This is a genomic window from Corynebacterium sp. PCR 32 (assembly GCF_037464985.1).
Classification (GTDB): Bacteria; Actinomycetota; Actinomycetes; order Mycobacteriales; family Mycobacteriaceae; genus Corynebacterium; species Corynebacterium kroppenstedtii_D.
Genome location: NZ_JBAHVL010000001.1, coordinates 115,344 through 173,014, shown reverse-complemented (window position 1 = coordinate 173,014; position 57,671 = coordinate 115,344). Strand labels below are relative to the sequence as shown.

Annotated in this window: 52 protein-coding genes and 2 pseudogenes (2 of these 54 cut by a window edge); 22 read left to right on the top strand and 32 right to left on the bottom strand. The window is 56.7% G+C overall.

Annotated elements, in window-relative coordinates; all coding sequences use genetic code 11:
* Positions 1-1,410, top strand: partial view of an NADP-dependent isocitrate dehydrogenase gene (locus tag V5S80_RS00695; protein ID WP_395168849.1) — the 3' portion only. 807 nt of this gene lie to the left of the window's left edge; 1,410 of the gene's 2,217 nt are visible here — the last part of the coding sequence; its start codon lies beyond the left edge, outside the window; it ends in the stop codon at positions 1,408-1,410.
* Between the two features lie 74 nt (positions 1,411-1,484).
* On the opposite strand, the gene aspA is transcribed toward V5S80_RS00695, so the two are convergent.
* Positions 1,485-3,272 (bottom strand): aspartate ammonia-lyase, encoded by a 1,788-nt coding sequence (aspA, locus tag V5S80_RS00690; RefSeq protein WP_395168848.1) that lies wholly within the window; start codon positions 3,270-3,272, stop codon positions 1,485-1,487.
* A 474-nt stretch (positions 3,273-3,746) separates the two neighbouring features.
* Between aspA and V5S80_RS00685 the strand changes: the two genes are divergently transcribed.
* Together V5S80_RS00685 and V5S80_RS00680 are read left to right on the top strand one after the other, a co-directional pair.
* Complete coding sequence (locus V5S80_RS00685) at positions 3,747-5,063, top strand: O-acetylhomoserine/O-acetylserine sulfhydrylase (RefSeq protein WP_395168847.1); 1,317 nt, start codon at positions 3,747-3,749, stop codon at positions 5,061-5,063.
* Between the two features lie 106 nt (positions 5,064-5,169).
* Positions 5,170-6,291 (top strand): homoserine O-acetyltransferase, encoded by a 1,122-nt coding sequence (locus tag V5S80_RS00680; protein ID WP_395168846.1) that lies wholly within the window; start codon positions 5,170-5,172, stop codon positions 6,289-6,291.
* Between the two features lie 177 nt (positions 6,292-6,468).
* Here the strand turns inward: V5S80_RS00680 and V5S80_RS00675 are convergent, their stop codons facing one another.
* Entirely contained in the window at positions 6,469-7,284 is an 816-nt protein-coding gene (locus tag V5S80_RS00675) for a YsnF/AvaK domain-containing protein (RefSeq protein WP_395168845.1), read from the bottom strand.
* Between the two features lie 363 nt (positions 7,285-7,647).
* Positions 7,648-8,343, bottom strand: coding sequence for a metal-dependent transcriptional regulator (locus V5S80_RS00670; RefSeq protein WP_395168844.1), 696 nt, complete (start codon positions 8,341-8,343; stop codon positions 7,648-7,650).
* Between the two features lie 352 nt (positions 8,344-8,695).
* Here V5S80_RS00670 and V5S80_RS00665 point away from each other — a divergent pair, with 352 nt between their 5' ends.
* Together V5S80_RS00665 and V5S80_RS00660 are read left to right on the top strand one after the other, a co-directional pair.
* Positions 8,696-9,640 (top strand): metal ABC transporter substrate-binding protein, encoded by a 945-nt coding sequence (locus V5S80_RS00665; protein ID WP_395168843.1) that lies wholly within the window; start codon positions 8,696-8,698, stop codon positions 9,638-9,640.
* A pseudogene (locus tag V5S80_RS00660) lies at positions 9,637-10,110 on the top strand (metal ABC transporter ATP-binding protein); the annotation flags it as partial. The gene V5S80_RS00665 and the pseudogene V5S80_RS00660, both read left to right, overlap by 4 nt.
* A 15-nt stretch (positions 10,111-10,125) precedes the next feature.
* Here the strand turns inward: V5S80_RS00660 and V5S80_RS00655 are convergent.
* A pseudogene (locus tag V5S80_RS00655) lies at positions 10,126-10,182 on the bottom strand (hypothetical protein); the annotation flags it as partial.
* A 254-nt stretch (positions 10,183-10,436) separates the two neighbouring features.
* Here V5S80_RS00655 and V5S80_RS00650 point away from each other — a divergent pair.
* On the top strand, positions 10,437-11,342 hold the full coding sequence (locus V5S80_RS00650; RefSeq protein WP_395168842.1) for a metal ABC transporter permease: 906 nt from the start codon (positions 10,437-10,439) through the stop codon (positions 11,340-11,342).
* A 90-nt stretch (positions 11,343-11,432) separates the two neighbouring features.
* On the opposite strand, the gene V5S80_RS00645 is transcribed toward V5S80_RS00650, so the two are convergent.
* The 5 genes from V5S80_RS00645 to V5S80_RS00625 form a co-directional block, all read right to left on the bottom strand.
* The gene (locus V5S80_RS00645) at positions 11,433-12,026 is read right to left on the bottom strand and encodes a GNAT family N-acetyltransferase (RefSeq protein WP_395168841.1); all 594 of its coding nucleotides are present in this window, start codon (positions 12,024-12,026) and stop codon (positions 11,433-11,435) included.
* Between the two features lie 136 nt (positions 12,027-12,162).
* Entirely contained in the window at positions 12,163-12,549 is a 387-nt protein-coding gene (locus V5S80_RS00640) for a DUF3017 domain-containing protein (protein WP_395168840.1), read from the bottom strand.
* The gene (locus tag V5S80_RS00635; protein ID WP_395168839.1) at positions 12,546-13,403 is read right to left on the bottom strand and encodes a bifunctional methylenetetrahydrofolate dehydrogenase/methenyltetrahydrofolate cyclohydrolase; all 858 of its coding nucleotides are present in this window, start codon (positions 13,401-13,403) and stop codon (positions 12,546-12,548) included. The genes V5S80_RS00640 and V5S80_RS00635 overlap by 4 nt, the downstream gene beginning before the upstream one ends.
* A gap of 411 nt (positions 13,404-13,814) precedes the next feature.
* Positions 13,815-14,417: a hypothetical protein gene (locus tag V5S80_RS00630; protein ID WP_395168838.1), complete on the bottom strand. Its 603-nt coding sequence runs from the start codon at positions 14,415-14,417 to the stop codon at positions 13,815-13,817.
* A 15-nt stretch (positions 14,418-14,432) separates the two neighbouring features.
* Positions 14,433-14,966 carry a hypothetical protein gene (locus V5S80_RS00625; RefSeq protein ID WP_395168837.1) on the bottom strand — a complete coding sequence of 178 codons (534 nt, stop codon included), beginning with the start codon at positions 14,964-14,966 and terminating at the stop codon, positions 14,433-14,435.
* 567 nt (positions 14,967-15,533) lie between these two features.
* Here V5S80_RS00625 and V5S80_RS00620 point away from each other — a divergent pair.
* The gene (locus tag V5S80_RS00620) at positions 15,534-15,815 is read left to right on the top strand and encodes a hypothetical protein (RefSeq protein WP_395168836.1); all 282 of its coding nucleotides are present in this window, start codon (positions 15,534-15,536) and stop codon (positions 15,813-15,815) included.
* 1,028 nt (positions 15,816-16,843) lie between these two features.
* Here the strand turns inward: V5S80_RS00620 and V5S80_RS00615 are convergent.
* From V5S80_RS00615 to dacB, 14 genes are all read right to left on the bottom strand, one after another.
* Positions 16,844-17,209 (bottom strand): hypothetical protein, encoded by a 366-nt coding sequence (locus V5S80_RS00615; protein ID WP_395168835.1) that lies wholly within the window; start codon positions 17,207-17,209, stop codon positions 16,844-16,846.
* A 393-nt stretch (positions 17,210-17,602) separates the two neighbouring features.
* The gene (locus V5S80_RS00610) at positions 17,603-18,811 is read right to left on the bottom strand and encodes an acyl-CoA dehydrogenase family protein (protein WP_395168834.1); all 1,209 of its coding nucleotides are present in this window, start codon (positions 18,809-18,811) and stop codon (positions 17,603-17,605) included.
* A gap of 126 nt (positions 18,812-18,937) precedes the next feature.
* The gene (locus V5S80_RS00605) at positions 18,938-20,452 is read right to left on the bottom strand and encodes an acyl-CoA dehydrogenase family protein (RefSeq protein ID WP_395168833.1); all 1,515 of its coding nucleotides are present in this window, start codon (positions 20,450-20,452) and stop codon (positions 18,938-18,940) included.
* Between the two features lie 241 nt (positions 20,453-20,693).
* Entirely contained in the window at positions 20,694-22,304 is a 1,611-nt protein-coding gene (gene lysS / locus V5S80_RS00600) for a lysine--tRNA ligase (RefSeq protein ID WP_395168832.1), read from the bottom strand.
* Between the two features lie 57 nt (positions 22,305-22,361).
* Positions 22,362-23,279: a pantoate--beta-alanine ligase gene (gene panC, locus V5S80_RS00595; RefSeq protein WP_395168831.1), complete on the bottom strand. Its 918-nt coding sequence runs from the start codon at positions 23,277-23,279 to the stop codon at positions 22,362-22,364.
* A 5-nt stretch (positions 23,280-23,284) separates the two neighbouring features.
* Positions 23,285-24,718: a DUF6779 domain-containing protein gene (locus tag V5S80_RS00590; RefSeq protein WP_395168830.1), complete on the bottom strand. Its 1,434-nt coding sequence runs from the start codon at positions 24,716-24,718 to the stop codon at positions 23,285-23,287.
* Positions 24,715-25,203: a DUF3180 domain-containing protein gene (locus V5S80_RS00585; protein WP_395168829.1), complete on the bottom strand. Its 489-nt coding sequence runs from the start codon at positions 25,201-25,203 to the stop codon at positions 24,715-24,717. The genes V5S80_RS00590 and V5S80_RS00585 overlap by 4 nt, the downstream gene beginning before the upstream one ends.
* Positions 25,200-26,069: a dihydroneopterin aldolase gene (gene folB / locus V5S80_RS00580; protein WP_395168828.1), complete on the bottom strand. Its 870-nt coding sequence runs from the start codon at positions 26,067-26,069 to the stop codon at positions 25,200-25,202. The genes V5S80_RS00585 and folB overlap by 4 nt, the downstream gene beginning before the upstream one ends.
* On the bottom strand, positions 26,062-26,967 hold the full coding sequence (gene folP, locus V5S80_RS00575; protein WP_395168827.1) for a dihydropteroate synthase: 906 nt from the start codon (positions 26,965-26,967) through the stop codon (positions 26,062-26,064). Before folP ends, folB begins: the two co-directional genes overlap by 8 nt.
* Before the next feature lie 50 nt (positions 26,968-27,017).
* Positions 27,018-27,584: a GTP cyclohydrolase I FolE gene (gene folE / locus V5S80_RS00570; protein ID WP_395168826.1), complete on the bottom strand. Its 567-nt coding sequence runs from the start codon at positions 27,582-27,584 to the stop codon at positions 27,018-27,020.
* Positions 27,584-30,355, bottom strand: a complete 2,772-nt coding sequence (gene ftsH, locus V5S80_RS00565) for an ATP-dependent zinc metalloprotease FtsH (protein WP_395168825.1) — start codon at positions 30,353-30,355, stop codon at positions 27,584-27,586. Before ftsH ends, folE begins: the two co-directional genes overlap by 1 nt.
* Before the next feature lie 120 nt (positions 30,356-30,475).
* Complete coding sequence (gene hpt, locus V5S80_RS00560) at positions 30,476-31,063, bottom strand: hypoxanthine phosphoribosyltransferase (RefSeq protein WP_395168824.1); 588 nt, start codon at positions 31,061-31,063, stop codon at positions 30,476-30,478.
* Between the two features lie 132 nt (positions 31,064-31,195).
* Positions 31,196-32,329, bottom strand: coding sequence for a tRNA lysidine(34) synthetase TilS (gene tilS, locus V5S80_RS00555; RefSeq protein WP_395168823.1), 1,134 nt, complete (start codon positions 32,327-32,329; stop codon positions 31,196-31,198).
* A gap of 10 nt (positions 32,330-32,339) precedes the next feature.
* Entirely contained in the window at positions 32,340-34,001 is a 1,662-nt protein-coding gene (gene dacB, locus V5S80_RS00550; RefSeq protein ID WP_395168822.1) for a D-alanyl-D-alanine carboxypeptidase/D-alanyl-D-alanine-endopeptidase, read from the bottom strand.
* 105 nt (positions 34,002-34,106) lie between these two features.
* Here dacB and V5S80_RS00545 point away from each other — a divergent pair, with 105 nt between their 5' ends.
* The 4 genes from V5S80_RS00545 to V5S80_RS00530 all read left to right on the top strand — a co-directional run bounded on the left by V5S80_RS00545 (position 34,107) and on the right by V5S80_RS00530 (position 37,304).
* Positions 34,107-34,583: an inorganic diphosphatase gene (locus V5S80_RS00545; RefSeq protein WP_395168821.1), complete on the top strand. Its 477-nt coding sequence runs from the start codon at positions 34,107-34,109 to the stop codon at positions 34,581-34,583.
* A 199-nt stretch (positions 34,584-34,782) separates the two neighbouring features.
* Complete coding sequence (locus V5S80_RS00540; RefSeq protein WP_395168820.1) at positions 34,783-35,088, top strand: rhodanese-like domain-containing protein; 306 nt, start codon at positions 34,783-34,785, stop codon at positions 35,086-35,088.
* A 69-nt stretch (positions 35,089-35,157) separates the two neighbouring features.
* Positions 35,158-35,688 (top strand): MarR family winged helix-turn-helix transcriptional regulator, encoded by a 531-nt coding sequence (locus V5S80_RS00535; RefSeq protein ID WP_395168819.1) that lies wholly within the window; start codon positions 35,158-35,160, stop codon positions 35,686-35,688.
* Complete coding sequence (locus V5S80_RS00530) at positions 35,685-37,304, top strand: AMP-binding protein (RefSeq protein ID WP_395168818.1); 1,620 nt, start codon at positions 35,685-35,687, stop codon at positions 37,302-37,304. Before V5S80_RS00535 ends, V5S80_RS00530 begins: the two co-directional genes overlap by 4 nt.
* Positions 37,305-37,353: 49 nt before the next feature.
* Here V5S80_RS00530 and ppk2 read toward each other — a convergent pair whose 3' ends face one another.
* The 3 genes from ppk2 to V5S80_RS00515 form a co-directional block, all read right to left on the bottom strand.
* Positions 37,354-38,313: a polyphosphate kinase 2 gene (gene ppk2 / locus V5S80_RS00525; protein WP_395168817.1), complete on the bottom strand. Its 960-nt coding sequence runs from the start codon at positions 38,311-38,313 to the stop codon at positions 37,354-37,356.
* A 327-nt stretch (positions 38,314-38,640) separates the two neighbouring features.
* Positions 38,641-40,284, bottom strand: coding sequence for a chaperonin GroEL (groL, locus tag V5S80_RS00520; protein ID WP_395169389.1), 1,644 nt, complete (start codon positions 40,282-40,284; stop codon positions 38,641-38,643).
* A gap of 139 nt (positions 40,285-40,423) precedes the next feature.
* Complete coding sequence (locus V5S80_RS00515) at positions 40,424-40,564, bottom strand: hypothetical protein (protein WP_395168816.1); 141 nt, start codon at positions 40,562-40,564, stop codon at positions 40,424-40,426.
* On the opposite strand from V5S80_RS00515, the gene V5S80_RS00510 reads away from it, so the two are divergent.
* The 3 genes from V5S80_RS00510 (at position 40,563) to V5S80_RS00500 (ending at position 43,285) form a co-directional block, all read left to right on the top strand.
* On the top strand, positions 40,563-42,002 hold the full coding sequence (locus tag V5S80_RS00510) for a dipeptidase (protein ID WP_395168815.1): 1,440 nt from the start codon (positions 40,563-40,565) through the stop codon (positions 42,000-42,002). The genes V5S80_RS00515 and V5S80_RS00510 overlap by 2 nt on opposite strands.
* A 215-nt stretch (positions 42,003-42,217) precedes the next feature.
* Positions 42,218-42,364, top strand: coding sequence for a hypothetical protein (locus V5S80_RS00505; RefSeq protein WP_395168814.1), 147 nt, complete (start codon positions 42,218-42,220; stop codon positions 42,362-42,364).
* Positions 42,365-42,661: 297 nt separating this feature from the next.
* Positions 42,662-43,285: an acetyl-CoA acetyltransferase gene (locus V5S80_RS00500; RefSeq protein WP_395168813.1), complete on the top strand. Its 624-nt coding sequence runs from the start codon at positions 42,662-42,664 to the stop codon at positions 43,283-43,285.
* On the opposite strand, the gene V5S80_RS00495 is transcribed toward V5S80_RS00500, so the two are convergent.
* The 3 genes from V5S80_RS00495 to V5S80_RS00485 form a co-directional block, all read right to left on the bottom strand.
* Positions 43,248-44,465 carry a glutamate--cysteine ligase gene (locus V5S80_RS00495; RefSeq protein WP_395168812.1) on the bottom strand — a complete coding sequence of 406 codons (1,218 nt, stop codon included), beginning with the start codon at positions 44,463-44,465 and terminating at the stop codon, positions 43,248-43,250. The two genes, V5S80_RS00500 and V5S80_RS00495, sit on opposite strands and share 38 nt — an antisense overlap.
* A 115-nt stretch (positions 44,466-44,580) precedes the next feature.
* Complete coding sequence (locus V5S80_RS00490; protein ID WP_395168811.1) at positions 44,581-45,570, bottom strand: LytR C-terminal domain-containing protein; 990 nt, start codon at positions 45,568-45,570, stop codon at positions 44,581-44,583.
* Positions 45,571-45,626: 56 nt separating this feature from the next.
* Positions 45,627-45,899: a DUF3263 domain-containing protein gene (locus V5S80_RS00485; RefSeq protein ID WP_395168810.1), complete on the bottom strand. Its 273-nt coding sequence runs from the start codon at positions 45,897-45,899 to the stop codon at positions 45,627-45,629.
* A 79-nt stretch (positions 45,900-45,978) separates the two neighbouring features.
* Here V5S80_RS00485 and V5S80_RS00480 point away from each other — a divergent pair, with 79 nt between their 5' ends.
* The 3 genes from V5S80_RS00480 to V5S80_RS00470 all read left to right on the top strand — a co-directional run bounded on the left by V5S80_RS00480 (position 45,979) and on the right by V5S80_RS00470 (position 48,737).
* On the top strand, positions 45,979-46,614 hold the full coding sequence (locus V5S80_RS00480) for a peptide deformylase (protein ID WP_395168809.1): 636 nt from the start codon (positions 45,979-45,981) through the stop codon (positions 46,612-46,614).
* Positions 46,615-46,731: 117 nt separating this feature from the next.
* Positions 46,732-47,862, top strand: coding sequence for a GNAT family N-acetyltransferase (locus V5S80_RS00475; protein WP_395168808.1), 1,131 nt, complete (start codon positions 46,732-46,734; stop codon positions 47,860-47,862).
* A gap of 89 nt (positions 47,863-47,951) precedes the next feature.
* Entirely contained in the window at positions 47,952-48,737 is a 786-nt protein-coding gene (locus V5S80_RS00470; RefSeq protein WP_395168807.1) for an exodeoxyribonuclease III, read from the top strand.
* A 94-nt stretch (positions 48,738-48,831) separates the two neighbouring features.
* Here the strand turns inward: V5S80_RS00470 and V5S80_RS00465 are convergent, their stop codons facing one another.
* Together V5S80_RS00465 and V5S80_RS00460 are read right to left on the bottom strand one after the other, a co-directional pair.
* Positions 48,832-49,617, bottom strand: a complete 786-nt coding sequence (locus V5S80_RS00465) for an ABC transporter permease subunit (protein WP_395168806.1) — start codon at positions 49,615-49,617, stop codon at positions 48,832-48,834.
* Positions 49,617-50,552 (bottom strand): ABC transporter ATP-binding protein, encoded by a 936-nt coding sequence (locus tag V5S80_RS00460; protein WP_395168805.1) that lies wholly within the window; start codon positions 50,550-50,552, stop codon positions 49,617-49,619. The genes V5S80_RS00465 and V5S80_RS00460 overlap by 1 nt, the downstream gene beginning before the upstream one ends.
* Positions 50,553-50,734: 182 nt before the next feature.
* On the opposite strand from V5S80_RS00460, the gene V5S80_RS00455 reads away from it, so the two are divergent.
* The 5 genes from V5S80_RS00455 to V5S80_RS00435 all read left to right on the top strand — a co-directional run bounded on the left by V5S80_RS00455 (position 50,735) and on the right by V5S80_RS00435 (position 57,104).
* Positions 50,735-52,234 (top strand): hypothetical protein, encoded by a 1,500-nt coding sequence (locus V5S80_RS00455; protein ID WP_395168804.1) that lies wholly within the window; start codon positions 50,735-50,737, stop codon positions 52,232-52,234.
* On the top strand, positions 52,231-53,289 hold the full coding sequence (locus tag V5S80_RS00450) for a transporter substrate-binding domain-containing protein (RefSeq protein ID WP_395168803.1): 1,059 nt from the start codon (positions 52,231-52,233) through the stop codon (positions 53,287-53,289). Before V5S80_RS00455 ends, V5S80_RS00450 begins: the two co-directional genes overlap by 4 nt.
* Positions 53,286-55,787, top strand: coding sequence for a tetratricopeptide repeat protein (locus tag V5S80_RS00445; RefSeq protein WP_395168802.1), 2,502 nt, complete (start codon positions 53,286-53,288; stop codon positions 55,785-55,787). The genes V5S80_RS00450 and V5S80_RS00445 overlap by 4 nt, the downstream gene beginning before the upstream one ends.
* Before the next feature lie 100 nt (positions 55,788-55,887).
* Entirely contained in the window at positions 55,888-56,694 is an 807-nt protein-coding gene (locus V5S80_RS00440) for a L,D-transpeptidase (RefSeq protein WP_395168801.1), read from the top strand.
* A gap of 167 nt (positions 56,695-56,861) precedes the next feature.
* On the top strand, positions 56,862-57,104 hold the full coding sequence (locus V5S80_RS00435; RefSeq protein ID WP_395168800.1) for a hypothetical protein: 243 nt from the start codon (positions 56,862-56,864) through the stop codon (positions 57,102-57,104).
* A gap of 2 nt (positions 57,105-57,106) precedes the next feature.
* On the opposite strand, the gene V5S80_RS00430 is transcribed toward V5S80_RS00435, so the two are convergent.
* Positions 57,107-57,671: the 3' portion of an acetate kinase gene (locus V5S80_RS00430; protein ID WP_395168799.1), read on the bottom strand. The gene runs 731 nt beyond the window's last position; only the last 565 of its 1,296 coding nucleotides appear in the window; its start codon lies beyond the right edge, outside the window; the stop codon is at positions 57,107-57,109.

The following is a 57,671-nucleotide window of genomic DNA, read 5'->3' as shown; positions in this document are numbered from 1 at the left end:
CGCGCCTATTTCCACGAGGTGTTCGAGGATTATGGTGACGAGCTCATTGCTGCCGGGCTCAATGGTGAGAATGGTCTCGGTGCGATCCTGGATGGGCTCAATGTCCTGGAGCATGGTGAGGAGATTAAAGCCGCGTTCGACCGCGCACTGAAAGACAACGCTGCTCTCGCGATGGTTAACTCCCACAAGGGCATCACTAACCTGCATGTTCCGTCGGATGTGATTGTCGATGCGTCCATGCCTGCCATGATCCGTACCTCCGGGCACATGTGGAACGCTGACAATGAGGAACAAGACACTCTCGCTGTCATTCCTGATTCCTCGTACGCTGGTGTTTACCAGGCTGTGATTGATGATTGCCGCGAGAATGGCGCCTTCGATCCTGCGACGATGGGCACGGTTCCGAACGTCGGTTTGATGGCTCAGAAGGCGGAGGAATACGGCTCGCATGATAAGACATTCGTCGTTCCGTCGGATGGCAAGGTTCAGGTCGTTGATCAGTCTGGTGCTGTCCTCATTGAGCATGAGGTCGAAACCAACGATATTTGGCGCGCCTGCCAAACCAAGGATATTCCGGTACGCAACTGGGTGGGCTTGGCCGTTGAGCGCGCCCGGTTGTCTGGTATGCCGGCGGTGTTCTGGCTCGACCCGGAGCGCGCACATGACAACAATATTCGTGCCAAGGTGGAGGAATACCTCAAGGATGAGGACACCGATGGGCTGGATATCCAGATCATGGATCCTACGTCTGCGACAGCGTATTCCATCGAGCGGATTCGCAAGGGCGAAGACACGATCTCTGTGACCGGTAATGTCCTGCGTGATTATCTGACGGATCTCTTCCCCATCATGGAGTTGGGCACCTCGGCGAAAATGCTGTCCGTTGTCCCGTTGATTGCTGGTGGCGGCCTGTTCGAGACAGGTGCGGGTGGTTCCGCACCGAAGCATGTCCAGCAGTTGCAGGAGGAGAACCACTTGCGGTGGGATTCGCTGGGTGAGTTCCTGGCGTTGGCTGAGTCTTTCCGGTTCTTCGCCCGTAAGGATGGGAACGATCGCGCCGGTATTCTTGCCGATGCTTTGGATAAGGCGACCGAGCGTGTGCTCGAGGACGGCTACTCGCCATCTCGTACGGTGGGTGAGATCGACAACCGTGGCTCGCACTTTTATCTTGCCCTCGGCTGGGCGCAGGCGTTGGCGGAGCAGGCCGATGATAGTGATCTGGCTGCTGCGTTCGCGCCCATCGCCGAAGCTCTGGATGAGAAGAAGGATCAGATCGCTGAGGAGCTTCTCTCTGTGCAGGGGTCTACGGTTGATGTGGGTGGCTACTATTGGCCGCAGGATGACAAGGTCAATGCTGTGATGCGCCCATCGGCGACGCTAAACGCGATCATCGACGACCTCCACCAGTAGCTTCGCCGACGCATCTCGGGGGCTGGGGCGGCGCGTGGGGGCTAATTGAGCCCCGCCCGGTCTCTGGTGAGAGGTTAGCTGTCGTCGTCGTTGTAGAGTTTGCCGTGGAAGCTTGGGTTCAACAGGTTGTGGTGGCTGAGAACATCATCAAGGGTGTCCTTGTCCAGCAGCCCCTTCTCCAGGATGAGGTCGCGGACGGACCGGCCAGTGAGTGCGGCTTCCTTACCGATCACGTCGCCCCAGTGGTGGCCGATCAGTGGGTTCAGGTACGTGATAATTCCAATGGAGTTGTCAACGTAGGCCTGGCAGACCTCACGGTTCGCCGTGATACCCACAACGCAGTGTGTCCGCAGTGTGGTACATGCGCGGACAAGGAATCGAACGGACTCGAATACGCACTGTGCGATGACGGGTTCCATGACGTTTAACTGCAACTGTCCGGCTTCTGCGGCCATCGCGACGGTGACGTCGTTGCCGAAGACTTTGAAGCAAATCTGGTTGACGACTTCGGGGATGACTGGGTTCACTTTGGCTGGCATGATCGACGAACCAGCCTGGCGCTCCGGAAGATTGATTTCATTTAAACCCGCGCGGGGGCCCGATGAGAGAAGGCGCAGATCGTTGCAGATTTTCGATAACTTCATTGCCAAGCGTTTCACGGCGGAATGTGCGTTGACATAAGCACCTGTGTCGCTGGTGGCTTCGATGAGGTCCCGTGCAGGTTTAATGTCCAGGCCAGACACCTGGCCCAGAGCGCGGATGACTGCTGCCTGGTAACCCGACGGTGTGTTGAGGCCTGTGCCGATAGCGGTGGCGCCCATGTTCATTTCGCGTAGTTGGCTTTGTGCACGTTCCAGTTGGCTGCGTTCTTCCGCGAGATTGTTGCCGAACGCGCGGAACTCTTGACCTAACGACATCGGTACCGCGTCTTGCAGCTGTGTGCGGCCCATCTTCATGATGTTGTTGAATTCGCTCCCCTTCGCCAAGAAGGCACGTTCCAGGGCGTCGACGTGGTTCGCCAGCTGTTCAATTGCGAAATGCAGGCCGAGTCGGAAGCCGGTCGGGTAGGCGTCGTTTGTTGATTGGGACATGTTGACGTCATCATTGGGGTTGATGATGTCGTAACTGCCTTTGGGTTCACCGAGGTATTCCAGGGCAAAGTTCGCAATGACTTCGTTGGTGTTCATGTTCACCGATGTGCCAGCGCCTCCCTGGAAGACGTCGATCGGGAACTGATCCATGCCCCGGTGTTTTTCGAGGATCTCGTCACAGGCCCAGATGATCGCCTCTGCTTTCTTCGCGGGTAGGGCGTGGACCTCGTGGTTGGCGATGGCGGCGGCTTTCTTGACCATCACCATGCCGCGAATGAGTTCCGGGACGTGGTTGATGTTCGTCCGTGAAATTTGGAAGTTCTCCACTGCGCGCAGGGTGTGCACACCGTAGTAGGCGTCGGCTGGAACTTGCAGAGTTCCGAGTAGGTCGGTTTCTTCGCGGAAGCTCTCCGCGCTTTTTGCGCGCTGTGAGTGGGTCTCTGCCGAGGTAATAATGTCTGTCGACGTCACGACGGCGCCGATACTCTCTGAGGATGACCCTGGTGCGGCGACGGGAACTTCCCAGGCCTTAGCGGACGATGCGGGCTGTTCGGTTTTTTCGTGGGGCACGGTGTCGTCGGGGGACGGTGCGGCGTGGTCAGAAGCTCCGGTGGTCATCGTCGGGTTCGTCACCGTTGCAGAGTGGTCGTCGGTTGACGACGATGAGTGGTGGGAAGAATCGGTGTGTGGGTGGTGGGATGGTTGATTGTTTTCTCGGGGAGATGAGCTGGATACGGACTGCTCTGACACTGCTAAACCTCGATCTGTCATCGGTGTAGCACCACGCCGTGAGGGTGGACGGCGCGTGCATGGCTATATAAACCCCTCGATGTGGAAATTCGCCCCCCAACGACGGGTTATTACCCCCTGCACATCAAGGGGTATTGCTCTATGGCTCAGCGTAGTCTGTCGCCGGAGTGAACGGTGAGGAGGTGGGTGTGTCTGGGTACAAACGGGGGTGTTGTCTTATTTCTATTTGATTCTGGCAATGCTGAATCTGCGGGGCTGGGGCATCTGTTTGTCGTGGGGCTCATCGTCTGGTGATCATCGTGCATGCGGGGTTACTGCGCTCGTTAATCACAATCACATACCACTCAGTCTAGAATTTTTCTATGGTTTTACCAGTACATTGGTGAATAAACCAGACAGAGCGGTTTGTTATAGACTAAGCTGTCCGTTAGCGTCGTTCCACACGCCCCTACCAGAGCAAAGGACAACTACACCCCACACCACGAAGGACACACCATGACAACAAAGTATGACAACAGCCGCGCCGACCAGTGGAATTTCGACACCCGCGCCATTCACGCCGGTCAGCCCGTCGATAGTGAAACGAGTTCACGCAATCTTCCGATCTACCTCACATCGTCGTATGTGTTTGATTCCGCCGAACACGCCAAGCAGCGTTTCGGTTTGGACGATGAGGGCCCCATTTATTCGCGTTTGACGAATCCGACGGTGGCAGCCGTCGAAAATCGACTCGCATCCCTGGAGGGCGGCACTCACGCAGTGTTGTTCGCCTCAGGTCAAGCAGCAGAAACAGCGGCAATTTTAAACATTGCCCGATCCGGATCCCACATCGTGGCCTCACCCCGGCTGTACGGCGGAACAGAGACACTGTTCGCGCACACGTTCCGTCGAATCGGTATCGACGTGACGTTTGTCGAGAATCCCGACGACCCGGCATCGTGGGGCGCGGCAGCCAACGGCAACACGGTCGCATTTTACGGTGAGACGTTTGCCAATCCACAGGCCGACATCCTAGATATTCCCGCAATTGCTACGGTGGCTCACTCTCACTCGGTGCCATTGATCGTCGACAACACTATTGCAACCGCAGCTGCGGTACGCCCGTTAGCGTTGGGCGCCGATATCGTTGTGGCATCGTTGACCAAGTTCTACACCGGCAACGGTTCCGCCCTGGGCGGCGTTCTGATCGACGGCGGCACCTTCGACTGGGCTGTAGAACGTGACGGTGCACCTGTTTTCCCCGACTTCGTGGAACCCGACCCCGCATACCACGGATTGACGTACGTTGACCTCGGAAATGTCGCGTACGGCGTGAAAGCTCGCGCTGGTCTGCTACGCGATACGGGAGCAGCCCCCTCGGCGTTTAACGCATGGGTCACTGCTCAGGGTTTGGATACCTTGTCGCTGCGTATCGCCAAACATAACGAGAATGCGCACATCGTCGCTGAATTTTTAGAGAGCAACCCGAAAGTGAAGAAGGTCAACTACCCCGGCCTGGCAAGCTCCCCGTGGCATTCAGTGAAAGAGAAACTTGGGCTCACCTACACCGGCTCCGTCTTGTCCTTCGACATCGACGGCGACCGCACCACCGCCTGGAGGTTCATCGACGCATTGAAGTTGCATTCGAATCTGGCCAACGTTGGCGATGTCCGATCCCTCGTCGTTCACCCAGCATCAACAACCCATTCCCAGTCTGGGGAGCCTGCGCTCCTGGCTGCGGGAATCAACGACTCCACCATCCGTTTGTCTGTCGGCATTGAAAATATCGATGACATCATCAACGACCTTAAACAAGCATTTGACCAGGTATAACACGGTTCTCAACGAGGGGCTAGCCAGGGGTAATCACGGCTGGCCCTTACAGCGTGCGCACAGCAGTCGCAGCGGCCAGGGCTTATATGAGAACACCGTCACGCCGATGCCACTACCCCCGCACGGTCACTACGTTGACGTACCATTCTCTCCAGCCAATGACCCATGGGTGACTGAAGCCGGCGTTCCCCTCCCCGGCGCATCCCTCCGCGTGTTTGCCTTCTATACCGACAATAACGGCAGACACGATGCCCCGACTGAGAGGCCCGTGGTTCTCATCGAGCATGCCTTAACCGGTAGCGGTAACGCCGCGGAATGGTGGCGCGGCGTCATTGGTCCTGGTTTGGGTTGTGACACAGACCGTTACCTCATCCTGTGCACGAACGTTGTGGGCGGGTGTGATGGCAGCACAGGTCCTGGGTCGATTGGCCCCGACGGCTCACCGTGGGGGTCTCGCTTTCCCGCCCTGTCGATTCGCGACATGGTCGACGCTGAACGCTGTGGTCTTGAACGCCTAGGAATCTATCGTCTACATGCTGTGGTAGGAGCATCGATGGGCGGGGCGCGGGCACTTGAATGGGCTATGATGTTCCCCCAAGTTGTTGCATCGTCACTGGTTATCGCAATATCTGCGCGGGCTAGCGCGTGGCAAATCGGCATTCAGTCTGCGCAAATTCGGTGTATCGAATCAGATCCTGATTGGCATGGCGGCGATTACCACGGCTCTGGGCGCAGCCCGATTCATGGAATTGGGCAGGCGCGCCGGATCGCGCATCTTACTTACCGCGGCAATGTGGAGCTGGATGAGCGCTTTGCCACCGAACCGCAACTCAATGAGGACCCTTACGGCCCCTACCGGTCCTGCAACCAGCGTTTCTCCGTGGAAAGCTATTTAGATTCACAAGCATCAAAGCTGGCTGCGCGGTTCGATGCAGGAAGTTACGTGACTCTCACTGACGCCCTCAACCGCCACGACATTGGGCGAGGACGTGGGGGCATGAATGCCGTCCTTGGCTCCTGCACCGTGCCCATCATGGTGGCTGGTATCGATTCCGACATTCTCTACCCGTTCCACCAGCAGGAACACCTGTACCGACACCTGGGAAACGCCATTGGGCTCTCACAAATCATCACGCCAACTGGCCACGACGGTTTCCTGACGGAAACGCTGCAAACACGGCGTATCGTCGATCAGTTTTTCGCCACGGTTAATTCCATCGTGCGGTGACGTGTCGCTGTATCCCGTTGTTTCCCCGCCCGCCGATGTCCGGTGAGGTGCTAGCGTCACGGTGGCATCATAGGCAAAGCCGGCCCCGCGGGGCCGGCTTTGTTATTGTCGTCTCATCCCACAATCGGAACTATTACTGGGCTCGCCCATGATGGAGTTGGGCGAGGCAGCGGACGTCTATTTCTTTTTGCTGTCTTTGGTCTCATCCTGGAACTCGACGCGTTCCTTCTTCAGGTCCTCGGAAACCCTCTGCTTGTCGGTGACGGTTTCCTTGTTCAGATTGACCCTCTCCACGGGCACTGTTTCCTTATCGACATTGAGGCGCTCTTCATGAAGGACCACATCGGCGTTTTCTTCCCCGATGCGGGTGGTACCCAGCTTCTTCGCCTCTTCGGGCGACAGCTTTTCGCGCTCAACCTTCACCTCTTCGCGGCTGACAGGCACCTCGACGGTCTCGGTGTCCTCCACGACGTACTTGCGGAGGCGAGCGCGTCCGGAGGCTACCCTCTCTTTGTTGACGTTAAGCTGCTCTTCGGAGCGGATGATGGAACCATCATCCGTCGTTGCTGTCTTCTTGTCGCCCTGATGATGATCCGTGGTCCCCGCTGCGGCTCCGGTGCCTGCGGCACCACCTGCGCGTGCAGCGTCACCGCGATCAGTCGTGTGGCCGGAGGTGTGTGTGGTCAAGCCATAGTGCTTGTAGAGGCGTTCCTCTTCCTCGGGTGCCAATCCTTCATCGGTGTCAGAGATGTTTGGAGCGTCTGAGATCGCGTCCTTGGTGTGAGCAACCGAGAGTTCATCGTTGTTGAGCTTGGCGCCCGCCAGTGGCACCAGAGAGCTGTTGCGGCCGAAGAGGCCAGTGTTTACTGCCACGAATGTAGGCTCGCCACTCTGGCTATCGACGAAGAGCTGACCAACTTTGCCTACTTTGTCGCCCTTTTTATCGAAAACAGTGGACTCGAGAACTGCCTGGATAAACTTTTGATCAGCCATGTCAATCTCCTTCACTGAATGGTTACAAACTCTTCTACTAAAACCGTTGTGACAACGAGGAGAGCGCTCTATCTCACGAGAATCACGGAACCGTGACGCTCGTAGGGTGACAGCACGGTATCGCACGTTGTTGTGTTCGAACGTGTTTGCAACGGTGGAACTCTGTTGCGATCCGAACACTATCGACCGTACTTGGAATTACTGAGCTTCGCTACCATTCCACAACGATTAAGCCCAGTTTTACAGGTAAACTACGAAAGTTGACAGGTTTCTACAAGCCTTCACCCTGCCCTTATAAGGGCTACATAACGATCTAGTAACAATTAGCTAATTTTTCAGCGGGAGAGGGCCATGGGGTAACCATTAGGCGCCCTGAGCCACCCGGATATCGCGCGCCAACGCCACACTTATGCTTGCAATAGCACCCCCGACACCCACCTCATCCGCCCCCACCACCTGAATGTTTAACATTCCTCCATAGGGACGGGGCAACACAACAACCCTAACCCCCGGCACAATCCCCCGCGTCGCCAAATACCGAAGGAGATCAGGATCACGATCAGCAATCCTCACCACACGCACGACATCACCCTCACACACAGCATCCAACGGCACACTCCGATCAGAATCGACGACATTACCCTCCCTATCCGGTATCGGATCCCCATGTGGATCCCGGGTAGGATTTCCCATAAGAGTCGCAATACGCTCGACAAACGTGTCGGATACAGCATGCTCAAGCTGCTCAGCCTCATCGTGAACTTCATCCCACCCATAGCCCACACACTCACATAAGTACATCTCCAACAAACGATGTCGACGAACCATCTGCAACGCCAACGGCCTGCCAACCGCAGACAACTCAATAGGTTGATACGCCTCATGAACAATAAGGCCCTGCTGAACAAGCCGCTTCAACGCTTCCGATACAGTCGACGCCTTCTGCCCAACCACCTCGCCAATCCGCGCGGATGTCACCGGACCCGCATTCCACTCACCCAAGGCGTAGATCACTTTTAAATAGTCCTGGGTGCGGTCCGGAAGATCAGAAACGTGCATGCCTTTATCGTACGTGGAGGCCCCCTCAGAGAGGGCAAACCTCACATCACATGACTCTCACCCCGTAGCACATTCCCAGCTGACGGGCAGAATCTCATACCACGTAACGCCACCTTGACACACCCGGTGGGCCATGTACAGTACGCTTCGGTAGAAAATTACAACCTGTTGAACTTCTGTACATAGCCTCACTGAATTGAGATTGCTGACCATCACGCGTTGAATACATGTCGCCAGCCACCGTCACGACGGGCAATTCCGCGACACCAGCGCCACTACAGCGACACAAACGTGACAATGGCCACCACGAAAACAACGGTTGCACCCCCAACAACCACACATAAGGAATCCCATGGCTCGCATACCCAGTACCCCACAGCGCCCACGCCGGCACGGACGCACAGTCGCAACAATCGCCACAGCCCTCATCGTCGGCCTCACCGCCAGCGCGTGCAACCCCCTCGATAACAACACCAACGGTAAGAAAAACGTCCTCGCCACCTTCACCGTCCTCGCCGACATCACCCGCAATATCGCCGGCGACCATGTGAACGTCAACTCCCTCACCAAACCCGGGACCGAAATCCACGGCTACGACCCCACCCCATCAGACCTCAAATCTGCAGCAAAAGCAGACCTCATCGTGTCCAACGGGCTCGGACTCGAACACTGGCTCGACAAACTCACCAGCAACTCCGACGCCAAACGTGTCGTCGCCACCGAAGGAATCACACCACTGCCCATCACCGACGGCGAAGCTCGCGGTGAGGACAACCCCCACACCTGGATGAGCCCCACCAACGTCAAAAAATACGCAACCACCATCGCCAAAGCTCTCAGCGATATCGACCCCGCCCACAAAGACGACTTCACGAAAAACGCGAAAACATACTCCACAAAACTCGACGCCATCGGTAACGATCTCCGCAACGACCTAAGCACCGTCCCTCAAGACAAACGCGCACTCGTCACCTGCGAAGGGGCATTCTCGTACCTCGCTAAAGACGTTGGACTGACCGAACACTACATCTGGCCCGTCAACGCCGAAACTGAAGCGACACCACAGCGCATGAAAGACACCGAAGAATTCGTCCGCAAACACCAGGTTCCCGCCGTATTCTGCGAATCCACCGTCGATTCCGGCCCGCGGGAACAAATCGTTCGCGCCACCGGAGCACGCGACGGCGGCATTCTCTATGTCGACTCCCTCTCCGACAACAACGGTCCCGTACCCACGTACCTCGACCTCATCCGCTACGACGCGAACACCATCAGCAAGGGGCTGACCCACTCATGAACGAAGCCACACCACAAGAACCCCTCATCAAGGTGAAGAACCTCGGGGTCACATACTCCCACCACTCGGGCGCACCGGTGACAGCGCTTCGTGACGTTACAGCCACCTTCACCGGTGGCACCATGACCGCCATCATCGGCGCCAACGGAGCAGGAAAATCAACACTGTTCAACGCCATCACAGGCCAACTCCGGCCGACAACAGGCACGATGACAATCAACGGTCGCATCACCTACATGCCACAAACCGAGGCAGTCAACTGGGATTTCCCCATGACCGTACGCGACGTCGTCCTCACCGCATTCCGCCGCCCCACCCCCGACGACATCACCACTGCCAACGAGGCACTCGACAGCGTCGGCATGAGCCCCTACTCCGCACGATCCATTCGACACCTATCCGGTGGACAAAAGAAACGCGTATTTATTGCCCGCGCACTCGCCACACAAGCACCTATCCTCATTCTGGATGAGCCGTTCGCTGGCGTCGACGAAGACACAGAAGACGTACTCTTCCGAGTACTCAACGCCCGGCGCGATCATGGCGCACTCATCCTGCTGTCCACCCACCACCTTGGAACATTACGATCGATGGACCGCATTGTCGTTCTCCAAAAAACAATCATTAGCGACGGCGCTCCGGACGATACTCTGTTCTCCGCATCCCCTAGTGTTCTCCTAGGAACATCCCTCGTTGACGCCGCAACCACGGACGAATCTGGGAGTCGCACTCGGGCACGTTCCGACAGTGCGAACCATAAGACACGGGACAATGACGACAAGGACGATAAGACAGAATGAATTCCCTCGCGTTAGCCGGCGCCATCGATAGTGGCCAGATCCACGCATCCCTCGCAACGACGCTTATCGAACCTTTCACTTTTAGCTTCATGCAACGCGCGGTGATCGTCACGTCCGTCACCGCCCTTTGCACCGGTCTGCTGTCGGCGTGGATCATTCTTTTAGGTTGGTCACTTCTTGGCGATGCTATCTCCCACGCTGTTCTCCCAGGCGTTGTTATTTCCTACATCATCGGCATTCCCTTCTCCGTCGGCGCGCTTGTCGCAGCGGTCCTCACTGTCAGCCTCATCGGTACGATCCGAGGGAAAACAAACTTGAAAGACGACACCGCCATCGGCATCGTCTTCACCACTTTTTTTGCTCTCGGCCTGGTACTCATTTCCGTGACCCCATCGACAACAGACCTCCACTCCATTTTGTTCGGCAACCTCTTAGGTGTACGGCAATCTGCCCTGATCCAGGTTGTCGTGATCGCACTGCTCGCATCGGCGCTTGTTCTCGTGAAACGTCGCGACATTACGCTGTGGAGCTTCGACCCCATCAACGCCCGCTCCCTGGGGATCAACCCCATGGTGATGCGCGGTTTTATGCTGACCATGCTGGCGCTCGTCATTGTGGCATCCATGCAAGCTGTCGGTGTGATCCTCGTAGTCGCTATGCTGATTACCCCTGGAGCAATCAGTCTCCTCGTCTTTAGCCGGATGCGCAGCACACTAATCTGGACGCCAGTTATCAGCTGGATAACAGCCATGAGCGGGCTGCTTATTAGCTATTGGACTGACGTTTCCAGCGGCGGGATGATCGTTGTTGTTCAAGGCTGCGCCTTCATGGTGGTATTCGCAGCCAAGCACTGGCTATCCGTCCTCCGTCATCGGGCACACCGTTCAGAAACTGCCGTGTAAGCTCGTCTCGGACAGGCCGGTGACGGGCACCGCAACATCCCCGCCTCCGCCGTGCCCCCTAGCGGCGGTCGGTGGGCTGATGGCGCTTGCCTAGTCGAAGACATACACCATTACCATATATCTGCTGCCACCTGATTCGGTCGTAGTTACATGCCGAAAACCAGTCTTCTCATATAAGCCTTGGGCACGGTGGTTACCGTCCTCCACACACAAACTCACCCCAGGGTGTCCATCGGCCTGAGCCTGATCCAACACTGCCTGCAATAGACGACGCCCAACCCCGCCTCCACTGTGGTCAGGCTCCACTGCGATCGCTACCTCGGGATAGGCGTCCGCCACAAAGCCTGTGCCGGGATCCTCCGCGGTAAATGTACGCAGCCAAGCTGCGCCAATCGGCACTCCCCCACGATCAGCGATCACTCCGCCCTGGCGTGGTTCCCACAGACCAACATAGCGGTGATCCGACTCCGTGAAATCGCGGCCACGTGTTGCGTCCTCATCCCCCCAGGTCTCCGTCAGATGGTTCATCCGAATAATAAACTCCCGGTCCCCCTCCGTAGCACGGCGAAACGACACCTGGTCAACAGCCAATGACGATCGGTTCTGTATTTCTACTTCATTCAGAAATTCACCGTGGACTGGTGCGGTGGTCGTCGGGTCTATCGTCATATCATCTACTGTCATAACACCCCCACCCTACCGGGGGCGGACTGATTCCCCATCAGGTCTAGGATATTCCCCCATAAAGACCCCTTTATAGGGGTGCCGAATCGGCGCGACACCCCACAACAGACCACGCACCTCACAACACAACAACACACTAGCCACCTGTCGCGTCCATCGACAGCGCTAAGTACAACACCAGCAGACCAACACCAAAACAAAACGCAACATCGAACCGACGGGAACGCACCGACAACACACCAAGAACCGCAGAATCACACGTCGCACGACCAATCGCGAGCCATACCATACTGGCCCCCACCACAAACACGCCCCGGCGCCAATGCTCACACACGATAAATAATGCAGCAATAGTCAATGCCACCACGAACACTGCCACAACCGCACGTTGATATATCACGGGCAGAGACGACGTACAGCCCCCCCTATCATGAGGATTCGCCAACGCCGCCCCCCAACGAACCGACCCCCCTGCACAGTCTCCTGACTCCACGTCAGAAGCTGCGACATTCTCATTACTCATGACACAATCCCGGCCACACGCTCGCCACGCTCGACCACATTCGACATGAGGAACGTACGAGTCATTGGACCAATTCCGCCAGGATTCGGACTCACCCACGCAGCCTTATCCCACACATCAGCGGCAACATCACCCACCAGCTTTCCGTCGACACGGGACACACCCACATCCAGCACCGCAGCACCATGTTTGATCATGTCAGCCGTCACCATATGAGGCTTACCCGCGGCCGCAACAACAATGTCCGCCGTCCTCGTGTGAGCCGCGATATCCTTCGTTCCGGTATGACACAAGGTCACCGTGCTGTTCTCACTACGACGGGTAAGCATCAACCCCAACGGCCGACCGACAGTAACCCCACGGCCGATGACCACCACCTTCGCCCCATCCAGTTCGACGCCAAAGCGACGCAATAGTTGGATACAACCATTCGGAGTACACGGCAACGGAGCTGGCTCATTCAACACCAACTTTCCCAGATTCACCGGATGCAGACCATCAGCGTCCTTCTCCGGATCAATACGCCCCAGGACAGCATTTTCATCCAGATGCTTCGGCAACGGAAGCTGCACAATATAGCCCGTACACGCGTCATCAGCGTTGAGCTCATCAATGACAGCAAAAAGATCTTCCTGCGAAATATCAGCAGGAAGATCCCGACGAATGGAGTGAATACCGATCTGCTCACAATCCCTATGCTTCATCCGAACATAAGCCTGACTACCTGGGTCATCCCCAACCAGCACTGTCGCCAGGCCGGGCTCATAACCAGCATCCTTAAGAGCGGTAACCCGAGAAGTAAGATCCTCAATAATCTCAGAGCGATACAAACGCCCATCAAGCGAAGAAGCCATGACGATAGTATAACGAACCCCGTGCTTGCCATCTCCAGCAGAAATGGAAAGCACGGGGCAAGACCACACGGGGCCATGAGCACGTCACCGCGCAACTATCCGTCTGCCTCAATACTCGGGATATGCGTCCACAGACCACGAACCGGCCAGGTTGTCGGATTGTTTGGAGTTAGTGATGGGACTATGTTTGGTCGGTGTGGTCTCTATTCCTTTGAAATAGGATTTTGAGACCCTTTCCTTGAAGCTCAGGATTATCACGCATTCGTATAATGAGACCCAAAGCCTTGCCTACACTGCACCCTGCCAGAACAAATATAAAGATCATATATAGCGGCATATTTCACTCCTTAGCCATCGTGACGTTCTAACAACTAACGTCGAGATTGTCGCTTTGTGTCGGGCTCGTTATCCTTAATGCTCTTCGTCAGGTGGGGTGATGAACCCCTGTCCTCGCAGGCGAGGCGGTAGATTGCGGATTGCCTCATCTTCTTTTTCTTCTAATTTTTGATTACTCCGTGCATGACGTTCATGAGCAGTGTCGCGTGCTATATCCAGCACAGCATTTCTGAATGATCGCGCCTGGGCGATCATTTCGTCGTCATCAACTGTTTTATGCCACGGCTGCTCTAAATAGAACAGATCGGGGGTGAGTGCAAGGGTAATAATGAGAGCACCCCACCCGGCTAGCTCTGAACCCCCAATGACGGCCCCAGCGCATGCTCCTGCTACCGGTGGTGTAATGGTGTAGATGGCTGTCATCCTCCATCCCCAGGGGTATTGTCGCCTGGTGGCGTAGCACACCTCTCTGACGAGTAACCGTTCCATGATGGAGGCCAGCAGGATTCCGAGTGTTGACAACGTAGCGAGACTTCCTATATCAAGGTTAAAGTCGACAAATAGTCGGAGTATCAACCCGATGACTATAGCTATAGGTATGTAGAGCCAGTTGATGAGCAGCGTTCCTATGAGCGCCACCGACAGTGGTGGAAGTTCCTCAAGATGTCTGTTATACATGTTTCGTTACTTAAATTACGAGAAGCAGGCGTCACGAACTTGATCTACTCCAATGAAAGCCCAGAGGAGCTCGGCAACTTCAGGATCTGTAAAAGCTAAAGCACGTCCATCTCGTATCGCTTTGGCAATTTCTTTCACTGTTTTGAATTCATTTTTCAGCCTTTTGATGGTGGCATATACTTTTCCTGCAGGTATGCCATACTCTGTGACAAGTGACCCAACAGCAACCGTACAGGCAAGCCAATTAGCGTAGGTAGTTACGCCAGGGTGACGTTTGTTCTGAGCGATAGCTAGGGCGTCCGTTAATCGTTTCTCATAGTTAGGCGTGGTTTTCGGGTCGGCATTTTTGATGTCTTCGGGGAGGGAACCTAGGAGGTCGATAAGTTCATTGAGCTGTTGATCACTCATGAGCTGCTGATGATGTGTATCCGCCAGGCTTATGTGGGCATTGGGGCTGGCTTGAGCGGGCGTTACTCCTGTGACGGTAAGAGCGAGGGTAAGTGTCGATCCTATGATGAGTTTGGTGCGTCGTGTGGCCCGGTCTTGCATGGGCGCAACCTTCCTGTTTGATAACCAATGAGACTTTTAGGGTAAGGAGAGACTTTCTTTAGGGTCAATAGGTGGGTGGTTTTCACCCATACAGGGGGTGATTTGCCTTACTAACTTGGCTGATGTCGAACCACCGCAACCCGGCCACCGCCTATGTAGTTCCCTTACTTTTTAGCTTTTCCTGGATATCTCCCAGCCGTGGAGTTTCCGTGCGCCGGGTTTGCCAGTTCGAGCCCCGTAGAGGTTCGTTAATTTCGGGTTCTTCGCACCCGGGGCAGCATGAGGCGATGGCGCGTGTGCGTGAGAGTGTGGATTGGAGCATGTTGTGGAGGGTGAGCGCGCTCATTTGGCTATCTGTCATCTCGGCGATAGGCGGCGTGCTTTTAGTCTTTTTCGCTGTCGAGCATCCGCTGATGGGTTTTAGCTCTGTCTTGGTTTGCGAGGTATGTGAGTTCTTTGGCTTCGTGGGCTAGCCATTTTGCGCACAGTCTTGTGAGGGTTGGTTTGTCCTTCGATTTCTTCTAGGGCAATCAGCCTCCGCCACGGTATGGGTACCGAACTCGGTACTTGCCCACGAGCTCGGTCACACCTACTCTCGGTCACACCTACTACGGAGGTGATAGCCACGGCGACGCGACACAAGAGGTCCGAGCTGACCGATTCGCCGCGAGCCTCCTCATCCGCCTAGCCGGCGCACTCCACAGCCACACCCTGGAGCCATCGATGAAGAGCTTGGAGCAACTCCACATGTACCAAGTTCCCCGAGTGCAAGCGGCAGCCCAAGAAGCGCGCCACCGCAGCGCGACCCGCTCACTCCGGGCATTCACCAAGATCGACCAGGCAACCTAGGCCCAGATCAATACTCACTCCCCAGACTGCCTCAGGTAGTCAGATACGAATACAGTGGCCCCACGCTACATTCGAGCAAAATTGAACGGCTCAATAGCATCAACCCCGGACTAGGCAAACGGGTCATGGATGATGCCCATGACAACATAGTTCACGACCGGGAGATAACCCGACGCTCATTCGACTACGCGATATGGGAGTCAAAAGCCCGTCTCTTCATTGCAACCAGCAATGCAGTTCTGTCATTTCTCGTGATATTCGCCTGCCTATTTTCTTCGACCCTTTGGCGCCTCGTTCTGTGGGTTAGCTACAGCAACACCGATAACCCAATCTTTCATGGCCCGTAGCAAAGCCGAATCAGAGGAAGCTTCGCCATCCAAAAATCAGGAGTAAATGGTGGCCCACGTCCACAATTGGGCTTCCCCCCTACCACCACTCCCGGTACCCACACCGTGAGGCAACGCGTTGGTAGGAACCTTGGTGACCTCGCAGAACTTCAGATCACCCAGATCGCGCCGGCGCACCTGCGTGCCTGGCTCAGCCAGCTACGCGGCGGGCGGCCCTGGATGAAAAACCACAGCGGCTTGTCGGCAAACGCTGTAAGAAACCATTGGGCGCAACTATCCGTCTGCCTCAATACTCGGGATATGCGTCCACAGACCACGAACCGGCCAGGTTGTCGGATTGTTTGGAGTTAGTGATGGGACTATGTTTGGTCGGTGTGGTCTCTATTCCTTTGAAATAGGATTTTGAGACCCTTTCCTTGAAGCTCAGGATTATCACGCATTCGTATAATGAGACCCAAAGCCTTGCCTACACTGCACCCTGCCAGAACAAATATAAAGATCATATATAGCGGCATATTTCACTCCTTAGCCATCGTAACGTTCTAACAACTAACGTCGAGATTAGCAGTTGCTTCTTCCTACCCAGGTCCACAAGAAACCTTCTCCCAGAGCAACCAATGCTACTATCACCGGGTGAACAGTGTCGAAAAACGCCAAATTGTCTCTTTCCGCGGAGGTCGTCTAAATATCCTTCGTTTTGAGCCACTCTCTAAACCGAGTGTTTTTTAGGAACACTGCAACGATCAGTACTATCCACAAGACTGCCCCGAATATCTTTAACCACTGGTATGTAGAAACAGCGGTAATGAAATAAGAGAGGGCTAGCCAGGGGAAGCTCGCGTCCAAAAAATCAATAAATGGTTTACCGATTAGGTGGATTTCACAGTAGTACAGTGAGACAGCGAAAACGGTGAATGCCACAAGAGGGATAAAAAATTGAACCGACGGCACATCGGAATGAAGAAGCGCGGGAATACCTCCGGCAATGGTAATAAAAGCCCACAAAGCAAGCCACAATTGTTTAGCTATCATTCTAATTACACCCATCCGTATAGTGTTCAGGGGATAGACCAACACTCGGGGGGATTGCCGCACCTGAAGCTCCAACTTTCAGCACGAGGCATTTATTCTGTGCCACTGCGACCATGACCCCGTTTAGGTTTCGCTTCCGCAATCTCAGACACCTCTACGGCCTCCCACCTCATTAGGCAAGGACTAAGGGTGACGGCCGTCCAGGAGCTATTGGAGCATGCGTCTGCATCCACGACTTTGGATATTTTACGCATTTGCGGATGGACGAGACGGAGCGTGCGCGCGGGGGCTGCCAGTGAGTTGGTGCGGACTCTTTTGCGGACTCGCCGGCGAAAACGGGCCGGCGGCGGACGCTCTAAGATGACTTCCAGCAGTGAGCGGCGTGAGAGTTTTTGACCCTGTGAACTGCTATTTCAGCTCTTTAGAACTGAGCCCCAACTCGCGGCGAGCAACAACCAACTGCTGAATCTGCTGGGTCCCTTCAAAGATGTCCAGAATCTTTGAATCACGGCCCCACTTCTCCAAAAGCTCACGCTCCGAATAGCCCCACGGACCAGCCAACTCCACAGCCTTCAGCGTGACATGGGTACCAACACGACCCGCCTTAGCTTTCGCAATAGAGGCTTCCTTCGTATTCGGCTGCTTATTATCAGCCATCCACGCTGCCCGCAGAGTCAACAGGTAGGCAGCCTCCCAGTCAGCCTCCAAATCAAGATACTCCGCAACAGCGGCAGACTGGGCATACTTCGGCCTGTCATAATCAATGACCTCACCAGCGTCTTCCAGCACCTCACGAAGTTTCTCCAGCGCACCGCGAGCACACCCCACAGCCATCGCCGCTACCAACGGACGAGTGTTATCAAATGTCGCCATCGCACCAGCAAAGCCCTTTTTGGTGCTGACCTCTGGAGACCCCAAGAGATTCTCCTTCGGCACACGCACATTATCCAGGCGCAGCACCGCAGTATCCGATGCCTTAATACCCAACTTGTGCTCAAGGCGCTCCACGGTGAAGCCCTCAGCCGTCTTCGGCACAACAAACGACTTGATGGCCGCACGTCCCTTAGACTTATCGACGCTCGCCCACACAACAACATGGTCCGAACGCTCACCAGCGGTGACAAAGATCTTTTCCCCATTGATGACATACTCATCGCCATCCAGCTTCGCTGTAGTAGACACAGCGGCAGAATCCGACCCAAAACCGGGCTCAGTAATAGCCATCGAGGCCCACACTTTGCCGATACGCTCGAGCTGCTCATCCGTCGCCACCGCAGCGATCGCAGAATTTCCAAGCCCCTGATACGGAATGGACAGTGTGAGAGCAACATCCCCCCAACACAGCTCCAAGACGTTCAGCACAGAGGCCATATTCCCACCGTTACGAACGCCCCCTGCCTTTTTCTTTTTATCCCCACGGCCCCCCGAAGCACCCGCCATCGTGCGTCCACCGTCAGCCATACCCTCCACCATGCTAGCCATGGTGTCCAATTCGACGGGACGTTCGTGCTCAGCGAGGTCATACTTACGAGAAATAGGGCGGAAAATTTGTGCAGCGGCCTGATGCCCAGGGTTCGCACCCTTCTTCAAGAAGCCAGGAAGTTCAAGATTAATCATGATTGTGTCCCTCCAGGGAATGCGTACACGAGTTATACGCTGTGGTTATTGTTCAGTTGACAACTGTGAGCTGACATGAGCATCACCAACCAATCGACGCTCACCCCCTCTCGCAAGCATGGCTAGTTAAAGAACAATCGTTCCTTCCGCTACACCGATGGCACGCAGATCCCTGTACCACCGCTCGACCGGATGTTCCTTGGTGTAACCATGGCCACCCAACAACTGGACCCCATCTGAACCAATCGCCATCCCCTTATCCGCGGCTAAATCACGAGCCAACGCCGCTTCGCGATGGAAGGTCAACCCCTGGTCTGCGCGGGAACACCCACGAAGAGCAACCAAACGCATACCGTCAAGTTCAATACGGATATTAGCCACAGCGAAAGCAACCGCCTGACGGTGAGAAATCGGCTCACCGAATGCCTCACGCTCATTGACATACGGCTTCACATAATCCAACACCGCCGAGCACGCCCCTGCCGCAAGAGCCGCCCACCCCAACCGAGAACGCCGAATAACCTCCCGGTAATCATTCTCCCGATCCTCACCAGAGCGATGAGGCCCACCCAGAATGTTCGAGAGTGGAATGCGCACATCATTCAACAGCACACGGCCGAGGCCCGCTGCCCGCAAACCCATACTCGGATCAGGCTCAACAACGACACCCTCAGTATCAGACTCCACAATCACAAACGTCGGAACACCATCAAGCATCGTTGCGACAACGAACAACTCACAATGACCAGCATCAGGAACCAATGCTTTCACGCCCTTGATGACAATCTCATCGCCATCACGACGAGCCGTCGTCGACAAGGAAAAAGGATCAAACAACGGCTTCGGTTCCGCAACAGTAACAGCCGAGATCGGAATATCCTCACCAGCAAAGGCAGGCAAATACGTCTGCTGCTGCTCATCCGACCCGTACGCGGTCAACGTTGCTGCCACACCTGCTGGAGCCATCACTGACAACGCGATCCCCGGATCAGCATGTGCCAACGCCTCAGTAACCAAAAAATTCGTCGTCAAGTTGGACCCGGTCGCAATCCCCTCAAACTCTTCGGGAACATTGACCATCGCAATGCCCAGACCCAACGCCTCTTGACGAAGATCCTCCGACACCGCCGCAGCCTCATCGGCATCATGCGCCGCTGGGCTGATCCTCTTCTCGGCAAACTCCTTGATAGTGTCAACAATCATCTCCTGATCATCATCAGGAGTGAGATCCCACAACACCTTTCTAGCGTCGACAGCTTTCTCCTCAGCCTGCGCATCCGGGGCCTGGTCCCCAACCTTCTTACCGTCTCCGACCCCAACAAAAGGCAGACGAATAGGAGAACGACCACTCGTCACCCGCTTAAACTCGCGGGATGCAGCACCCAGCGACTTCATTCCTGACTTTGTCGACTCATACGTAATCCGGTCAATCCGCTCGTTGAGACCATACTTTGCCGCGAACGCTGACCCCGTGACTCGAGTGAGTAGACGCATCGCCGTACCCATAGCATCCCGCTTAACGGAATTTTTCCCCACAGTTGAATCATGTCCATCAGATTTCCTCACACGGGGGCGAGGAGACTTCTCGCGGATACCTGCCGCGGATTGAGAGCCATGATCACAATCATTAGTCGAAGACATTGAACGCCTTTCGGTCGTTTGGTTCGGCCACACATCGGCCGACGATGCATTGCCAGGAAGCTACCACAAGCATAACGCACAACCAGGTGAGCGGTATCACAATCGCGGAAGAATACCGACAAGACCACGTTACAGGTGCACCTAAGAAATATTTCACACGAAACCCCAGGTGACTACACACCTGGGGTCAACCACCACACACCGCAACCTCACAACGAGGTAGGCCCCAACAAGAGCCAACCTACCGTTCCGGTTTCACCAGCGGGAACAACACCGTCTCACGAATCCCCAACCCCGTCAACGCCATGAGCAAACGATCCACACCCATGCCCGTCCCTGCTGTCGGAGGCATCCCCTGCTCCATCGCCTGCAGGAAATCTTCATCCAACACCATGGCTTCATCATCCCCACCAGCAGCCAAACGAGCCTGATCCTCAAAACGCTGACGCTGAATCACAGGGTCAACCAACTCCGAATACCCCGTCGCTAGCTCAAAACCACGAACATACAAATCCCACTTCTCGGTCACACCCGGCTTCGAACGATGATCACGCGTCAACGGAGACGTCTCCACCGGGAAATTCCGGACAAACACCGGGCCATCCAACTGATCAGAGCACAACTCCTCCCAGATCTCCTCAACGAGCTTCCCATGGCCCCAGCCCGCCCCCGGCACCACGCCAACAACACCCGCAATAGACCTCAACTCATCCACCGTCGAGCTTATCGTCACCTCAGGCTCACCAGGGAACTTACGCTGCAACGCCTCGTTCACACTGTCATACATATCCAGCATCGGCCACTCGCCACCGAAATCATAGGTTGAGCCGTCAGCAAGGGTCACCACCAAAGACTCCGGGTCCTGCTCTGGATCCCACCGATCATGCACCAACGCATTGACCGCACGAACACAATGCTGAATCAGCCCCTGCGTCGACGCCGCATTATCCTCATACGTCGCATACGCCTCATACATCTCCAACATGGCAAACTCCGGACTATGAGAGGAATCAATCCCTTCATTACGGAAATTCCGGTTCACCTCAAAGACCTTCTCAATCCCACCAACAACACAGCGCTTGAGATACAACTCTGGGGCAATACGCAGATACAAATCCATGTCCAACGCATTCGACCGCGTCACAAACGGACGCGCAGCCGCACCACCATGCAATGTCTGCAACATCGGGGTCTCCACCTCAAGGAAACCCAACCCCTCCAGGTAATCCCGCACCGCACGAAGCACCGTCACACGCGTCAACATCATGCGACGAGCCTCCTCACGCATAATCAAATCCGTATACCGGTAACGAACCCGCGTGTCCTCATTCATATCCGCAAACGACACCGGCAACGGACGCAACGCCTTCGACGCCAGCACCCACGACGACGCAAACACCGACAACTCACCACGACGCGACGACACCACACGACCCCGAATACACACGAAATCGCCCATATCGACGTCCGCCTTCCAGCGTTTCAGTGAGTCCTCTCCCACCTCCGCCAGAGACAACATGGCCTGAAGCTGCGTCCCATCCCCCTCCTGCAACGACGCGAAACACAACTTGCCGGTATTACGCATGAAAATCACACGACCGGTGACAGCAACCTCAGTGTCGGTCTCATCCCCCACACCTAAATAACGACGAGCCGTGCCATCAGCCAGGTCTTCAACCGTCCCAGCCTTATCCTCATCAACGACGAATGCGTCGCGAATCTGTTTCAGCGTGTGGGTGCGCTCAACCTCAACGGGATACGGCGCAACACCCTCAGAGAGCAACCGCTCCCTCTTCGCCTTACGGACTTTAACTTGCTCGGGAACATCCTGGTCTGTCGTCGCATTACTCACGCGATAAAGACTAGCCGACCACGCCCACTAGGCAACCTCTACCCCACATTCACCCAGCTACATTGTCACCATTTCTGGCAACTCGCCGCCCTCCGACGGAAGCTCCCCCAGCATGACACCCGTATTATCAATCAACCTCACACCACCGACCATCGCAGCAATAAGCAGACGCCCCTCCCCATGATCTGGCGCAGGCCCCAAGTCTTTCCCGCGAACAACTGCATAGAGGACGTCAATCCCCTCATCCTCCATGATCCGACGAGCTTCCTCCTCAACAGCACGCGGACCGTTGGTGGCCTTATACAACGCCGCCGTCATTGCCGCAGAGATCGTCGTCGCGCTAGCACGCGCATCCGGATCCAGCCGTACGTTACGCGACGACAGCGCCAACCCATCATGTTCACGCACAATCGGAACACCATGGACAGTGACCTCCATATTGAGATCTGTCACCAGCTGCTGAATGATCACTAACTGCTGATAGTCCTTCTCCCCCATCACGATGTCCGTCGCATGGGAAACATTCAACAACTTCGACACCACAGTTGCTACCCCCACGAAATGACCATCACGATCCCCCTCAAGCCCCTCAGCAACAGACCCAGGATGAACCATCGTCCTAGTGCCGTAGGGGTACATCGCATCGGCCGAGGGGGTAAAGGCAAGAGATACTCCCTCATCACGCAGAACCTCAAGGTCTCTCTCTAGAGTAGTCGGGTACTTCTCGAAATCCTCCGGGTTATCAAACTGCGCGGGATTGACAAAGATCGATGACGCCACAACAGCACCTGGCAGCCGATGCGCCGCACGGAGAAGCGCACGATGCCCAGCATGCAACGCTCCCATGGTCGGAACAAGAACAATACGTTTCCCGGTTTTACGCAGAGCCCTCGTCGTTGCCGCGAACGTCTCGACAGAGTCATGAACACGCAGTTCACCCGCTGCGAACCCAGGGTTCGCCGTTGTAGACATCATTGAGGCTAATTCTCGCTATTCTTTTTCAACTGTTCCAACAAGGCCGCAACAGTCACATTCTGATTCGCGGCACTCTCATCCGCGCGGCGACGATGGCCACGAGCCTCCGCCCCGCCAGCTCCCTCGTGACGCCCCCGAGCATCAGCTGACGCCGTTGAATACGGTGAGGACCCACCAGAAGTGGCCGGCCCCGTAAACATTCCAGTACGCGGCTGGTGGTTGGTCGATGACGACCCGGAGGCTGCCGACTGTGCACGGAACCCGCCTGTCGTGGGCGCATGCGTCCGATCATACGACGGAGCTACGGACCGCCCCGAACCAAATGAGGCGAACGACCCTGTATACGGATCTGGACGACGACGAGACTCAGACGTCGACGGTGCGCCGGTGTCCTGCACCCGAGACGACGCCTGCCCATCTGTAGTTTTATCCGCATCCTGTGCCGGCCCGGCCCCGAAAGCGAAGAACTGCGAATTGTCGCGGTCCGCGCCGCGATACACAGCACTCCCCTGATGCTGTGTCGACCCCGACGTCGAACTCTGATCAGACGAACTCGACTGTGTGGCAGGCGGCCTCGTCCCCCCCGCAGAGGAATTGTTCTTCTCCACACTTGACAGCACGGTGGTCTCGTCAGCCGAGTACCCTGTCCCTGAACGCTGAGGAGACTGCGGAGTCCACTTCACCGCATTAAATGACCCAGTTCGAAGTGAATTGTCACCCTGCTTACTCGTCGAACTCGACGGCGGTGGGGAGGCTACCTCCCGGATTTTGTTGCCAGAATTCGATGTCACAGTGTTCCGCGATTCCCGTGACGACGCTGCCCCTGACGACGTACGAGACGTCGATCCGTTGGTTCGAGCTTCCACCGCCGACGAGTCTTTACTGTCACGCTCTAATTCCAAAATACGCTCTGCCTCCGCTTTGAGGGCAGCACGCTCGGTATCCAGATCAGTACCAATCATGGCGGACAGGTTTTCACGAAGCACCGTCAATTCCGCACGAATGTCAGCGAGGATGTTCTGTTCTTGTTCTTGGAGGGAGTCGTAGAAATTTTGCTCCAGGATGAGCTCCTGCTCACGGTGAGTGGCCAACTCCCGCTCCAACTCTGCCTGATGCAGGCGCTCCAGGTTGTCATTGTCCCGTTGCTGGTTATCAACTTGTTTACGCAGCCGGGATACGGCAATGCAACCAACAATGGCAGCCCACAAAGCGCACAGGACGGCGATTTTGGTCCACGTTTGGCTATTGGTGAACAGCATAAGGATTGTCGCAAGGACAGCGAAGACCAGCATGACGACAATCGCTCCGTAGGAGAATTTTCCGTTCTCATCTAAGGCAGCAGGTGCATAGTCGTCGCGGTAATCAGGCGACTGGTCGTCATAGTGTCCCTGGTTGTTCGCATGGTTATAACCATCGTGGGATTGCTGTGGGCCGGTCATGAACTCCACACTACATTGCTAGACTGGGAATCTTCATCGTTTGGTGGTGGTGCCCCACAACACCGTTCAAGCCACACGCCCGACACTGCCACAAGAATGCCTGCAACTAGCCCTACAACAACAGCTGGGGTGTCCGCGCGAGCAGCCACGAGTCGCCCATAATTGATCCACAGGTACACAGCGACGCCCGCATAGGAACCAGTGCTGATAGACCCAAACCAAGCAGACGATGTACCAATGACAAACCATCGAGCAATCGTCAGAGGATGCATCTGAGAGCGATCTTGTCCGACCTCGTTATCCTCGATGCGCTTTTTCACAACGAAGCCTGTGATCGTGCACACAAGTGCAAGCGCGATGAGAATCACGGGCAACGTCACGGTGAATCCAGGTATAGAACCGTAGAAACGCCAAATCAACATGAAAGCTCCGAGACCAACAACAAATGCAGTGGTGATAAGGTACGCGGGCTTGGTGGTCGTCATTGTCGTCTCACCGCCTCAACATCGCCGGGATCAAGGGTAGCCAGGAGCGATTTCACACTCTTTCCCCCCAGTCGAGCCTGGGGCTCAACGTCTGCCCACGGTTTAAGCACAAATGCACGCTCACGAGCCCACGGGTGCGGGAGGGTTAAGTCCTCTGTATCGTAGTGTTCTTCGGATCCGTTATCGAAGCTTGTAATGATATCGATGTCGAGTGTCCGCGGCCCCCAACGGATATCACGTACACGGTGGGCGTCGCGTTCACATTGTTGTGCATCACGGAGAACGTCGTGCGGGGTTTTCATGGTTTCAACAACAGCAATGGAGTTGATGAAATCGTCTTGGTCAAGGCCACCCCAGGCTGGTGTGATGTAGAGCGGGGATGCAGCCACGACGCGGTACCCACTACTGCCACAGAACCAGTCCATCGCTGCCTGTACCCGCTCAGCAGGAAGAACACCGTCGGCAGCGATATTAGATCCGAATGACAAGACGACACGACGGAGATCTTTTCTGTTTCGTCGTACGACAACAGCGACGTCCGCGAAGGGGTGTCTAATCGGAGCGTCCGGTTTGTGGATTGTGACCTCGACGGCATGGACGTGACGATCAAGGATGATGGCCGTGGCGATATCGCTAGCAACAGTTTCGATGAGATCACGGCTGGGCCCACCGACCACGGTGTAGATGAGCTCAGCGATGTCAGCGTAGCTAATGGTGTGGGCAAGGTTGTCCGTGGCGGCAGCCTTACGAACGTCGGTCCAGACAGTGACATCGGTAAGGAAGTATTGGCCGTCGTCTTTTTCCTCGTCAAACACACCGTGATGGCCAAATACTTTGACACCTGTCAGTTCGATGCGGTCAGCCATGGCGCGCTCTCCATCCTCGGGGTACGTCAGGTCCGGTGGCAGTAGCCCACGCATGCGCGACTGCGACAGCATCAACATTAGGGCGTACGTTGTGGACGCGAACAGCCCAAGCTCCGTGGAGAGCAGCTAGCGCCGTGACGGCTGCGGTGGCATTGTCAGCCTCGTTAGGCGCAGTGGGGGTCTCACCAGGCCCAGCGACCAGGCTGGTCAAAAAACGTTTACGAGATACGCCGACGAGGATAGGGTAACCGAGGTTGGTGAGCTGGTCTAGGGAATGGAGGAGCGACCAATTTCCTAATGCTGATTTCGCGAATCCGATTCCCGGATCGAGGATGATCTTGTCTTTGTCGACCCCGTGCGCGATAGCGTATTCAGCGCGATTCTGGAGGAACTCGACCACGCGGCGAACGAAAGCCGAGCCGCGGTCAGCACCGTGGCGAGCTCCGGCAACGCCATCGGAATCGGCGTCTCCGAAACGGGCTGTTTCCCAGTGCATAATGCACAGCCGGACTCCAGTGTCGGCCGCGACGTCAATCATGCGGGAATCAGCAAGTCCCCCGGAGACGTCGTTGATGAGGGTAGCTCCAGCATCGATCGCACGGCGGGCAACGGTGGCGCGCATGGTGTCAACGGAAAGCATGATCGTGTCATCAGCGAGTGCTTCGATGACAGGGATGACGCGGCGGAGCTCGGTTTCTTCTGTGACGCGGACAGCGCCGGGGCGGGTAGATTCGCCGCCAATGTCGATGATAGTTGCTCCGTCGCGGATCATGTCACGGGCGTGGTCGATGGCGACACGGGGGCGAGTGAGGTCGTGGGCTAGCCACCTGCCGCCGTCGGAGAAGGAGTCATCGGTGATATTGAGGATACCCATGACGTGTGTGCGCGGTGCGTCCATGGTGTCTGCTTGTCTCCTTCCGTCTGGTGCCCCGGCACAGTCGGGTGGGGTTATCCGCGAATAAGGCTGAGCACCTCGGCGCGACTGGCAGGGTTGGTTTGGAATCCGCCCCGGACTGCGGAGGTCGTGGTGGTTGCCCCGGGTTTGCGGATCCCTCGCATTGCCATGCAAAGGTGCTCACATTCGATAACAACGATGACGGCTTGTGGATCTAGCCGCTTCACCATCGCATCGGCGACTTGTTTCGTGAGGCGTTCTTGAACTTGTGGCCGCTTCGCGTAAAGATCGACGACTCGCGCAAGTTTGGATAGACCGGTGACTTTCCCGGACGTACCTGGGATGTAGCCAATGTGTGCATGCCCGTAGAAGGGCACCAAGTGGTGTTCACAGGTGGAGTAGACGGGGATGTCCCGAACCAGGACAAGCTCACGATGGTCTTCATTGAAGGTTTTCGCAAGGACGTCAGAGGGGTCTTGATGGAGGCCTGCGAAGATTTCTTCGTAGGCTCGCGCAACCCGTTCTGGCGTGTCGACAAGGCCTTCTCGATCGGGATCTTCCCCTACAGCGATCAACAGGTCGCGGACGGCTGCCCGCGCCCGTTCGTGATCAACTGCCATTACTGGTCACCGTCTTCGCGCCGATGACCACCGCTGGCAGGGTCGGAGCCATGGGTGCCGTCGGTGCTGGCCTGGGGGGAGTTCGAGTCTCCATCAGTCCATGGGTGGTCTGGGCGCTCACTGTCGGGAAGGCGGAAACCATGGAGACCCCGGTCAGTATCGTTGTTCTCCTGCCCGAAACCATAGTTCTGCATGCCTGGATGCTGCCCGGCATTACCTGGAGCGTTGCCGGCGCGCTGTTCCGGGTGAGATGCTGTGGGATCGGCCGAACCTACGTACCGGGGAACCTGGCCTGAGGGGGGCCAGCCTGGGGCAGTCCACCCAGCAGGTGGCGGGGTGCCACCATAGACCGGGGTTCCATGATTGTTGGTCGTCCCGTGGGGCTGGGGGTCGGGGTAGGACGTGGCATGTCCAGGACTGTGCGGGCGTGGGATGACGGCGGTCTGTTCGTCGTATCCCGCGTAAGTGTGTCCCCGTGCCTCGGTCGTTTGTGTACCGTTGTGGTGTCCCTGCGGGGCCACTGGTGTGCTCCCTGGTCGCCAGCCATTCTCCTCATGCTGATGTGAGGCTGGTGTGGTGGCCGATCCCTGCTGTGTCGATGCAGGTTCGGGTGATGAGCCAGCTTGGTTGTTCTCGGAGGGATGTGAGTAACTACCTGCTGATGCCGTGGCCTGTGTGTTCTGGGTGTCTGCTACCTTAGCGACCGGCCATTCGTTCGTACGGGGCTCGTCCTGATCTGCGGATGGTGTTGCCTGTGTGGCAGCTGCGGCTTCACGCTCACGTCGAGCTTGACGGGATGCTTCGAGGAAGTCCTGGCGCTTTGGCGGTTCTTCACCGCGTTCACGGGCCAATTCGACCGGCGTCTTCACGGGGTCTTTGTCGTCCTTCGGGTGAAGGGCGTCTTCTTTGGTGAAAATTTCGAGCCGTTCGCGGGGCTTGACATCCTTGAAGATGGCTTCCAGGTCAGGGCGCCGTAGCGTTTCTTTTTCCAACAGTTTCTGGGCGAGAACGTCAAGGATGTCGCGGTTTTCTTTCAGGATGGCGTACGCCTCGTCATGCGCTTTCTCAATAAGGAAGCGGACTTGCTTATCGATGGTCGCGGCGACCTCGTTGGAGTAGTCGAGAGTTCCTCCGCCACCCCGTCCGGAGAAGGGGTCGCCTTGTTCCTCACCGTATTTCACGGCACCAAGGTCCGGGCTCATGCCGTATTCAGTGACCATCGCGCGAGCAATCTTCGTCGCTTGCTCGATGTCAGCGGACGCGCCCGTCGTGGGGCTACCGAAAATCAGTTCTTCGCCGGAGCGTCCACCCATGGCGAAGACAAGCCGTGCAAAGAGTTCTGCGCGCGTGTACATTTCTTTGTCATCTTCGCTCGCAGTCATGGCATGTCCGCCGGTACGACCTCGGGCGAGGATAGTTACCTTGTAGACACGCTCAATATCCTTCATCGCCCATGCGGCTAAGGTGTGACCACCTTCGTGGTAGGCAGTGACTTTCTTTTCGTGTTCGGAAATAATCTTGGAGGTTCGACGTGGCCCGCCCACAACGCGGTCGGTCGCTTCTTCCAAGGCATCAGCGGTGATAATGTTGCCGTCCACCCGGGCGGTCAGCAGCGCTGCTTCATTGAGCACGTTCGCTAAATCCGCACCAGACATGCCAGCGGTGCGCTTAGCTAGGGAGTTAAGATCCACGTCGGGGCCCAACGGTTTATCTTTCGCATGGACGCGGAGAATCTGCTCGCGGCCAGCAAGATCAGGGTTGGTGACAGGAATCTGACGGTCGAAACGTCCTGGGCGCAACAGGGCAGGGTCCAGGATGTCGGGCCGGTTTGTCGCAGCAATGAGGATGACACCTTGGCGGTCACCAAAGCCATCCATTTCCACCAGCAGCTGGTTCAAGGTCTGTTCACGCTCATCGTGTCCGCCCCCCATACCAGAGCCACGCTGGCGGCCCACGGCGTCGATCTCATCGATGAAGATAATGCACGGTGCGTTGTCCTTGGCCTGTGTGAACAGGTCGCGCACGCGGGAGGCGCCCACACCAACAAACATTTCAACAAAGTCCGACCCTGAAATGGAATAGAACGGCACACCAGCTTCACCTGCGACAGCACGTGCAAGCAAGGTCTTACCTGTTCCGGGAGGGCCGTAGAGCAAAACGCCACGGGGGATTTTTGCCCCAAGACGCTCATAACGTTCAGGACCCTGAAGGAAGTCACGAATTTCGGTGAGCTCCTCCACTGCTTCGTCCTCACCAGCGACGTCGCCGAATGTTGTTTTCGGCATATCTTTGGTCAGCTCTTTGGCTTTGGACTTTCCGAAGCCAAACATGCCGCCCATTCCGGAACCTCCCTGCATGCGGGAGAGGAAGAACGTGACGAGCAGGAAGAAGATGACCATCGGCCCCACGAACAAGAGGATCTGGCCAAGCCATGAATCCTGAGTAACCTTGGTCGTGTAGCTGTCCGGGTTAGACTTCTGGACCGCGGCGAAAACCTGATCCGACGTCCGAGCCGGGTACTTGGCGACGAGTTTGTTGACGTTCTTGTGGTCGCCGTCGTTAATTTTGTTCTTCAGCTCGAGCTGAAGCTGCTGTTCCCTATCATTGATCTGGGCTTTCTTAACGTTGCCATCTTTCAACTGTTTCAGGGCAACAGAAGTATCAACATCGTGATACCCGCGTGTCGAGCTTGAGAACACCGAAAAAGCGAAAATCCCGAGCAAGATAATAGCGATGACCGTCGCTATGCGTATGACTTTCTTGCGGTCCATGGAACCTCTCATTGGGGAAGATATATAAGCACCTGTAGCAGGCACTGTGGCGATCGCTACCAGGGTAGTCGAACCCTAGGGGCACATCGCCCTCACGTGCGTTCGCTGTGCGCGAACGTCCTACTTTTCATACACCCGTGGCGCGAGCGTGCCGACCCACGGAATGTCACGATAGCGCTCGCCATAGTCGAGCCCATATCCGACGACGAACTCGTTGGGAATGTCAAAACCAACATCAAAGAGGTCAATGTCCACCTTGATGGCGTCAGGCTTCCGCAGGAGGCTCACAATGCGCAGCGACTTCGGCTTCCGACTCTTCAGGTTCTTCACCAGCCAGTGCAAAGTCAGACCCGAATCGATGATGTCTTCAATAATGACGACGTTACGGTCTTGGATATCGCGGTCGAGATCCTTGAGAATCCGCACAACACCTGATGAGCTGGTGGCATTGCCGTATGACGATACCGCCATGAACTCCAGCTGAGTGGGGACGCTCATCGCGCGAGAAATATCGGTGATGAAGTACACCGCTCCTTTGAGAACACACACCAAAATGAGGTCATCGTCCTCATCCGCGTAGGTCTCAGACAGGCGTTGCGCCATCTCCGTAATTCGGTCGTGAAGTTGTTCTTCGGTGATCAGTACGTGGTCAACATCACCCCCGTAGCCATGTTCGGGGACAGGGATGGGTTGATGGGATTGCATCATTAGCTCTCGATCATGTGGCGTTGTGTCCGGCGTGGACGAAGACGAAGACGACAGGGGCGGTGGAGATCATAGTCCCCCGCTAGCATCCCGAATTCTGTAGGCCGGATATTTTGTCCGTACGTACATGGTCGCTTATATAGTCGCTTCTGGCAATTTCCGTCTCTCGTCGACAGTCACGATCAGATTATGGTGGCGCCGGACAACGATGAGACGCCCCGGTGGGGCTGGTGATTGTGGCCATGGAATGGCAACGCCTCCCTGTCCGTGCCAGTGTGTGGCAAGTGCGTCAATGGCGTCGACATGTGCCCGTGTTAATGGCCCAGCACGGCGAGATAGCCACTGTTTGATGATTCTGCCGCGTAGGGCTGGCGGCTGGCGTCGATAGATGTCAACGTCCACTGTCAGGGTGTCGTGATGCGAGCACTGTGTGAGCGCTTGGCTGGCACAGTGCGTTAGGTAGTCTTCGTCGGTGCGGATCATTGCTGCTGTGGTGACAGCGTTGTCGATCGCGGCCGCACCCAGGACGTCGCGCATGCGTGGGATAATTTCTGTTCGAACGCGCGAACGCAGATTGGTTCCCGATGTATTGGTAGGGTCGTGCCACGGTGTGATGCCAAGTTCGGTGCAGGCGCCAAGAGTGTTATCTCGCCGCACACGCAGAAGGGGCCTCCCCAGTGCCGCAGCCCCCGCATCGGTGGCGGGGTGGGCCCACGAGATCGGTGACATTCCGGCGATGCTTCCTAATCCGGAACCCCGCGCTAAGCCTAAGAAGAGTGATTCGACCTGATCATCCCCGGTATGCGCAACGAGGACGGGGAGCCCTCCTCGCGCGTGGGCAGCTGTTCCCAGCGCGTGATAGCGTGCGTGCCTGGCTGCTGCTTCTGTGGCGTGGCGTGGGTATACCCGCACAGTGTCAGCAGTCGCTCCGAGCATGCGACATACATGGGCTGTTCGCGTAGCGACGTCGTCGGAGCCATCTTGTAAGCCGTGGTCAACAACAACCGCATGAATATCCCATCCGTGCGACACCGCGCATCCTACGAGGGCAAGAGAATCAGCTCCGCCCGAGCATCCGATGACGCAGGACATGTCGTTCGTCGGTCGAGCGGCATACCGGGGTGAATCAGGTGCTGTGTCCCAGGCGGTCTTCCACTCTGTGAGAGCGTGACGGATGCGTAACACGTGCGGACCTGGTTTTGTACCTGGTGGGGTGTAGGCGGGGGTGGAGGCGCCGCTGATACCAGGGCTCGTCGGGGTACGTGGCACAGCGTTGTTCCTAGGATGTTGTTCTCAAGGTGGAGGCAAGGTTGTCCAGCGCCGCCCGCGCGGGTTCGATGTCTGATCCATTGGACATGAATGCGAAAGTTAAGATTCGTCCCCGTTGGTTCATCACGGTGCCAACCAGTGCGGATACTCCCTCGAGCGTACCGGTTTTTGCGCGAACCCACCCTGCCCCGCGTTCAGCGGGTGAGCCTGGGGTAAAGCGGCCGGCTAAGGTGCCAGAGCCCCCGGCGATGGGAAGGCCGTCGAGCAGGGGCCTCAGGTTGCGGTTTTTCTCATCGACTGAGCTTGATCCATTCGTCGATGTGCCACCGACCGGCGATGAGGCTTCCACCATGATGCGGTCGAGTAGTTTCGGGGTGATTCGGTTATCTCGGCTCATTCCCGAATTGTCCTTCAGGATGACTCGGTCGAGAGGGAAATCATGCTGGGCTAATACATCTTTCGTTGCTGCGGTGGCACCATCGAATGTCAGCGGTTTTCCTTGTTTCTTTGCGATATCCCGCCCGATAGCTTCGGCCTCCATGTTGTCCGAGTTGATGAGCATATCGCGGATCCTGACCATGAGCGGAGCAGATTCCACGGCGCCCAGCTCGTCACCGTCAGTGGCTACCGGTCGGGTGGAGACGGAGACTCCTCCTGCGTCGTTTGTTTTCTCTTCTCTGCGTTCATCCGGCCGGTTGTCGTGACGGTCTCGCTCTTCCCCTCGGTCGTCGCCACGACCAGGAGCATTCCCCCGATGGTCGTCCTGTGGGTGGTCAGCACGATTGTCACGTCGGGCATCGCCGCGGTCATTCCAACCATCATCATGTCGAGCGCTACTTTGAACAGACGTGTTGCCATCATTGCCGCCGAACGAGGCGCCAACAGCCTGGGCTAACGCCTGGCCAGCAGCCAACGCCGGGTTATCTGTCCGTGGAGATTCCGCATTATGGGGATCCTGGCGGCCACCATTGAGCATCACAGAGTCCACTGACGTCACGTAACCGCCGGCGATGTCCTCACGGTTCCACGAACGGTTGAATGTGTTTCCTTGTCCGGCGCGCGAATTATCCACGACCACACTTGTTACACGTTGGCCGCCGAGCTTCTTTTTCACCTGGTTCGCAAGATCGTGAATCGTCGGAGCGTTCGTATAGAATGCTTGTTCTCTCGATGGTGCGAGAGTGATGTCGCCGCCACCAATCAACACAATCTGCCCAGTTTTTCTCCCCCTCTTGACCACCGTGCGAACCTTGTCGTCCGGTCCCAGAGTCAGTAATGCAGCAGCCGTCGTCAACATTTTGGTCGACGATGCTGGGACCATCGCGGTGGTGGAATCCTTTTCCCACAACGTCGTGCCGGTAGCAGCGTCAGTGACATGCCCGGTGAGGGTTCCCAGAGCTCTCTGCGCCGCCGGCCCCTGAAGTGCCCGTCGAACATCTGGAATCGGTGCGTCCGTATTGGGCCCCGATACAGCCAATCCAACATCGGCTGGTCCGACTACACCCGCTGTGGTCTGGGGGTGGCGCTGTTTATAGATCACCACAGCTCCCGCAATCACGGCAGCCACCACGATCACTGCGATCACAGTGAGGAGAGAAGAGACAGCGGAACGTCGAAAAGAGCCAGCACGGAAGCCCGTTGACCCACCAGAGTTCTTCCTACCTATTTTCACGATGGTGAGTCTAGCCCAGAGTATTGATGCAGGGGGATTGTCTAGCTGACCGACAACCCTAACGTGGCGCGAACTACCCCATGGGGGTTCAGTACAGTAGGGCCTATGAGTATTGAAGTCACGATCGAAATCCCGAAGGGATCACGCAACAAATACGAGGTCGATCATGAGACCGGCAAGGTATACCTGGACCGGTACCTCTTCACCCCCATGGCATACCCGGCCGACTACGGGTTCATTGACCACACCCTCGGTGAGGATGGGGATCCGCTAGATGCACTCGTTATCCTTCCGGAGCCGGTGTTCCCTGGTGTGATTGTGGAGGCTCGCCCAGTTGGTGTCTTCAAGATGACCGATGAAGCTGGCGGTGACGATAAGTTGCTGTGCGTCGTCGACGATGTTCGCTTCGAGAAGTACCAGGACATCACCGACGTCGAGGATCATGTCAAAGACGAAATTGAGCACTTCTTCGTCCACTACAAAGATCTCGAGCCAAACAAAGAGGTGAGCGGTTCAGGCTGGGGCGACAAGTCTGATGCTGAGCGCATCCTGCAGGAAGCTAAGGATCGCTACGAGGGCTAGTGCTACTCACGCACATCGCGGGCTATCGAGGCGATCAGGCTCATGATCCCGCGGGCCACGGGTCCGTCGGTCTCCGCACCGACGGACCCTTCCGCTTTAGGTGAGCCTAGGTTTAATATTTGACGTTGAGCATTGGACCTCTTCAGGGCGGGGAACTGAGAGAGGACGACGAACCCCACGCAACGAAGGAGCAACGACCATGGAAAATGTGACAGTCCACGACCTACCCCAGGACTCACAACTAGTCGACGTACGCGAAGCCGACGAATACACGGACGGACATGCTGTGGGGGCAATAAACATCCCACTGAGCGAATTAATGGGTCGATACCAAGAACTTGATTTCGACACACCCGCGTACATTATCTGCCTCTCAGGAGGTCGTTCCGCCCGCGCCTGCCAGTTCCTCGAGCAGAATGGCCTTGACGTTATCAATGTCAGCGGTGGCACTCTTGCCTGGCGTGACGCAGGGCTCCCCATGGAAACAGGCAACGGAAACACCTAGTCTCACAACCATAACTTGTGGGCCTTCTCAATTATTTCAATACACCCACTGTCGGCTATGATCGGCGCTATGGCGAAGGCGAATAAGAGAAGGAAATCTGGCCATAAGTCAGATAAACCCCACAGGGCGACGGCTGCTGTGGCAGACCCCACCGAGGCGTCCGCGGCAATACTGACGTCGCCAGTGGAAGATTCGCTGTTTTACCAGGTGTACCAGCTGAACAAAATGTTCAGGGAGGTTGCCGATAACACCTTGGATGAATTCGACCTTTCCCAACGCGCGTACTGGCTCTTGGAGTGTGTGCGTCGCGACAAAGGTTATTCCCAGAGTGAGCTTGGGGAACTCCTCGGCGTCGATCGATCCGATATGGTCCGACTTATCGACTCGTTGGAAGATGACAACCTTCTCCAACGAGTCCGTTCCACCGAAGACCGCCGAAAGCAACTTATTACGATCACTCCGAACGGCATCACAATTCGACATAAAATTCGCCACGCTCTCACCGAAGCGGAAAATGATCTGCTCGATGAACTCAACGACAAGCAAAGCAATCGCCTGCGCAAATACACCAGCAAACTCACCATGGGAGTGTCATTGTGAGCTCACGGAGGGTGCTGGGAAACCGCACACTCGCCTCACAACCCCACACCCTCATTCGGATTTTCTCCGATCAAGCCGCCGCACATCCCGATGCTCTCGCTATCGACACCGGTCACGATTCCATTACGTATTCTCGATTGTCACACCGGTACCACGCTATCGCTGAGGAGCTGAGCACGGTCGCAGGCAGAGGAGATCACGTCGGCATTGCCATCACCGATCCCATCGACTACTACGCCTCTATCCTGGCCACGTTGTCCATCGGCGCCGCATATGTACCCACGTTAGGCCACGCCCTCACCACCGTCAGCACTGATCTTCGTCTTACTGCCACGATCACTGATGTGGGGATCCATTCTCGTCGCTCCACAACGCGACGCGCGCGCACTCCATCGCCGTCCGATACGGCCGCCGTGTTCTTCGGTCCACGGTCGATGGTGCTGCCTCACCGTTGCGCCTCGGCGGGGATCACCGCGGAGGCGTGCCTCTTCGCTCCGGACAATCCCATCGGGCCGGGTGATCATGTCGGTGCTCTCGCCCCACGTATGAGCCCTCGCAGTGTCGAGGACATGTGGCTGGCATGGTCCACAGGAGCTTGCCTCGTGCCCTATCCCGCTGATCCGTCAGTCAGGATAGGCCCTGACCAACCATCACATACATCCACTCCCCCGACGAATGTCGACCAATGGATCACGGACCACGGCATTTCTGTCATCTCCACGACGCCACGAGAGGCCTTATCATGGCGAAGCGACCCCACCACGCTCCGACTCCTTATCGTGGGTGGAGAACCGTGCCCAGCTGACATCACGCGTGTGATGACCGGCCGTGAGGTCTGGAATACGTATCGCACCGAAGCAACGGGAGTGACTACAGCAGCTCAACTCATGCCTGACAGCCCTCCTTCCCTGATAGGACAGCCGCTCCCAGGGTGGGAAGCCACCGTCATCGATGAAGTTGGCCACCCGGTCGAACCAGGACGTGCTGGTGAACTTGTCATCAGTGGCGTCGGCTTAGCACACTATTTCGACCTCATTCATGATGCTGAGACGTTCGCCCCCGTTCCGCAGTTCGGGTGGGAGCGTGCCTACAGGACTGGGGACCTCGTCGCTGTCCACAGCGATGGTCTTCACTTCGTCCGTCACCTCGACGAGCAAGCCCGTATCGCAGGGCACCGTGTCGATCTCAACCACGTCGATGCGGTCCTCCACGATCTCCCTGGCGCTGATAACACCACCGCAGCACTCACGAGGTCTCCCCACGGTCCTCGGTTGCTGGGATACGTACAAAGCACAAGTCTGACGGAGAAGTCAGCGCGCACATATCTATCCCAACGGGTACCCCAAGCCCTTGTACCATCCATTCATGTCGTCGAGACACTCCCCCATGGGAGCGCGCCGGGCACTGCCCCACACCCACAGACTCCTCACCCAGACATGGTTAACGAGACCCCGCACGCTCCTATGGTGACATCCATGGAGCCAAGCACTCCCCACCACACCACCACATTTCCCCCGGTCGCGCCACATACCTCGGCATCGCAGCAAGAAAAGAATGGCAGCCGCATATGGCGAACGTTCACTGAAATGATGAAACGCTGGTTCGCGAGACGCTGACGCACCGACAGGCGCGTGATGAGGGGACCATTACCCAACCTCTGGCGTGCTAGTCACCGATCTGGTCACGTCCCCGCTTGACAATCTTTGGGTCAGGCTGACCAACAATGTCATAATCCTTGTCCGTGTACTCAAACTTCGAGAGCACATAGCGCATCGCATTAATACGGGCTCGCTTCTTATCGTTAGATTTAATCGTTATCCACGGGGACTCATTCGTGTCCGTATACCGGAACTGCTCTTCTTTCGCCCTCGTGTAATCCTCCCACTTATCCAGCGACGCTAAATCCATTGGCGAAAGTTTCCATTGTCGCACCGGGTCAACCTGGCGGATAGCGAACCGAGTTCGTTGCTCTTTTCGCGTCACCGAAAACCATAACTTGGTCAAGCTAATCCCTGATCCCATAATCATGTTCTCCAGCATGGGGACTTCACGAAGGAACTCCGCATGCTGCGACTCTGTACAGAACCCCATGACACGCTCGACGCCCGAACGGTTGTACCACGAACGATCAAAGAATACGATCTCCCCGGCTGCTGGAAAATGCTCAATGTAGCGCTGGAAATACCATGATGTTGATTCACGCGGTGACGGTTTCTCCAGCGCAACAGTCCGGGCCCCACGAGGATTTAAGTGCTCATTAAAGCGTTTAATGGTGCCGCCTTTACCCGCAGCGTCCCGCCCTTCAAAGAGAATAATGTGTTTTTGACCAGTTTCTTTGGTCCAGTTTTGCCACTTCAACAACTCAATCTGCAACGCGCGCTTAATGTGTTCGTACTCTTTGCGAGTCATCCGTTGGTCATATGGGTAATTTTCACGCCACGTATCGACTCGCCGACCATCAGGAGTAATGAGTACTGGATCGTCTTCATCAGAGTCATCAACGAGATAGCCCTCAGTGTCGGCAAGGTCAACAACATGAAAATCCTCTCGCAACGAGGCCTTTTCTGCTGTGGCACCAGCACCAGCGCCAATAGTGTCCTTGTTCCGATCATCGGTATGAGCCATATCTAGAGTCTAGGACGAACGGGCATCCATCCGCGCATCACCGAGACGTCTCGGGGTCAACTGAGAAGAGTTTCCCCACGCTCGACCGGGCCCGTCGGGACAATAAGGGCGTCTCGAATACCGATCTGTGGCATATCAGGAGCCAACCGACAACGTCACGTACACAGCCGCTTACTATGTGACATATAAAAACAGACCGCTCCACAGTGGGAGCGGTCTACTCACAATAATGGTCGTCGCCACCGGACATGGCTAGGGTGGCCCCTGCTCATGCCGCGGCGGAACACCAGCTATGTGCCGGCTAGCTAACCATCATTAAGGTTCTCACTAGAACCCACCCATGCCAGCCATCTCATCGGCACCAGGTGCAGCCGGAGCGGCAGGCTCAGGCTTGTCAGCAACAACGGCCTCCGTGGTGAGGAACAGAGACGCGATGGACGATGCGTTCTGCAGTGCGGAACGGGTCACCTTCACCGGATCATTGATGCCGGCTTCCATCAGGTTAACGTATTCGCCGGTCGCCGCATTCAAGCCGAAGCCCTCGTCGAGGTGGGCAACCTTGTCGGCAACAACACCCGGCTCCAGGCCAGCGTTGAGAGCGATCTGCTTCAACGGAGCCTCAAGGGCCGCACGCAAGATACGAACGCCGATAGCTTCGTCACCGGTCAATCCCAGATCGCCATCCAGGACAGAGGAAGCCTGTAGAAGTGCAGAGCCGCCACCAGCAACGATGCCTTCTTCAGCAGCCGCCTTAGCGTTACGGACAGCGTCCTCGATGCGGTGCTTACGCTCCTTGAGTTCAACCTCAGTCGCAGCACCCACCTTCAAAACAGCGACGCCACCAGCCAGCTTGGCCAAGCGCTCCTGCAACTTCTCGCGGTCGTAGTCGGAGTCAGAGTTGTCAATCTCCGTACGGATCTGCTTAACGCGACCCTCAATCTGCTCCGAGGAACCAGCACCCTCCACGATGGTGGTCTCATCCTTGGTGACAACAACCTTACGAGCGCGACCCAGCAGCGGAAGATCAGCGTTCTCCAGGGTCAAGCCAACCTCTTCAGAGATAACCTGTCCACCGGTCAGGATAGCGATATCCTGCAGCTGAGCCTTGCGGCGGTCACCAAAGCCCGGAGCCTTCACAGCAACAGACTTGAAGGTGCCACGAATCTTGTTGACAACCAGGGTAGACAGAGCTTCACCCTCGACGTCTTCAGCAATGATCAGCAATGGCTTGCCCGACTGCATGACCTTCTCCAACAACGGGAGAAGATCTTTCACGTTGCCAATCTTGGAGGAGGCAAGAAGGATGTACGGATCCTCGAGAATAGCTTCCTGGCGCTCCATGTCGGTGGCGAAGTAGCCAGAGATGTAGCCCTTATCGAAGCGCATACCTTCGGTTACTTCAAGATCAACACCGAAGGTGTTGGACTCCTCGACAGTGATGACACCATCTTTGTTCAGTTTACCGTCGCCAACCTTGTACATAGCCTTGGCAATAAGCTCACCAATGGTCTGGTCGGCAGCAGAAATACCAGCGGTTGCGGCGATTTCTTCTTCGGTTTCAATATCCTTGGCGGAATCCAGCAGCTGTGTGGTCACAGCCTTGGTAGCAGCCTGAATACCACGCTTGATGCCCATCGGGTTGGAGCCAGCAGCAACATTGCGCAAGCCCTCGTGAACCAGTGACTGGGCGAGAACGGTTGCCGTTGTGGTTCCGTCACCGGCGACGTCATCCGTCTTCTTTGCAACCTCTTTGACGAGTTCCGCACCGATCTTCTCGTACGGATCCTCAAGTTCGATTTCGCGGGCGATAGTCACACCATCATTGGTGATCGTAGGAGCGCCCCATTTCTTCTCCAGGACGACGTTGCGACCCTTGGGCCCCAACGTCACCTTGACTGCATCAGCAAGGGAGTTGAGTCCCTTTTCCAATCCGCGGCGAGCTTCCTCGTCGAAAGCAATGATCTTGGCCATGAGGCTGTCCGATCCTCCGTTGTTGTTGACGACACACGATCCGGCGATGGCGCCCGCGACGGCACGAGAAACACGTGTCTTCTTATTTCTCTCACCATAACCGGTAAACACTTGTTGTAAGTCTTTGGCACTCTCAATACTAGAGTGCTAACTCTTGTTTAGCAGTCTCATGCCCAGAGTGCAAGGTTGTCACGAAAGATTCCACAAAAATCATGATGCGAACCCTCACCGCCACCGCCCCGACAGAGACTCGCGACAGTGACGCTACGCTATGAACCATGACACACAATGACACCACGAACAGTGCCGAAACAACTCGCAGTTCTGCCCCCTATTCACCCAGCGACGCCGCCCGATATATTTCCTCCCGCATGGATGATGTCCGCGCATGGTTGACCGAACTGGTGAGCTATGCCTCCGTTCACGACTTCGCCGGGCTTGAGGAGGACAATGCTAAGGCCGCTAATTGGGTGGCCGATGCCTTTACAGCCGCTGGTATACCCGTTGACAAGCATGTCACCACAGATGGCTCCACCGCCATTATTGGCCTGAGGCAAGCCACCGACGGCATGCCCACCGTTTTGCTGTACTCCCACTTTGACGTTCAACCCGCAACAGACACCGACGCATGGGACTCCGACCCGTGGACACTCACCGAGCGCAATGGCCGTTGGTACGGGCGGGGCGCCGCAGACTGCAAGGGTAACCTCGTCATGCACCTCGCCGCACTCCACGGCCTCAAAGAATGGGAAGAACGCCACCCTGACGAGCCCAAAATCGGCATTCGCATCGTTGTCGAAGGTTCCGAGGAACGCGGTGGCGCCGGACTCGACTCTCTTCTTGACGACCACCCCGAACTGTTCGCAGCTGACGACATTCTCATCGCAGACTCCGGTTCCGACCGTGTTGGTGAACCCGCCTTATGCACGTCACTACGCGGAAGTGCGGGAGTGACAGTCGCATTGGACACACTGGAAGGCCCCGTCCACTCCGGCCAATTTGGCGGAGCTGCCCCCGATGCTCTGCTCGCGATGATTCAGCTCCTCGGTACGTTGCACGACGAGAACGGCTTACTCACCGTTGATGGGCTCGACACCTCAGGACAGTGGAACGGAAATCACACCGACCCCGAAACCTTCCGGAAGGACGCGTCTGTCCTAGACGGTGTGGAACTCTATGGCGCTGCCGGTACCACCAGTGGTGAGGGGCCCAGCGTCACTGACCTCACCGTTGCGCAGCCAGCAATCACGGTGACAGCGCTCGACGCAGTGCCGACGAAGGAAGCTATCAACGCAGTGCCAGCACACAGCGCGGCTGTCCTTAATCTGCGGGTCCCCTCGACAATGAATCCCATCGAGGCGCAAGACGCACTCGTCGCGCACTTGGAGAACCATGTACCGTGGGGCGCGCACATCACCATCGAACGCGAATCTATCGGCGAACCATTCAGTGCCGATACGTCCGGCCCGCTCCATGCCGCGTTGCGTGATGCTCTCACCGATGCCTTCGATAATGACGTCGTTTTCAACGCGTCAGGTGGGTCCATTCCTCTGTGTGCCGGGTTACTCACGGCGAATCCCAACGCGGAGTTGGCGCTCTTCGGTGTCGAAGAGCCCGAATGTCGGATCCACAGCGCCAATGAGTCTGTTGATCCCTCTGAGATCAAGCATTTCGCCATCGCGGAGCTGTTGTTCCTCACGCGGTTCGGCCGGACCTAGTGTCGATCCGCAGGGGTGTATCCTGCGCAGCACCACCCCAATCCCACCCCCTTGGCGAAAAATCTCACATCGTGAGAATGTGCACGTTGAGGGGGATTTCTTATGTCATTACACGACTTTTTCCCAGTGGCACATGTCTCAATTTCACCCCCGACCCCCACCATCACATCACAATTCTATTGCAGAGCTAACATCACATCATTACGGTAGACACCATGCTTACGGCGAACCCCACGGGACTTCGCAACCTCAAGCACTCGGCACCAACCTCCCCGGCCCCCATCGACGCGCCCCTCGGGCTAAGCCCCATTGCGGCCGCCGCGCTACGAGTACTTAAGGCTAGCGACCTCGGCAGTGAGTAAGGACTGACCTCACCCGCCCAGGATTGAGCCCAGCACCCCAGGCCCTGTCAGTCCAACCGACCATGATGGCCACCGCGCTATCACCCGGCTACACCTGACGCAGGCCCACCCCGCCACGCGACCCCACGGACCACACCCGGTCCCCACACGGAGCAGGCGCACACCCGTCCCCTCCACCGCCAACAACCAGCAGGCACCAACACCGTCAACGAGCGATCACCCACCACAGTAACGCATCGTCAGAGACAAGCACCCCGTAGCCCGGGTGAAGCGTCCACACACCAAGGATCTCGCCCCGTGTTTATCTATACCCCCAGCCGCCGCCACACCACCTCCTTCACTCGCGACACCACCCGAGCCTTCACCACACTCAACCACGGCACCGACTTCGCCACACAACCCACACGCCGCACCTTCGCCGACGATCCTTTCCGCGCACGCTTCGGCCACCGACTCCCCCGCGGACTACGCGAACAAGCTCGCGGCATGGATTGGCGCACCTTCACAGAAACATTCTGCACCCCCGCTGGCCCCCTCAACCTGCACTCCATCACCCACCAGCAGCATCGCGCCGGCCAACGCCACTACAGCCTCACCCTAACCGACCGGACACAACCACAACACCACCGAAACAGTACACACCACATCACATCAATGGGCGCCGTCAGCGCAACAACACACATCCTCGCCAACAACGGCCGACGCATCGAAATCCTCGAATTCCACCAATTCGCTATCTACGAAGCCACCGCCACCATGATCTACGCCACCCACGAGCGTCGACAAGCCTGGACAATCGGATTCGGGCCTAATCCAGACATATCCTCCGCCAACGCACTCATCAACGCAGCTAACCGCCTGTACCCCAGCATCACCGACCCTGTCAGCACCCCGGATCATTCCGCTTCAGCTCATCGATAACCACACGGACAGCTTCCTTCCACGCCTCCGGCGTCGCAAACCCATCACGAACGCCGGGATCCCCCACCAGTCGGACACCCGGCTCACAGACAGCACCAGCAGCACGCGCAACCTCCCGCTGCCGCTCATAAGCCGCCCCCTCATTAACAATGGTGAGAATCATGTCCAACTCGCGACGGCATGAAAGATCGTCAGCGATCGGCCGAAGCCGATCAACCCACTGGCGAATATCATCACGCACACCCTTCTCATTCGTGTCGCGATCCACAATAACCAGCGCATCCAACCCATACCGAGCAGCACGCCACTTATTCTCCACCACATGCCACTGCTGCAAACGAGGCAACACCTCGCCACGCTCATAGGCACGATCAAAATACACCACAGCACAGTGTACAAACGCGACAATCGCACTCAGATCACGTAGGTTCGTCGTCGCATCAGCACAACGCACCTCAATAGTCCCCCACTTCCCCGCTGGACGAATATCCAAATGCATCGCGTCAGGCTTATCAATTACCCCGCTCCGCAACTGATCTCGCGTGAATGCCTCCCACTCCTCCCACGACTCAAATGGGTAGGGCAAACCCGCGGTCGGTAGCTGCTGATACACAAGCGTCCGATTACTGGCGTAGCCGGTATCCACCCCCTCCCACGCAGGCGACGATGCCGACAACGCCAATATATGCGGATACAACGTCGCCATCGCATTAATAATGGGCCACACCCGGTCCTTCGAACTTATCCCGACATGAACATGAATGCCCCATATCAACATCTGCCGCCCCCACCACTGCGTGCGCTCGATGATCTGCTGATAATTAGACTGATCCGACAACTTCTGGTCACCCCAGTGAGCGAAAGGGTGAGTGCCCGCGGAAAACAACTCCACCCCAATTTCCTCCGCCGCACGCAAAGCAAGCCCCAACGACTCCCGCACATCGTCGACAGCCTCAGGAACAGAACTGCACACCTTAGTGACCAGTTCAACAGTGTTAGCCAAGAACTCACCAACAACCCGATGATGCGGATCACGCCTCGACATCACATCCAACAGTTCTTCTGCTCGAGGTACCAGGTCCATCGTCACAGGATCAACGACGGCAAGTTCCCACTCCACACCCAACGTCGAATCAGGGGACGCATTAAATGAAAGAAACGGAGGTTGTTCCGATGCCACGCTGGTCTACCTTCCGGGCTTACGACAACGACGCCGGGCTTCCACAAAGCTCAGCGTCGCACTGTTGTCTATGTCTTCGATGTCACGCGCGGTAGAACCACAAGGGGTCAGGCCGCTACGGGTTCATATCAGCCGTTGTCACAACGATGACAGAACCCGGATGTTGACCTGACAGCATCTTTGCATTGGTCAACTGCTGATTTGTCTGATCGGTCTTAGGCTGAGCCTTGAGACCAAGTGTGGTCGCCACCTCAGTAGCGGCAGCTTTGCTCTCTACATTGTCGTCATACAACACCACAGAATCAGGAAACGCAGCACCACCGTCCCCCGGTAGATTACCGAAAGACGTGTTGCTCCAGTGGTCAGCAGACAGATGCTTAGTTACTTTCTCTGCCAACCCTTGGATTCGCGAGTTATTCAAAACAGTGACCTGAATTTTACTCTTATCCACGCTTCCCTCAGCACCATTGCCGTGACTTCCCGATGATCCAGGGGCACCCGGCGCAGCAGGCGCACCATGATGGCCAGCGCCGCCGGATTCCGCGGGACCGGTAGCAGTCGACGGCTGAGCCCCATCAGCACCGTGAGGATGGTGGGGATTAGTACTCGGTTGGTGCGCGCCCGAACCAGTCTCAGAACCTGGATGGTCAGAATGAACGGAGGCTGACGGTATAGCGGAATGATCCGACGATTGCCCGTCATCCTTGTCATCGCTCACCATGTGAAAAATGCCAAACGCAATGAGCAGGGCGGCAACGATCAACAAAATAATACCAATCGCGCGCAAAGGAACCTTCGACTTGGGCGCATCCTCAGGCTCATCATCAAAGGTCGCAGTCTCAGAGGATTCCACCGGCTGAGAGGCTACAGCCGATGCCGGAGCGCCCTTGTCACGATGGGGGTGCTCCTCGTAGGAGCCATACCCTGCGAATCCGGTGTAACCACCCTGACTATCACTATTACGACCAGGAGTATCACCCGTATCCCCATCGTTGCCGACATCATCATATGCGTGATCCTCGAAGAGATCATCACTATCACGACGATCATGGGCCCGGCCACGGTTGGTGTGCTGAGGGTGTTCAGGTTCATTATCGAAATTCACAACACAATAATAACTTATTTCTCTTTAGTCACAATTGTTTCACACGCTGGTATTGCTCACATTCCATCACGATCTACAATGCGCAACAGCCGTGACACGGTCGTCGGAAATTCCTCCACGGCATCCCGACGCTGAATCAGACAATAAAGACGCTGATAATACCGAATCGGACTCAGCTGAAACCGACGACGAATCATCTCATCCTTCGCCGAATCACGCCGCCACACACGCTGCTCAAACTCCAACATGCGACGCTCCTCATCACTGAGCCCACGCGAAGAATTATCATCACCACCACGCTCCACCCTGCCGATCACCCCAATCCTCACTACTACCACTAAACACAATAAATACGACGTGAACACTCCCTATAGGACCGCACAAGAAACGGCCACTATTCTATACCTCATGACTGTGCGCCCAATTGTTATCGCCGGTGACCCCGTCCTCCACAACCCGACCCAACCAGTCACCGAGTCGCCCGAAGACATCGCCGAGCTCGTCTCCGATATGTACGAAACACTCGAACTCTCCCGCGGCGTTGGCCTCGCCGCCAACCAAATTGGAGTCGCCAAGCGACTCTTCGTCTATGACTGCCCCGACATCGAAGGCCCCGACGGCCGCGCAAAAACAGAAGACGAACTCAAAGCCCAAGGAGGGCCACGCCGCAAAGGATGCGTCGTTAACCCCATCCTGGAAACCTCTGACATCCCCGAAACAATGCCCGCCACCGACGGCTCCGATGCAGAAGGGTGCCTCTCGGTCCCCGGCCTCGACTTCCCCACCGGCCGCGCCAACTGGGCACGCGTCACAGGAACCGACGAACATGGTAAACCAGTGAGCATCGAAGGCTACGGATTCTTCGCGCGTTGTCTCCAACACGAAGTCGGACACCTCGATGGTTACCTCTACACAGACACACTCATCGGCCGCTGGGCCCGCATAGCAAAGAAAAAAATCAAACGCAACGGATGGACCGTACCGGGAAACACCTGGACACCCGGCATCGACCGTGACCCCTTCGGGGCCGACAACGACGACTAATCCCTCGCATCCGGTGGGCAGACCACACGCGCCACGTGTCCCCACGCCACGGCTATTCACCACACCCCGGATACCCTATCCAGGACACCCCACTCCGAAAAGCGGTGACCACCACCCATGGCTAACACCACACCACCATCACTCCCCATCTCCCGCTGGTCCGACCCCGCCTCACTTGTCATCGGAGCCCGCGTCGTCGTCCGACGTCGACTCACCGCCACCGGCCCCGACGGCACCCATCTCACCGACGTCATCGGCACGGTCCTCTCACTCGAACCACTCATTATCCGCCGCCACACCGCGGGAACACCCGACGATGACATCACCATCGACCCGGACCTTGTCACTGTCATCAAGCCCCTGCCCGCACACCCCGTCCGCAATAGCGATATTCGCGCCATCGAACACGCCTACGCCCTCGCATTCCCCGGAGTCGTGCACCATGAATGGGTCGATGGTTGGCTTGTTCGCGTTGGTGATGGCATCACAGAACGCTCTAACAGCGCCATCCCTCTCGAACCCCATACAGCGTTCTCCGCAGTCCCCATCGACGCTATCCGCGACATCTACCGGCAGCACGGTCTCCCCACCCTCATTGCTGCACCCGACCGCATCGCACGTCCCGCCTTTCGGATGCCAGGCGAGTGGACCCGCGGACCCGACATCATCACCATGACCAAGGAACTACACACCACCACAGCCACCGGGGACACTACCGAGGACAGCACCAATCCCCACACTGGTCGCCAGGTACACACGAACCCCACAGCTGATCCATCAATAGAGATCACATGGGACATCACCGACCATCCCACCGACGACTGGTTATCCCTGTACCATTTCCGTGGCCGCCCACTCCCCGCCTCCGCACTCCAGCACCTCTCGCACTCTATCGACGGACTCGTGGGATTCGGCCACCTCCGTGTCAATGGAACCACCGTCGCCATCACACGAGGCACCATCACACGCTCCCCTGACGGACGAACCTGGTTAGGCTACTCCGCCGTCAACGTTGCACAATCCTACCGTCGACAGGGACTAGCCACCCGGCTTGGCACCATCATGATGAACTGGGGAGCGCACCATGGCGCAGATAACGCCTACCTTCACGTCATCGAATCCAACGTTCCCGGGCGCGCTCTCTATCACAGCCTGGGATTCGGCGACCATCACCGCCACCGCTACCTCACCGACACTTCTCCGCTACGCATGACACTATCCCACCACCAAGGATCACCAAGCGCCTAGCGACGGTGCCGTCATATCAACAGCAGAACCCAGCCATGAGAAGAAACCAGCTGTCACCAACGAATGCCACACGAAGTAGGCTCGCATGTATGCGATTGGCCACCTGGAACGTCAACTCTGTCCGTACCCGCATCCCACGGATCATCGACACACTCGACCGTCACAGTATCGATGTCCTCGCCATGCAAGAAACCAAATGCACCGACGACCAATTTCCCCGCGACGTTTTCGCCGATGCCGGCTACGACGTTGCTGTCTGTGGAACTAACCATTGGAATGGAGTGGCCATCGCCTCCCGCGTGGGGCTCACCTCCATCCACACTCTTCCCCACCAGCCAGGGTTCAACAAAGATCTCACCGCAGAACACACCATCGAACCACGATCCATCGCCGCAACCTGCGGAGGTATCACCATCATGAGCCTCTACGTCCCCAACGGACGCGCCATCAGTGACATCCATTTCACCTACAAACTTCGCTTTCTCGACGCCGTCCGCACCTACGCCTCACACGCTATCGACAACGATCCTGAACTCCTCCTCGCACTCGTCGGAGATTGGAACATCGCGCCCCACGACAGCGACGTCTGGGACCCCACCCATTTCATCGGACGCACCCACGTCACCCCCCGCGAACGCAACGCACTCACTGCCCTCGAAGACGAAGGATTCACTGACGTCACCCACTCCTCGGGATACACCTACTGGGACTACACCCAAGGACGCTTCGGACGAAACCACGGTATGCGCATCGACATGCAATGGGCATCACCCGCCCTCACCGAGACTGCCGGCGCCGTCACTGTCGATAAAGATGAGCGTGCACACAAAGGCAGCAGCGACCACGCACCCCTCATCGTCGACTACGATATCTAAGAGGCAACGCGACCACTGCTGCCACGCATGCCATCGGCATGCATATCAGGTCGAAAACTACGCGCGACAGGCGCAGACACTGTCCACGAATGGTCTACGCATCACGCTTCGTGAACACCACAATGCCAGCCACAAAGAGAACCAGTGCCCATGCAGCGAAATAGAGCAGACTGCCTGTCTCATCCCACGGAGCACCTGAAGCACGGGTATCACGCACCCAGGCGTCGAGGTTAGCGAACGGGAGATAACCCTTAACACGCGTACCCACCTTCGGAATAACCATCAACAGACCTTCTATAACCGTAGTCCACAGCAACATGATGGCAATAGCCCCAGCGGTCTGACGCACGAGGAACGCCACACCAATAGCAAAAATAACAACCAATAGTGTTTGCACAATCGCTGCCATGTGCGTCCGGTTCGCCTCATGCGAGAACACGGCTACTTCCTTGCCGTGCTCCCCAGCGAATGCTTTAAAGCTGACAACACACCCCACACTCGTGATGAACGCCAACACCGCTGCAACCACGCCATACACCACGGCCTTTGAGACCACGATAATTGGACGCTTCGGTGTCACCATGATGGACGCATTCATCGTCTTAAAACGATATTCCGTCGTCACAAACAGCGTCGCCATGATGATGATCACCATGGTGCCAAATCCGCTAAAACCTTGAACAGCAGTCACAGGACTAAACAACAAAGCACCACCATCCTGCAGGTCTTCTGGCTTCGACGACTCCATAGCGGATTTCATCGCGAGACCCATGATGATGGAGAAACCACAACTCAAGACAACGATCAACGCCGACGTCCAGTAAAACGACTTCGTCGAGGTGAGCTTTGTCCACTCAGCGCGAATCGAATTAATCAACATTAGTTCTTTCCTCCCTGAGAAGCCCCACCCTGATATTCAACAACATCACCGGTGATCTGCAAGAACGCATCCTCCAATGACGCACGGCACTCTTCCAACTGAAGGACCGGAATACCGTAGGAATACGCCACCTTGCCGAGATCATCCGTCGACGAATCCGTCACAACAAAGACATCACGTCCATCATCATCACGATCAATGGTGAACTCGATGTTTTCCTTCTTCAACGCTTCCACCATGTGGTCATGGTCACCCACACGAAGCCGTGTCGATCCACCACCACGTGACGATGTGAACTCGTGAACCGTCGTATCAGCAACCAGCTTGCCACGACCGATGACAACCAAATTTTCAGCAGTCAACGCCATCTCGGACAACATATGCGAACTGACGAACACCGTACGGCCCTCAGCAGCCAAATTCTTCAAAAACGTACGAACCCAACGGATACCCTCCGGGTCCAAACCGTTGACTGGCTCATCCAAAATCAACGTCTCCGGATCACCCAGCAAAGCGCCAGCAAGACCCAAACGCTGACTCATACCGAGCGAAAAGCCACCTGCCTTTTTCGAGGCAACATCCGTCAACCCAACGAGCTCGAGAACTTCATCAACACGCTTGTTCGAAATACCACTAGCTTGAGCCAACCACTTCAAATGAGTCCGCGCGGTCCGATTCGGATGCACCCATTTAGCCTCCAGCAGTGACCCAATTTCCTGCGCAGGCGCTGGCAACGACTGATATTTTTTCCCGTTCACCGTTGCCGAACCCTGGGTCGGGCTATCCAACCCTGTAATCATCCGCATCGTGGTCGATTTACCTGCCCCGTTCGGGCCAAGAAAACCAGTCACGACTCCTGGCTTCACTGTGAAGTCGAGCGAATCGACCGCTACCTTGTCCCCATACCTCTTTGTGAGGCCGCGTATTTCGATCATGTAGAGCAGTGTGCCATATTTTTACACTAGAAGACAGACATCGATCCTCTCGTCGTGCACGTAACACCTAGACTGGAGAGACAGATGTGACAATTGTGTCACCAGAACACCGCTCGCCATCCCACCATCACACTCCGGCGAGCACAAGCACACATCATCAGCGCGACAGGTAAGGGATCCGTATGGCACGAGAACGAGGACCGGGACGCACCCGCGGCCCCGCACACTCCTCCGACGCCAGCCACATACGGCTCAGCACCATGGACGACTCCCTCGAACCCCATGTTGCCGATACCACGCCGGGCCGGTGGCACATCTTTCACGACGCCATCGCGCCGACCCTGAAAATTCCCGGCCGAATCTGGGCATATGTCCGCACATCACCTGGACGGCTCACCACCATGACAACCGTATTGGTGATCGCCATCATCGCCGCCGGCGGCGCTCTCACCTACACCTCGTCGAGCCGCCAGGACCAGCTCAACAACCTCGTTACAAACACAGAACCACTCTCCAACGCTGCCCAACGCCTCTACGGATCACTCTCCGTCGCCGACTCTACCGCCACCATCGGATTCCTCGAGAGAGGCGTCGGCTCCCCCGCCGAAGACAACCGCTTCACCACCGCAATTCAAACCGCATCAACGGCGCTCATCGAAGCCGGCGCAGGCGCACATTCATCCGACTACGAAGTCCTCCACCTCCTCGCAGTCGTCAACCAACGTCTCCCCATCTACACGGGGCTAATCGCCCAGGCGCGTACCAACAACAGACAAGGAAACACCATCAGCGCCTCCTACCTCACCGAGGCCAGCGCCATCATGCAAAATTCCATCATCCCAGCAGCATCACGCCTCTACACCATCACCTCTGACCGCGTACGACACCAAGCCAGATCCCTCACCCGCCCCATGTGGTTCCCAGCATCAGGACTACTCGCAGCCATTATTCTCCTGGTCATCGCCCAGTTCTGGCTCGCGGCGCTCACCAATCGACGCTTGAATAGCGGTCTCCTGTTCGCCACGACCGCCATGACCATCGCACTCATCTGGATGGCCATCTCATCCCTCATCATCGTCGCCGTCGGCAACGCTGACTTCAACCGAGCATCCGAACCACTCCACGAACTCACCGCCGCACGCATCAGTGCACAAAAGGCCCGCACAGACGAAGCCCTCATGCTCGTCCGCCGACGCGCACACAACTCCTCAGCCGACTTCTCTACCACGGTCAGCGACATCCAACACACACTCACCCGCCTGAAAGAAAACGGCACATTCGAAAACACCAACAAAAACAAGAAACACGACGGCAGCACCACCCACCACCGCGCCCCCATCACAGCCCCCGCTGACGCGCTCACTGACGCGATCGTCGCCGCAAACTCCTGGAAAGTTTCACACCAAGAACTCGCCAACCGCGTAAGCCGCGGTGACTACACCAGCGCAGTCGATATTGCCGTCGGACGCGACCAATCCACACTCAACTCCGAGCGACAATTCACCCACCTCGACCAATCACTCTGGGTACTTATCCAAAACACACGCAGCAACCTACGAACCTACCTGGAAAACAGTCAAGACACCTCACGAAACATCACCCGATCAGTACTCATCCTGTCCGTCCTCTCCGTTATTGGCGTCCTCCTTGGCGTCCGCCCCCGCATGCAGGAGTACACATGATCAACACAGCACACCACCCACATACACCACGACGAGCCCGACCGTGGATCGCCGCTGCAGCACTGACAGTCGCTATCCTTCCCGCCACCGCCTGCTCCAGCGTCGACGACGCGAACGACGACCACCAAGGCGTCGACCTCTCCGTCACCCCCTTCACCCCAACACCCGACGGGGCGACATACACCGCTCCTTCCGCCCGAACACCATCTCAACGCTCAGAGCCGACCACCATCGACAGCACTGCTCTCAACACCACGCTCGCACCGGACAACGCGCTTCCTCGCGACCGCGTCCCCGACATCGTACGACGTGGACGCATCATCGTCGGAGTCTCCTCATCACTCAACTTCTTAGGATTTCAAGACACCAGCAACGGCAACCTCGAAGGCTTCGAAGTCTCCCTGGCCCACGAGATCTCACGCGATATCTTCGGCGATCCAGAACACGTCGATTTCCGGTTCCTCTCCTCAGCAGAACGCGTCGGAGCACTACAACACGGTGACGTCGACATCGTCGTCCGCACCATGACCATCGACCACGAACGACAATCCGCCGTCGCCTTCTCGGCACCCTACTTACACACTCACGCGCGGATCCTCGCCTCCACAACGGCACCCATCCACTCAGCCACAGACCTCAACGGCGCCACCGTATGTGCCACCAAAGACTCCACATTCCAGAAAAAAGCGCAAGACATCACACCACACTCACGATTCTTAATCACCAACGACTGGGCCGACTGCCTCGTCGCTATGCAACAACATCAAGTACAAGCCATCATCTCTGATGACTCCATCCTCGCAGGCCTCGCCGCACAAGACTCCAACACACACCTCGTCAGCCAATCCTATGGATCCAGCAATTACGCTGTGGGAATCGCAAAATCAACACCGGGAAAGAACACTGACGGCCTCGTCAGACAAGTCAACTCCACCCTCATGCGCATCCGGACCGACGGCACATGGCACCGTCTCTACGACACATGGCTGAGAAAATACCTCGGCGATTCCGGCATCCCACCCAGCCCCAGATACGTCCAAGAGGAACCACAATGAGCGATTCCGAACCACACTCCCAGGACGGCAAACACACCACAGCCGACAACGCCGCCACAGATGGTGACACCAACCCCGCCACACCGCACACCCCCGATCCAGGCGAGCACAACCACGAGATCATCAGCGAACCTGCCGATCACCAACCCACCGGCACAACAACCGTGATGCCCACTGAGGCAGCCACAGTCATGGGCACCCGAGCAGTCCCATTTGACCCTTTCGCTGACGATGACGACGATGACGACCTGGACATCGATATCCACAACATCAGCGCACTACTACCCAATGGCGATAGCGTAACAACCCCAACCACGCGCCACTCCCCCAACGACCCTGGGCAAGCCTCCCGCGAACGCGCACTCTCCACGTTCCGCGAACGTCGAGCAGCATCCCGCCGCGGCAAAGTTGTTGCCGATGGCATGGTGTCCTTACCGTTCATCGTGCCAACAGACCCTCGCCAATCCGTCATGGATTCGGACAGCATCAAAGAGACAGATGCTAAAGCGCCGGCGTTGCATCACGGGGATGTCGTCGCCGGGCAGTATGAAGTAGTTGGTGCCCTCGCCAACGGCGGCGTGGGGTGGATTTACCTGGCGGTCGACCACAATGTCTCCGACCGGTGGGTGGTACTCAAGGGAATGAAGCCGACGGCAAATGAGCAAGACCGGGCTATCGCAGGCGCCGAGCGAGCATTCCTGGCGGACATTACACACACTGGGATCGTTAAGATCTATAACTTTGTCGACGACGCCCGCTCTCCTGGCGGATTTATTGTGATGGAATATGTCGGCGGACCATCACTACGCACGCAGCGGAAAAAGCAGCGGGACAGGATTTTCGACGTCGATATTGCTATCGGGTACATGCTTGAGGTTCTCGAGGCGTTAGATTATCTCCACTCCCGCGGGGTCGTCTACAACGATTTAAAGCCGGACAACATCATCATTACCGAAGAACAGGTCAAACTCATCGATTTGGGGGCTGTGACCGGTATCGGCGCGTTCGGACATATTTATGGAACACCCGGGTTTCAGGCACCAGAGATTACGGAGACCGGCCCAACGGTGCGTAGCGACATTTACACCGTCGGGCGGACGTTAGCGTCACTTGTTGTTCATTTACCAATGTCAGATGGACGGTACCTCGACGGGCTGCCCACACCGACCGATGAACCGGTATTTCGCCGGTATTTATCGTTGTATCGTTTGCTGCTGCGGGCGACAGATCCGGATCCTCAGCGGCGTTTTGCCTCGGCCTCGGCGATGGCGAACCAACTGACGGGGGTGTTGCGTGAAATTCGTGCCGTGCGTGATCAGGTGCATTTCCCCCATTTGCATTCGCAATTTTCTCCGCAGAGGACGACATATGGGACGAAGCATTTGGTGTTTCGAACGGACCAGCTGGTCGATGGTATTGAGCGGTCCATTGAGATCACAGCTCCTGAGGTGGTTGCTGCCTTGCCCGTACCCATGGTGGATACCACGGATCCGGGAGCGCATGTGCTCTCCACGATCAGCTACTCCGAACCTGCCGAGGTCGTTGACTCGCTGAACGCTGTGATGAAAGAGCCGGAGTATGCCGAGAGTGTGGAGATTCCTCTTTCTATTGTGAGGGCGATGCTTGATCTTGGACTTTTCGATGAAGCTCACAGCTACTTGTCGACATTCGCGTCCTCCTTTACCCGTGATTGGAGGTACGAGTGGTATTCGGGGATCACCGCGCTCTTGCTCAATGACTATGCACACGCTCAGCAACATTTTGAGAAGGTTATTTTTATTCTCCCGGGAGAGCCTGCTGCCAAGTTAGCGATTGCCGCGACCTCAGAATTGTGGCTTCAGGCTAAAGGATTAGCCATGACCTCGGTCTTAGATCAGCAGACTGCTGTTGCTGCTGCGACGTTGGGGCATGCCTCGGCGTTGCCGTCGGCGAGTGCTTTGGAGGCCATGGGTGACAGGTGGGATCCTCTTGGTGATAATCCCGTGTCGTTGCGTTTCCATGCCACGCGTTTGTATGGGTTGGTGTGGGCAACGAACCCCACGACGGTGTCGTCGGCGTTCGGATTGTCCCGACAGTTTATGGCAGAAGGGGATGTCGCCCGGGCGGTCGAGGCGCTAGACCAGGTGCCTCAAGCATCACGGCATCATCGTCTCGCCCGGTTGACGACAGTCCTGCATCTGATCTCTGGCTCTCCGAAGGATCTCACTGAAGACCGCATTATCGATGCTGCCCAACGCCTCGATGAAATACCAACAAATGAGCCGCGTATGCCGCAGGTTCGGGTTGCTGTTATGTCTGCTGGGCTCCACTGGCTCCGGGCGACGAACCGCACCCATGCCGCGGCGCCGACGCTTTTCGGACAGCCGTTTGAAGTGCGTGGTCTTCGCCTTGGTGTGGAGGCTGACTTGCGGCGGATGGCTCATGGTGTCCAATACCCTCATCATCGATACCATCTAGTCGATATGGCGAATGCTATCCGTCCACGGACGTGGTGGTAAGTGCCAACGGGTGGTTTTTCGGGTGTAATTTCAGGACAAATGATGCGTTACTGCTGCATAAAAGTAGGAAAACCATTGCACACCGTTTAAAGTAGGCTCCATGTCTAAAGCTCATCGCCGAATTTCTACTCGCATCGGTGTCTCCGCAGCTGCGTCACTGTCCGCAATTGCAGCGTTCGCTGGTGGTGTTACTGTTGTTCATCCTGCTCCTGCTAGCGCACAGGATTTGCCACCCATCGGGTCCACTAATCCGCAGGATTTCCTTAACCAGGCGCGTGATCAATTCAATGCGTTTGCCCGCGAAGCTTCAGACCAAGCTAAAAATGTCGCGTTGGAGTGGCGTGCTGGTATTTACCAGAACACGGAGAGGCTAGATCCGAACGCCGTTCATTGGATTCGGACGACGATTGACGGGTGGATCTCCGCGATCTGGCCGAACGCTATTGCTGACTGGGATGCTCAGCAGGCTGCGGCCCGTGAGGCGGCCGCTCGAGCTGCTGAGGAAGCAGCACGGCGTGCTGCCGAGGCTGCGGCTGCTGCTCACACCGCGGTGACGGCGCCATGTGAAGATGGCGCGGAAGCGTGTGTGAATTTGGGTGCTCGTCGGTCGTGGTTGACTGATGGTCACAAGAATGTGACGTATGGTCCGGTCCCGATCACCTCGGGTACGCAAGGGATGGAGACTACTCCGGGTTGGCACAAGGTTCTTCGTAAAGTGGAGAACGAAGTGAGCCGCGAGTTCAACAATGCCCCGATGCCCTACTCGGTGTATTTCACCACCACCGGTATGGCGTTCCACGAGGGTTCCTTGAACCGCGAGTCTGCGGGCTGCATTCATTTATCTCAGCAAGATGCCCGTCACTACTTTGACACCCTTCAGATTGGTGACGATGTCTTCATTTTCTAGCTATGTTCCCAGCTGAGTGCCAATGATGGGCGCACCTGTTGTGTGCCACTGAGGTTGAGTTCTTTGTTGGACGCAGCTATGCGGATCTAGCATGATACAGTCCCCGCTACGGCGGGGACTTGACGTTATGGTTGACGATGCAACATCGTTGCGAGGAGAGTCAGGGCGTGAAGAATATCAATGTGCGGTATAACGATGAGATTTTCGCTGCCGTGATGTTTGTCGCCTGTACTCTGCTAGTTGTTGTGCGAGGCCTGGGGTACATCGATGAGGCCACGACGAACCGGGTGTTCGCGGGAATTGTTGTCGTTGCCTCACTGTTCCAGGGTGGGCGGTGGGTCAGGCGACGGGCTCATTGTGCTGCCGAGGATCGGGGGGCTCGCAGTGTGCCGCCCCGCCAGCGACTGTAGTGCTACGTGTGAGCATATCCTGCCGCATACCGGGCGATTGCTAATTCCTCGTTGGTGGGGACAACGAACACCTTCACTCGGGATTCGTCTGCGGAAATCTCTCGGGCTTCACGCGCGGGAGATTCATTGCGTTCGTCGTCAATCATGATGCCGAAGTTCTCCAGGTGAGCCATGGTGTCACGGCGGATCCCAGCATGGTTTTCACCCACGCCGGCGGTGAAGGTGATGGCGTCGAGACGGCCGAGGATCAGCATGTAGGAGCCAATGAAACGGCGGATGGAGTGCACATACATGTTGTATGCGCTCCAGGCGTCGTGGTCTCCGCGGTCGATTTTCTCTTGAAGGAGGCGGAAGTCGTTCACCCCGCTCATACCTTTGAGTCCGGATCGGCGGTTGAGGAGGTCGTCGATGTCGTCGATGCTCATGCCGTTTCGGGCAAGGTGGACCACGATACTGGGGTCAATGTCGCCTGAGCGTGTGCCCATCATGATTCCTGCCAGAGGTGTCATGCCCATCGACGTGTCGACCGCGTGCCCGCCACGGATGGCTGCAACAGACGCACCGTTA

Coding starts and splice junctions, on each gene's coding strand:
- aspA (WP_395168848.1), bottom strand. CDS start 3,272: ATGACAGATCGAGGTTTAGCAGTGTCAGAGCAGTCCGTATCCAGCTCA.
- V5S80_RS00685 (WP_395168847.1), top strand. CDS start 3,747: ATGACAACAAAGTATGACAACAGCCGCGCCGACCAGTGGAATTTCGAC.
- V5S80_RS00680 (WP_395168846.1), top strand. CDS start 5,170: ATGCCACTACCCCCGCACGGTCACTACGTTGACGTACCATTCTCTCCA.
- V5S80_RS00675 (WP_395168845.1), bottom strand. CDS start 7,284: ATGGCTGATCAAAAGTTTATCCAGGCAGTTCTCGAGTCCACTGTTTTC.
- V5S80_RS00670 (WP_395168844.1), bottom strand. CDS start 8,343: ATGCACGTTTCTGATCTTCCGGACCGCACCCAGGACTATTTAAAAGTG.
- V5S80_RS00665 (WP_395168843.1), top strand. CDS start 8,696: ATGGCTCGCATACCCAGTACCCCACAGCGCCCACGCCGGCACGGACGC.
- V5S80_RS00650 (WP_395168842.1), top strand. CDS start 10,437: ATGAATTCCCTCGCGTTAGCCGGCGCCATCGATAGTGGCCAGATCCAC.
- V5S80_RS00645 (WP_395168841.1), bottom strand. CDS start 12,026: ATGACAGTAGATGATATGACGATAGACCCGACGACCACCGCACCAGTC.
- V5S80_RS00640 (WP_395168840.1), bottom strand. CDS start 12,549: ATGAGTAATGAGAATGTCGCAGCTTCTGACGTGGAGTCAGGAGACTGT.
- V5S80_RS00635 (WP_395168839.1), bottom strand. CDS start 13,403: ATGGCTTCTTCGCTTGATGGGCGTTTGTATCGCTCTGAGATTATTGAG.
- V5S80_RS00630 (WP_395168838.1), bottom strand. CDS start 14,417: ATGTATAACAGACATCTTGAGGAACTTCCACCACTGTCGGTGGCGCTC.
- V5S80_RS00625 (WP_395168837.1), bottom strand. CDS start 14,966: ATGCAAGACCGGGCCACACGACGCACCAAACTCATCATAGGATCGACA.
- V5S80_RS00615 (WP_395168835.1), bottom strand. CDS start 17,209: ATGGGTGTAATTAGAATGATAGCTAAACAATTGTGGCTTGCTTTGTGG.
- V5S80_RS00610 (WP_395168834.1), bottom strand. CDS start 18,811: ATGATTAATCTTGAACTTCCTGGCTTCTTGAAGAAGGGTGCGAACCCT.
- V5S80_RS00605 (WP_395168833.1), bottom strand. CDS start 20,452: ATGTCTTCGACTAATGATTGTGATCATGGCTCTCAATCCGCGGCAGGT.
- panC (WP_395168831.1), bottom strand. CDS start 23,279: ATGATGTCTACAACGGCGAACCCTGGGTTCGCAGCGGGTGAACTGCGT.
- V5S80_RS00590 (WP_395168830.1), bottom strand. CDS start 24,718: ATGACCGGCCCACAGCAATCCCACGATGGTTATAACCATGCGAACAAC.
- V5S80_RS00585 (WP_395168829.1), bottom strand. CDS start 25,203: ATGACGACCACCAAGCCCGCGTACCTTATCACCACTGCATTTGTTGTT.
- folB (WP_395168828.1), bottom strand. CDS start 26,069: ATGGCTGACCGCATCGAACTGACAGGTGTCAAAGTATTTGGCCATCAC.
- folP (WP_395168827.1), bottom strand. CDS start 26,967: ATGGACGCACCGCGCACACACGTCATGGGTATCCTCAATATCACCGAT.
- folE (WP_395168826.1), bottom strand. CDS start 27,584: ATGGCAGTTGATCACGAACGGGCGCGGGCAGCCGTCCGCGACCTGTTG.
- ftsH (WP_395168825.1), bottom strand. CDS start 30,355: ATGGACCGCAAGAAAGTCATACGCATAGCGACGGTCATCGCTATTATC.
- hpt (WP_395168824.1), bottom strand. CDS start 31,063: ATGATGCAATCCCATCAACCCATCCCTGTCCCCGAACATGGCTACGGG.
- V5S80_RS00545 (WP_395168821.1), top strand. CDS start 34,107: ATGAGTATTGAAGTCACGATCGAAATCCCGAAGGGATCACGCAACAAA.
- V5S80_RS00540 (WP_395168820.1), top strand. CDS start 34,783: ATGGAAAATGTGACAGTCCACGACCTACCCCAGGACTCACAACTAGTC.
- V5S80_RS00535 (WP_395168819.1), top strand. CDS start 35,158: ATGGCGAAGGCGAATAAGAGAAGGAAATCTGGCCATAAGTCAGATAAA.
- ppk2 (WP_395168817.1), bottom strand. CDS start 38,313: ATGGCTCATACCGATGATCGGAACAAGGACACTATTGGCGCTGGTGCT.
- groL (WP_395169389.1), bottom strand. CDS start 40,284: ATGGCCAAGATCATTGCTTTCGACGAGGAAGCTCGCCGCGGATTGGAA.
- V5S80_RS00510 (WP_395168815.1), top strand. CDS start 40,563: ATGACACACAATGACACCACGAACAGTGCCGAAACAACTCGCAGTTCT.
- V5S80_RS00515 (WP_395168816.1), bottom strand. CDS start 40,564: ATGGTTCATAGCGTAGCGTCACTGTCGCGAGTCTCTGTCGGGGCGGTG.
- V5S80_RS00505 (WP_395168814.1), top strand. CDS start 42,218: ATGCTTACGGCGAACCCCACGGGACTTCGCAACCTCAAGCACTCGGCA.
- V5S80_RS00480 (WP_395168809.1), top strand. CDS start 45,979: ATGACTGTGCGCCCAATTGTTATCGCCGGTGACCCCGTCCTCCACAAC.
- V5S80_RS00475 (WP_395168808.1), top strand. CDS start 46,732: ATGGCTAACACCACACCACCATCACTCCCCATCTCCCGCTGGTCCGAC.
- V5S80_RS00470 (WP_395168807.1), top strand. CDS start 47,952: ATGCGATTGGCCACCTGGAACGTCAACTCTGTCCGTACCCGCATCCCA.
- V5S80_RS00465 (WP_395168806.1), bottom strand. CDS start 49,617: ATGTTGATTAATTCGATTCGCGCTGAGTGGACAAAGCTCACCTCGACG.
- V5S80_RS00460 (WP_395168805.1), bottom strand. CDS start 50,552: ATGATCGAAATACGCGGCCTCACAAAGAGGTATGGGGACAAGGTAGCG.
- V5S80_RS00455 (WP_395168804.1), top strand. CDS start 50,735: ATGGCACGAGAACGAGGACCGGGACGCACCCGCGGCCCCGCACACTCC.
- V5S80_RS00450 (WP_395168803.1), top strand. CDS start 52,231: ATGATCAACACAGCACACCACCCACATACACCACGACGAGCCCGACCG.
- V5S80_RS00445 (WP_395168802.1), top strand. CDS start 53,286: ATGAGCGATTCCGAACCACACTCCCAGGACGGCAAACACACCACAGCC.
- V5S80_RS00440 (WP_395168801.1), top strand. CDS start 55,888: ATGTCTAAAGCTCATCGCCGAATTTCTACTCGCATCGGTGTCTCCGCA.